Source organism: Idiomarina sp. ST10R2A5, assembly GCF_051842325.1.
Taxonomy (GTDB): Bacteria; Pseudomonadota; Gammaproteobacteria; order Enterobacterales; family Alteromonadaceae; genus Idiomarina; species Idiomarina abyssalis.
Genome location: NZ_JBNIEX010000002.1, coordinates 1 through 57,671, shown reverse-complemented (window position 1 = coordinate 57,671; position 57,671 = coordinate 1). Strand labels below are relative to the sequence as shown.

Genomic DNA, 57,671 nt, shown 5'->3' with positions numbered 1-57,671 from the left:
GGGTACTGATAGCGTAACCGTTTTCTCAACCGCCAATGCGGGCATGCTAAACAGTAAAAATAAAATGGTTGTTATCATTGTTTTTTTCATCGTGTATTGCCTCCTAGTAAAACAAAGGAACAACATAGGGGTAAGCCAATGCTGTTAAAGTAAGCACCGCAACGAGCCAAAACATCACTTTGTAGCTCTTACGAGCATTTGGCGTTGCGCAGGTGTTATCAGGGTTGCAGTCATCAGCACGCCGGTATATTCGACGCCAGGCAAAGAATATGGCAATCAATGCAATGGTAATAAAAATGGGTCGATAAGGCTCAAGTGCTGTGAGGCTCCCAATCCAGGCCCCGGATACACCGAGTGCAAGTAATATGAGGGGACCCAGACAACACGCAGATGCGAGAGTCGCTGCGATCCCTCCCGCGAGAAGAGAGCCCCGACCAGATTTTGAATTTGACATAAGAGTAACTCCTTCGGGCATTTTGCTTTAATGTGTTAATCTTAAACCCGTACCTCACTACGGAAGCAATAGCTATGTTAAAAAAACGCAACGTAATGACAATTGGCACGCTGGCCAAAACAGCCGGCGTGGGCGTGGAAACGGTGCGCTATTATCAGCGCCGAGGGCTAATGAGCGAGCCGGAAAAGCCGTATGGGGGGATCCGACATTACGACGAACAAGCGCTTGCTCGGCTTCATTTTATTCGCGCGTCTCAATGGCTTGGATTTAGTCTGGATGAAATTGGTGAGCTATTAACTCTGCAAGATGGCGCTCATTGCGATGAGGCACGGGAGCTTGGGGAGCAAAAGCTCACCAGTGTTCGTCGAAAGATATCGCACTTACAGCAAATTGAACGAGCGTTGAATGAGCTGGTGCAAAAATGCAGCGCCGGACACGGAGATGTCTATTGTCCACTGATGGCCTCGCTTAATGACGGGGTTGAGGACGCTACCACGGACAAACATAAGGTGTGTTAGTCTGTGTAGTAAAACTTTTGAGCGGAGTTCTTTAACTGAATTGCTTTATAGCTAACGCCAGCCATACACAAGAATCCCCATACCGGTTAGCACAAACGCCGTGCCAATCAGGTCGAAATTGGATAGTGGCGATTTATCGACAATTCGCAGCCAGACTATGGCAGTTAACACGTAAATACCACCATAAGCTGCGTAGACCCGCCCGCTTTCCGCTGGATGAAATGTTAATAAGTAAGCAAATAAAGCCAAGCTTATTGCTGCCGGAATGAGCAACCAAACGGAATGACCCTCTTTGAGCCATAGGTAGGGTAAATAGCAACCGACAATTTCGGCAATTGCGGTTGCAATAAATAACCCGAGCGTTTTCAATAAAAATAATGCACTCATTATCAGTTGTCCCTACACGCTTCATCAGGATCTTCTAGTTCTACCGTTGTATGGCTTAAAGCATAGGGCGCAAGGACGTCATCGATGCGCTGTTTTAAATTCCTACGGGCCTCGATATCAAGATTTTCAGTTAACACCAAATGAACGGTTAATACATGCTCCTCGCCATCTAGTGACCAAAAATGCAGATGGTGTAGGTCAGCAACATGAGGTAGCTCCAGCAAAGTGTCAGCGACTTGTCTGTAGGTTTCTTTGTCCGGAGTTGCTTGTATGAAGAGTTTCAGCGTTGCCCACAGGTTGCGCAGCACATTCACTAAAATAAACATAGTAAAACCAATCGACAGTAGCGGATCGAGAATTGGCCAATCCACAAACAGCAAAACAATACCAACGATAAGTACAGCGACCCAGCCGAGAACATCCTCCAGCAAGTGCCAGTTAATAACGCGTTCGTTTAACGTTTTGCCCTCTGACAATTTGTAAGCAGCAAATCCATTAACTGTAATGCCAACGACGGCTAAAGCAATCATGCCATCAGCGACGGGCATCTGAGGGTTCCAGAGTCTGGGAATTGCTTCCACAAGTACCCAGGCAGAGCCTGCGATTAACACAACGGCATTAATAAATGCACCGGCAAGATTCAGTCTCTTATAACCGTAGGTAAAGTGTTGGTTAGCCTGTTTTTTGCCAAGTTTATTTAGTATCCACGCGAGACCTAACGACAGGCTATCGCCAAGATCATGAACGGCATCAGCTAAAATGGCGGTACTGTTGGTAAGAAAACCACCAATGAACTCAATAATGGTAAAAACAAAGTTAAGCAGAAATGCCCAACCTAATCGGTTGGACGGCATGTCCTTTGAGTGATCATGGTTATGGTGATGTCCCATAATACGTTCCTCTTTTAATAAAAGGGGGCGACAATAACCGCCCCCTTAAATGCTATTGAACCCTAACGGCTTAAATCCTTAATTTTTTGTTTCGAAAACCAAGGATAGAGCACGGGTAAGATAACCAATGTCAGCAGAGTAGCTGATACCAAACCACCAACAATGACGGTAGCCAGTGGGCGTTGAATTTCAGCCCCTGCACCGGTTGCAAACAGCATGGGAATGAGTCCTAACGCTGAGGTTATTGCAGTCATCAATACTGGGCGGAGTCGCGACCATGCGCCATCAAACACGGCATCATTAACCGCATGCCCATCGGTTATTCTCTGGTTAATACTCTCGACCAGAACCACACCGTTTAGTACCGCCACACCAAACAGTGTGATGAAACCCACGGCGCTGGGCACCGATAAGTACTGTCCTGACACATAGAGAGCCACAATACCGCCGATGACTGCCAATGGTACATTCACCAAAATCAACATGGCTTGACCCATGGTGCCGAAAGCAAAATAAAGCAGCAGGGCGATGAGTGCCAGCGATATGGGAACGACAATGGACAAGCGCTCCTGTGCTCGTTGTTGACTTTCGAACTGGCCACCAATGTCGACTGAGTAACCGGTTGGTAAATCCACCTTTTCGTCAATCGCCTTCCGAATATCGGCAACCACGCTGCCCATGTCACGATCCTGAACGTTTGATTGAATCACAACGCGACGCTGGACATCATCACGACGGATTTGCGGTGGTCCTGATTCAATTGCAACGTTGGCGACTTCGCCTAAGGTTACCCAGGCCCCTGAGGGAGTTAACAGGCGTAACGAACGAATAGACTCCGGCGTATCGCGGAATTGCTTGGCCAGCCGCACGTAAATATCATAGCGCTCATTACCGCGAATGATCTGGCCTGCCGAAGCGCCACCCAAGCCATTGTCGACAACGCTCAGTACATCGGTGACATTTAAGCCGTAGCGTGAGAGTTGCTGGCGTTTCGGCGAAACCACGAGTTGTGCTTCACCTTTTATTTGCTCCATCGCTACAGCAACCGCCCCGTCAACTTGCTTGACGGCACCTTCTATTTCCTGGCCTTTACGGGCCAACACGTCAAGCTCGGGTCCAAATAGTTTGATGGCTAGCTGCGATTTTACACCTGAGAGCAGTTCATCAACCCGTGTTGCAATAGGTTGTGAAAAATTAAACAACAAGCCTGGGTGAGCATCGAGTTTTGCCTCCATTTTTTCTTGTAAGGCGTAGCGATCGGATGCCGTTGTCCATTCGGATTGCGGCTTAAGGCCCACATATATCTCGATGTTGCTGATAGGCTCTGGATCACCGCCCACTTCAGCTCGTCCAATGCGGCTGAGTGCGTAGGTGGTTTCCGGGAACGAAATCAGGATTTTTTCAAGCTTCGGAGCCACCTCTAAGGCCGTTTCAAGGTTAGAGGAGGGGGCTAATGTCACGCGAATATTAATCGTGCCTTCTTCCAGTTCGGGAGCGAACTCCGTGCCGAGACGAGGCACTAACACCAAGGCGCCGACAAACAGCACACCGGCCAAGGTAATAACGGCCTTTTTACTGCGTAAAGCGACCGACAATAGTCTTTTATAACCATTATCTAGTGGTTTAAGCAGTTTATTTTCACGAGGCTTAATACCCCGACTGAAAAAGTAACTGGCTAATGCCGGTACAACCATAATGGCCACAAAAACCGCGGAGATAATGGCCAACATAATACTGATAGCCATGGGCTCAAATAATTTAGCTTCAACACCCTGAAAACTAAACAGTGGCATAAAGACCACCAAGATAATCATGGCGGCAAAGAATACCGGTCGTGCCACTTCGTTCGCCGCTTCCTTAACTCGCAGCTTGATACCATGGCTATCGAGTTTGGCTGCCTGAGGATCCGGGTCGCGGTGCTCTGTGCGTTGCTCGGCGTCGTCTTGGTGTTCACTATCCGGACGACTTAAGTGCTTAAAGATGTTTTCAACCATCACCACGGAGCCGTCGACCAGCATACCAATGGCAACAGCAATCCCGCCCAGCGACATCAGGTTAGCTGACATGCCCATCGCGGACATTACCATCAGGGCAATGGCGATAGAAACGGGAATGGACAGTAACACTAAAAAAGTAGCGCGTATGTTGAGCAAAAACAGTGCTAATACTGCGATAATAAAGACAAAGGCAATGAGCAGTGAATACGCGACCGTAGATACGGCTTTTTGTATTAAATCGGCCTGATCATAATACGGCTCAAAGGTGACACCCTCGGGTAATGCTTGCTGAATAAGCGGAATGCGCTTTTTAATACCGTCGATGGTGGCTTTGGTATTCGAGCCCATGCGTTTGAGCACAATACCCGACACCACTTCGCCCAGCTGGTTGACCTCGCCGTCGACTTTACGCGACATTGAGACCGCCCCCTGGCGAATTTCACTACCGATTTCGACGTCGGCAACCTGGCTCAGTGTTACGGAAACGCCGTCAACGGTTTTGAGCGGTATTTGTCGTATTTGTTGCAGGCCTTTTTTACCGCTATCCAACCAGCCGGTGCCGCGAATAACCAACTGCTCCTGACCGCGGGGCATATACCAACCACCAACGTTACCGTTATTCTTGTTGACCGCGCTCATCACATCTTGCTGTGTGAGTTCGTAAGACAGTAACTTCGCGGGATTTAGGTTAACCTGATATTGCTTAACCTTACCGCCAAAGGACAAGACTTCGGTAATTCCCTCAACGGGCATCAGTAGCAGTTTAACCACATAGTCGTTAAGACTGCGTAGCTCCATACTGCTGACACCGGAGCCCGGTTCGGCAAGTAGCAGATACTGATAAACCTGGCCGAGGCCGGAAGAGTTAGGACCCATTTCGGGTGTACCTACGCCTTCGGGTATCAACTCCTTTGCCGCCTGCAGTCGTTCAAACACCAGTTGCCGGGCAAAGTAGATATCGACACTCTCGTCAAACACTACGGTAATGCCCGATAAACCTGTTTTTGAGATTGACCGAACCTCTTTGACGTCGGGCAGAGCATACATCACCGACTCTATCGGATAGGTAATCAGCTGCTCGACTTCGGTCGCTGCTAACCCGGGGGCCTCCGTATTTACCGTTACCTGAACGTTGGTAACATCGGGGAAGGCATCCAGATTAAGTTTGGGAATAACAAAAAATGACGCAATGCTGATGCTGAATAAAGCCAATACCAATAACAGGCGATTAGCGACAGCAAACTGAATAATGCGCTGAAACATACAACCTCCTGTTAGTGGTTATGTGGGTCAAAACCGCCTTTAGCGATTTGTGAGCGAACGAAAAACGCGCCGTTGTCTACGTATTCTGTGCCTTCCTTAACGCCTCGAATAACTTTCCACGGACCCTTTTGATCAATCAACTCGACTTTCTTCGGTTCAAATTTTCCGGGTTCGTGCTCAATGAATATCTGCCAGTCACCATCAGGTGCCCGCATCAAGGCAGAGTCCTTAACTGCAAGCACCGGTCCATCCGACTTGACTGAGAAATAAACATCCGCAAATAAACCGGGATGTAATTGGTCCTTTTCGTTATTTACCGCAAGTCGTACCGTTCGGGTGCGAGTTTTATGGTCTATTGTGTGGCCTTCCTGAATGACTTTTGCCGCAAAGCGGTGATTGTCGACACTCACTGCAACAGGATCACCAAACTGCACATTAAGGTCAGCTGAGCCTGGTAGCCGAGCATTAACCCACAAGGTTTCTTCTTGCAGAACTTCAACCAAGTGGTTACCGGCATTGACTTGCTGGCCCTGCTTGAAGTTATCGCTAACCACAATTCCGCCAATTTCTGAGGTCAGTTGGTATTCGCCGATAGGGTAATTAGCTTTACTTAAACGCTTAATATCACTGACCGACATACCAAATGCTTTGAGTTGCGCGTGCGCTGAGGTAAAGGCATTTTTCGCTTCGACAAAGCGTTTTTCACCCACCGTTGACTCACCTAGTGACTGCACGCGTTGCCATTCGTTAAGTGTGACTAAATACTGACTTTGCGCCTCTGCCATAGTTGCGCTGAAGAGTGTGGCTAGTGGTTCACCTTTTTCGACGTGATCGCCAATACTGACAAAACGTTTGAGTACGGTCGAATCGATGCGCGGACTCACGATGTAGCTGTTAAAGTCGTTAGCAACCACCTCGCCCGGGGCATAAACCGGGTATTCAATGACTTGAGTTTGCAAGGTTCGCGTGGTGATATCTGCCATGGACAGCTGCTTGCTGGATAGCTCCACGCCTGCACTTTCCTTATGTTCACCTTGCTCGTGTTTGCCTTCTTCCTTGTGGGTATCTTCTTTTTCGTCGTGTCCGTGTTCATCCTGCGCCATAACCGAAAAGCTCAGCGCAAGTGCTATTGCTGCGTATAAAGGTTTTACTGACATCGTTTACTCTCCAATCTCTGCGTTTGTTTGCTGGCTTAACGGCGATAACGTCAGCGCTTTACTGAGTTCGCCCGAACGGTACAACCATTCAATGGCGGCCAACCGATATTGTGTTTGCAGCGCTATACCTGCAAATTGACTATCGAGCTGCTGTTGCATGGCGGTGAGGTAGTCGGTGGTGGATAAGTCTCCGGCGAGCCAGGACTGTTCAATCACCTGCATCGACTCATCCTGCCGAGATTGAAAGTCTTTTTGCCAGCTTTGCCACTGTTTTTTCACAAAACGATAATTGTTAAGAGATGATTTCAGTGCTGCTTGCCATTGTTGCCTTAGTGCAATCAAACGTTTTTCTTCAGCAACAGCTTCGCTATTGGCTGCGCGTACCGCATCGCTGTAGTTATTGCGAATCTGTAGTGGAATGCTGAATGATAAGCCAACTACTGTTTCGTTATCGCTCTCGCCCGCTTCGACGCCTATGGTTGGGTTGGCGGTGGTTAACGAGCGTTTCCAGTCGACATCGGCGCGCTTTAATTGCCATTGCAGGTAAGCGGCTTTTAACGCTGGATGTTGTTGCCAACGAGCCGTTAACGCAGGTTCAACGTTAAATAGCTCCTCATTAATGGAGAGTTGACCGACATCAGACGTTGTTAGCAGAGCGTTTAACTCTGCTTCAGCGGATTGCAGTTGTTGATAAGCAGCTGCCGTTTGTTGCAGTTGCCGACTTAGTGCGAGTACCGTCAGTTGTTCGTCGACGGCACCTAAGTCACCGGCTTTACGTCGTTCGGCAACCAGGCTTATCGCCTGTTTAACGATTTTCTCTTGCTGCTTGGCCAGTGCGTAACGCTGTTTTGCACCAAGCCATTGCACATAGGTATTCAGCAGCGTTTTAGCATGCGATGTCGCCGACTGGCGATAAATACTCATTGCCATAGCGGTCATTGCGTCACTCTGACTGGCACGTGCTTCATTGCGAGTGCTCCAGTCCAGTGTTTGGCTTAGACCAACAGCGTAATTATTTATGTCACCCTCACGCTCTAAGCGTGATGATAAGCTAGGGTTGTACAAAGGCTGCTTTAATTGCTTGCCCTGTTGAATGAGTGCTTCAGCCTGCTGTTGAGCGGCTTCAACACTGGGGTGTTGCTGCACAGTTTGTTGCCATTGCTCGGGCAACTGTTGTGCATTGGCGTAGCTTGAGCTTATTGCCAGACTTACGGCAACAAACAAGCGTTTGCTATGTGTCGAAAACGGACCCATAGATAGACTCCTCAGTCATATTACTGCGTAAAATAATGATTTTTTTGCGCTGCTATAGCAGCTTATTAGACAGTTATGAGGAGATGGGTGGCCGGAACAGTGGTGATGATAGTGGATTAGTGTAGAACTGGGTGTACCCAGGGCGCATTGTTCCCATTCGTGGTAACGCGAGAGTTTTTTCAGTCTTCATCGCATATAGATGAAACGAGCCATGGCAGTGACAGCAGTGATGGCAGTCAAAGCTGATTTCTCCACTTTTAGGGAGATTGCGCTTATCGATGTGGGATTCGTCATGCTCAAAATTGAGGTGTTGCTCAGAAGAGGACTGGTGAGATTGATGCACATCAGCAACCGCCTGACTGATTTGAGTCAGAACAGCAACAAGCACCAGTATTAAAAATCCGAGTCTAAGCATCATTACCTACGGTTTAAAAAGGCGTCACTACGGTACATTAATTAAAAGTCGTTCTCAATCAAAGCTTGAACTTCCCATAATTTAAAAGATATATCATCAAAAAGAGTGGTTCTGTTTTGATTACTACTAAGTTCCTAAAATAAGGAAATGGGAACAAGTAAACTCACTGAAATCGGATGTTTGTCCCTTGTTATGTGAACTTACGGATATCAGAACGGACTGATGTTGCCGTAGAAATTAACCTATAGCCATCCCTCAAAGAAAATTAATGAGGCTTTTTCTGAGGAGGAGGAACCCTTGCAGGCTTTGGAGGTGGAACCTGATTGGGGATTACTCTTTTATTTTCGGCCATTCTCATCTCCAAGAGATTCACGAACGGGCTTTCTCGGTGGAGGTGGGGGAGGTGGAACCTGGACTCGGCGACCCGGAACCGCAGGTAAGTATTGAGGCTTGGGAGCATACCAACCGACATACAGGTGGCACGTACTTCGTAATTGAAATCACATCAATTGAAGAGCAAGTAACGGTTGAAGATATGCTGGTTAACCGTGGTAACTGCGACTACAGCGATAAAACTCCGTATTCAAGAAAGCCATATCTACCAACTGATCTGAAGTATGGCGAGTCCATCGAGCTTAAAGTCTACGACGACTGTTCTCTGACTGAAATTGAAGTGGTCACCGATAGCGGCTCCACCGTCGTGAATTACTAAAGCTTTGCTAGGGAGTTTAAATGCTCCCTAGCTTTCTTCTCCAGTCGAATTTCAAACCTATATTACCGCTGTGCATTCTTATAGATGGAGAGTTGATATGCACGCACACAAATCAAACAGCTCGTTCTCAAATGCTGAGAGGGAGCTACTGAATAAAGCATTTAATTTAGTACAGTCACGCTTCTTACATGGGCAGGGTTACACAGATCCCTCCATGGTGAAGGAGTTGGTTCAGGACAAATATCAGCAGTGCTCAAAAGAAATCGCGGGTTTACTGCTACTCGATAGCCAACACCGGCTCATTGACAATGTTGAGTTTGAAGGTGGTGAAAAGTTGGCTGCATCCAGTGTGTATCGTGAGGTGCTTAAGGTTAATGCTGCAGCGGTTATTGTCAGTTACTTCTCGCCTTCGAAAGAGCTGAGATACGCAGACAAAGAGCACGATTTATCAACGCTCAAGTCGGCCTTAAACTTGATTGATGTTTCGTTACTCGACTGCATGCTGGTAACAGATGAAGTCGTCTCACTTGCTGAGCGAGGATTACTATAACTGAGTAGCTGCGCCTGCTTGGCGCAGCTACCGAAGAAGTGTTTGCCTTAAATTTTTGTCTTAATTGACCGGGGCTTACAAAGCATCTGTCGGAGCCGTAAAACTTTATTGCGATAGTTAAGAACCCACCAGATTTCAGGCCTATATCACTGCTGTGCATTTACCAAATTAGGAGGTTAACAATGCACACACTTGATAAAGGCTGTTACTCATCAGCCAACAATGAAGCTGAGCGAGACGTTTTTCATCGCGCCAGCCAGATCCTGGAAGAGCGCCATTTACGAGGCCAAGAGCCTTACAACCCGAACGTCATTAAGGATTTCCTGACGTATAAGCTGGCGCACTACGAGCGTGAGGTATTCAGCATCATCTTCCTGGATGAAAAGGGCCACTTCATTGAGTACCGCGAGTTGTTTTACGGCACCATTAATGCGGCCAGTGTTTACCCACGGGAAGTGGTTCGCGCAGCACTGGAAACCAAAGCGTCTTCACTCGTCCTGTCACACAACCATCCATCGGGAGAGCCTGAGCCTTCCAATGCGGATATCCGCCTGACGGAGCGCCTGCAAAAGGCCCTGGCCGTTATCGACGTTGATGTGAAAGACCACATCGTTGTCGGCAAAGAGTGCGTGTCATTTTCTGAGCGCGGTCTTCTTTAGCGCTAATTCACTTGTAACCAAATACTGGAGTAAACCTTTATGGCGGCAATATTTAAAACACCGGCATCTAGAAAGTGGGTAGTGCTGGGAATTAAGGCAGCAATAACTGCATTAGCTCTTTTACCGCAATTGCGAGAGCGCCAGCAAAATACTGGATGTTTAAGGTCAGAGTCTGACTTTCCTAACGCTATGTCAGCAAGCCCACTGGGCCTGCTCCTGCTCGATGAGCGGGGCTATGTCATCACGTCCTACCAAATCCGTCACCACATCACTGATGACTCTGCGGTTGATAGTGAAGGCATAAAACGGGCAGCGTCCACAGCGAAAGCGTACGGAGCTGTTTTAACGTTCGATAAAGGTGTGTATGCCAATGGTCTTTCGATCGAACCTGACGTTGTTGAGAGCGTTAGAGCGGCTTTGGAAGAGGTTGGTGTACGGCTGTTTAACCAAAGCTTTTCGTCTCGTACGGCCCCCTGAAAGACCAAGTTCCCAAATTGTACTTTTGGGAACTCTACATCCCTTATAAAACGGGCACAGATAAGCTAGTCGGGCTTTGAAGTTCTCGTTTCCTTTAAATGCGGTAAATAAGGAACTTAACCATGCCTGAAGTGCAAGCAGTCAAAGATTTAGATAAAGTGAAACTCATTGGTTATTTATTGGAGAAGACATATGGCCAACAGATAGCCGATATCTGGAACATTGGATTAAACTTGGCGTTACGCATTTCAGATTTACTGTCTATTCAGTTTAGTGACATTCAAGGTGACCGGCTAATTTTACGAGAAGGCAAAACCGGCAAGCTAGCGACAATAAAGTTGAATGAGAAAGCGCGAGTAATAATTGAACGTATACGATCTAAGCGTCCTGATGATATTTATCTGTTCCAGTCCTACAGAAGCCGTTGGTCACTTAACCAATCGCCAAAGCCGTTGAGTCGCCGATACGTATCTAAGGCTATTTCTATGATAGGTGAAGAAGTTGGTTTAGCCCTAGGTACGCATTCGATGCGTAAGACGCGTGGCTACCATCTCTACAAGAGCACTAACGACATAGCCAGGGTAATGAAGATGTTAAGGCACAGCTCTGAGGCGGTAACGCTGCGTTATATTGGTATTACCCAAGAAGATGTTGATCGAGACTTTGTGGAGTTAGAAATATAGGGGCGCAGGTCCCTAATTTTTTTAGCTGAGCCGCTCTAACAGCTTAACTATGTTTATTCTGGTTCAGGTGGCTCGGGTACTACGCTCTTCAGAACTAAGTATCTGAAGAGCCTTATCTTGTTTATAACTTGCAACAATAAATCTTACGTGTGCTCAATAAGCTGCATAAGCCGCATATAGCGAATATCTATCGTTAAAGATGGCTCTGCTTCCTCAATAAGCTCTAATATAGTGCTTAACTCATATGGGAGCTCATCTTTATCATTTGAGATTACGAGGTCGAGTAATTCTAGAACGTCAGTTGGATACGTAGTGGTTAGTACAAACTGCTCTTTGCTCTCTCTAGTTAAGTTATAAAGTGAGTGGTTGTTTCCTCTAATTTGAGTTAGAAAACGCGAAGTAGACCTCAGCACATTCGGAAAACTTATACCTGAATCAAGTATCATTGTTACCCACGCGTTAGATAGGCTGGAAGTTCTGTACTTACGCTCTCGAGGCCAAATCTTATTTACAAAAGGGATAACATGATTTGACCACCCGTCATTTTCCCTGTTTCCTATTACTGCAAGTCTGTTTAACGCCACTTGTCTAGCCTTATCATCCATGTCTCGAATGGCATTTCGAACCTTGCTTTCAGCATTCTGATCAACTTTATCTAGTTTAAATATTGCTATCTCAATTATTAACTGAGCGGAAACTCTTGATGCCTCATGACCCCAAGACCATTCGTGAAGAGTCGGAAACAAATTAAATAGTAACGGAGCGAACTGATTCAATAGTTCGTCAGGGGGAAGCCTTCCTGAGTAGAGGAAGCCATTCCATGCGGGCTCGCTATATGCGCTATCAAAGTTAAACCAAGAAATAACTCGGCTATTAACCCATTGAGAATCAAGAAAATATAACCAGCCTAACTGGAATGCTAATATTGAAACTGAATGGTCAGCCCCTTCTCCTGGGGCGTCAAGCAGTTTGTCTAGTCTGCTTTTTATTTTTTGGGGAAGACCCGAGTACACTGATGAATTTAGAGAGTTTAAGATGCTTAACAGACCATCTAACGCATTTCCAATTGGTGAAGATTTACTGTGTGAAAATGTGCGACGTGAATTTTCGACAATTTTACCTCTCTTCGTTACTTGTCCAATAGCACTGCGAGTACAGACTTCTCCACCGTTTATTATCGCATGCACAAGATGATCGAACGTATCAAGTGCGAGTACCTCGTCATATTTGTGCACATTTAGGATATTTTCTTGAATCCATTTTCCAACAGAGTGGTTTAAGCTTTGAACGGTCTTTTCGGGCAACTTTCCTAATCTTCTAACGAAGGTTTCAAACAGTCGTGATGAAGTATTTTGGGGCCATTCCTCAATCAAATTTCGCCAAAAATCTGATGGGTATTCATCGTTTCGTGCCAAGTATGATAAGGCAGAAAGTGCTTTTCGAGGGTTATGTTTTACTAACCCAGTAAATGGGCGCTTATCAGAGTAGGAGTTAGGTTCGCGTACTTGCGCCTCTCTAGCTTTATTTACAATAGTACCGATTGGCTCACTATTAAGCACCTCGTGGTTTTCGTTCACTCCAACAGTTCTCACCGTTGGTAAACGCTCTTTAGTATATTCAGCAGCCCAATTATCGTCCCATTTCGCGAGAGACGAGGTTAAATGCTTTAGCTTTTCACGTTCTCGTTGTGTTAGCGAAATACCTTTGGAAGTTAACCATTGAACATAAAGGGAGGCCTGTCTATTCTTGAACTCAACGTATTCTTGGGCTGCCAAATAATCAGGCTTGTCGGGACCTTCTAGAATACGGTTGATTAATGCTCGTTTGTTTTTCTCTGAAAACTGAGGCCATCGATCTAGCAAAAAGAATAATAGTTCACGACTAACTTTTGGGTCCCAAAATGCAGGTTGAGAAAAGTTGAGTAGTTGCTTGATAGCTTCGTCAGCATTAAAAAGCTCCGCTTGATTTAGAGCGAACAGTTTTAACCTTCTAAAATAAATCTCCCTTTCTGGGGACCATAAGGTTGCATACCCTCTCGCTACACTTGGCTTTTTGGAGATTAGCTTTGAAAACAGTTCCATAAACCAGTTAAAGGTGATGTGCGGTTCAATGTTTTGCCCTTCAATATCCCGGTCTGGGTAACAAGTTGGCTCTGTTAAGAAAACTGTGTTTATTTGCTCGTGGAGTAGACTTGTCCGGTGTAATGTGCGCTCAGCAATACTAAAAACGTCGACAAGCGAGTCGTCCGGGACTTCTATATTCTCGCCGTGCCGATCAGGGAAGCAAACTTCCAAATTTGCTATCTCTGAGAGTGGAGTTTCTGACAAACGTTCTATTGGAGGTCTAGCTGCTGCGATACCATGTGGACGCGTAACCTTAACAGTAGGGCTCGTTGCTGACTCAAGGTCTCTCAATACGGCAGGAGACCAACCCTCAACCTTGAGTCGTTCTTTTATATCAAACCACCTTCCATCCCAGAAAAAATTAGTAGGATCATTTTGGTAGGTAATAATATTGTCCCAAAGGGATCTTATCTCTTGAGTCAGAGCTTTATTGGCACGAAGCTGTTGCTTGAAACCATCTGCAAGATATGGATGTAGACCCGGCTTACGAGCAAGCCACCATGCGATAATAGGACTTCCGGTATGAGCGATTATCCAATTTGATAGGTGGATTAGTCGTGTGGGAAGTTCCCAGCCTCGCGTGCTATTAACCCCCGCTAGCTGAAATGGTGAAGTAGGAATTTCATCCGATTTATTCCATTTTAGAACGCTCTTAAAATCAGGATCATGAGAGTGAAGCTGCTTTCTGCTAGGTATTGGATCATCATCTAACCGGTATTCAAAATATGGATCGAACTGGTCTTCGGGATCGATGTAACTCGAGCTTTTTTCACTACTGCGGCAAGTATTATCAAACACACAAACCCACTCGGCTGGTGGAGGAGGGGTAGCCTTAGCAAATAATCTAGCTCCTGGAGTAGTAGATACCATATGCACCACTTGTCCTCTCTCGTAAGGCTTTAATTCTCGAGGACCTTGCATTGCCATTGCTAAGACATTAGCCCGCCAATTACGCGGGCTCGAGGCTCTCTCAGCCCAAGCATCTAGTGACTCCCAGAGTTTAGAATGATCTTTGTATGCAATGGGAATTACACCTCGATCTCTCCACTTCGACTCGATATCTTCAAATTTACCTTTATCAAAAGCGAATATATTTGAATGTTCTTTCCTATCTCCTTGATTTAACCCTTGCAAGAGGTACTTGACCGGTGGATCCTCAGCACTATATCCGAGAAGAACAACTGTATAATGCTTGAGCAGAGAACGAACAAAGTTCGTAGCCCATCCTTCAGAAAGATATGCGCGTCCGAAATCAGCGCTGCTGAGTACATATGGAGGGGCAGTTGAAGCGCTCTCTTGTAATCGCCCATGGAGATACGTTATTTCGGCTAAAGTTGCTCCTATCTCTATATTTGGAAAATTAGGTGGCACAGATATATTGCTTGCGTTCAAATTTTCTGAGAATTCGAAAAGAAGGTCGAAGTTAGTAGTGACTATTTGCGGTTTCCCTGACTGATCTGCTGATATCGTGCTTATAATTTCGTGATTTTTTGAACGCTGGATATCAGTGTTCGCAACGCTAAGTTTTTCTGTCACCAGTTCATTTACTTCAGCTTTTCCATACTCTTGATAAAGGCTATGAAAAACTTGGTCTAAAGGGACTTCTGGAGCTTTCTTTCCCTCTTTTAAAGGTTTAATAAAATCTATGTAAACATTAGAGTTTTTGGGCGGATCAAAAAAGTCTACTACATGTTTTGTAAGTTCAAAGAACGAGGGCATGCCGGAATTAATAGAAACACCAGCACCACAAAGAAAGACAACTCGACCCCTATCCCTCTTAGTTAAAAGGCTATCTGGAATATTAGGGCCGTCAGAATAAAAACGCATTAAGAAGCTCCCAGTTAGGAACTGTTTAAACTAAACCAAATGCTTAAAGTGCTCAACCACTAAGTACTCCCTCGACTGCTTCGTATATAAATTGAAGTGAAAAAGCAGAGCGACACAAGGTTCGCGAGCACAACCATGTGACGAGGCGCATTAGGGACGTATTAAAACAAAATAGACGTCCCGGTGCTTTACCACATCGTAGTAGCCCAGGAAACGGTTACTTTTGCTGAAAGGGGGCAGATGTATTGTCGTTAAGAACGGAGGGAGGCCAAGTATCCCCCCGCTACGTTGCTTGGTGCCTTATGCTGGCGCTTTATTTTTTGTCTTATTTACGGCTTGTGGTGAACGCCGGGCGTCCTCGCCGGTATAGAGTCGTCTTTTCCTTGCATAAATAACTGAAATGTCGAAATGCTTTTTGATGGTCAGGGTCAAAAGAATTTAACGGACCCTGTAGACGGTAATAAGAGGGCGTAGAGCCATGTATTAGGTATTCAGTTGTATTCTCATCAACACCAACAACGTTATGCCAAGCTTCTCTGATGATTACCGCTAACTGCGAGTCATCGTCAGGGCCTAGATGACCAACTCGCATGAACATGTCGTTACTTACGAACAGTACGACGTGGTAATGCTCATACGGAGACTGCACGCTTTGCTCGACTTTTTGGGCATAGCGGACAGTACACTTGTGAGGATAGGGTTTGATCTTTTTCTCATTCTCATATTTGGTTCTCACTTTTCGATTGATGATTCTAAAGAAGTCTTCCATCGGTGATACACGATGCGGAGGCATACCAGCTAATGGCACCTTCAAGTCAAATCGCACTGCTAACGTTCTATTATGACCTTGGAGAGCTCGCTCCATGGTGTTATAAAGGCGATTTAAGTCACCCTCAATATATGGCGCATGTTGAGACCACAAAGGGAAATCTCTGTAGGAGCTATCGTAGTAGAGGGTATGGTTGTGGTTCATTGGATTGCGTATTGGTAAATTCATATTTTGCTCCTTGATCATTGACCACTCATAGATGCTCTGATCCTGTAATCTTTAACCATAAGTCAGACGGTAAGCTTTGGGGCTTACCTATTACTGACTAAGCATTGGTTACTAGACGTACCAATGAATGATACAAACAGCATTAGTAATAAGTATTACTATTACCGAAAAAACGAGTGTCGGCATTCACGTCACATTTTGATCCAACGTGACGGTGTTCCCGACGATTTTGATTAACCTTTCGTGTTCGGAAGTTAGAATCTACTTGGCAAAAAATTTTGCCGGTTGGGCAATGCTACGAGGCTGATCAGTTCCTCGCAGCTAGAGCCGTTTTCAGGCCATTCTCAAGTCGAAATGGTCGAAAACCTTGATACTCTTGATACCGGTATCAGAAATATCTACTTTTCATGGTCTTCAGCTCTGGACTAGAGCTTCGTTTAAGTATTAGCTGTTAGCACCTCTCTATAAAGTTTGTGAAATACGCAACTACAAGGCTTGACTAAGTCCACCTTGAGGCTGTCGAATAAGGCGGTATACGTATTAGAGGTGGATTGCCGATATAGTCGCTAGAAAGGTTTTGGGCATTACAAAAGTTTTCCCAAGCTCTAGGCTCGTAGATTTCGTATGGTTTTAAATCAATAACGACTAAGCCACTTTTGTATGTGTAGACCTTAATCTCACCCCAGTTTGCAAGCACTTCTAACGCTTGATCCCTATCCGCGACATTGCGCATAAATGATAGACTACTTCTACGTAGAACCCCTTTTCTAACGTAGCGTTCTGCGTTGTCTCTGAGCTGTTGAAAATACGCCTTGAGTTCAAGTGCATTTCTTATGTAATCCGGGTAGTGTTTAAAGTAACTCAAATAGTCGTCAGAGCAGTGAAAAACTATCCGCTCAGCGTCCCTGAGAATTCCCAAACTAATTTCAGCTCCAGGTCCGCGCTCAAAATAGGTGAGTAGGCCGGCGACGCGAGTGATATTTTCAAATAACTTACTGCCGTGGTCTTTGGCATACTCTAATCGACATCCTGGCTGCTGTGATGCCTCAATTTCGTTGTACAATTCAATTGCGGGCTCTTTCGCCTCTTCAGAAAGTTTAATAAGTTTACGATTTTTATCACGACCCTCCTTTAAACCTTTAAGTTCATTTAGCAACTCATTTATTCTCACGTTAAACCGTTTTTCACCCTCTCCGTTTTGTTCCTTGAGACTAGCTTGGTCGATAAACCTAAAGCCTTGGTTACTGCCTGGGCAACTAAAAAGGAATCGCGCCCAGAAGCCAATAGCAATAGCTTCCTCACCATGTTTCTTATTAAACTTCTTTAACGCTTTATCTTGAATTAACACCGAAAAGGTTAACCTCGCATTCTCTATCGAGAAGCTATCGCCTGTTTTTCGGTGCACTCTGTATGGTTCACCTGACCATTGACTATTAAAAAAAGTAATGTTTCTAACCACATGTCCGTTAAATACAGTCCCCCCTTCGTTAGATAAAATTGTGGCAAAGCCAGGACCTCGGTACATCTGGTCTTGCACCGCTTCAGTAGTAGCATCCTCAAATATAAAGTTTGGTTGAGTAGGCGCCTTTGGTTTTTGTCCGTTGACTGAGATTAACTTCTGTTCCGCTGCCTCCATCAGTTCATCGTTATCTGATGCGCACGCCGCTCGTAACTTGTCTTTTGCATCTCTCCGCTTTTCGTCAAAGATTTCACGCTTCGTTTCGTATAACTCCTTCTTTAGCAAATAGTTTTCGAGTTCTTCATTTTGAAAATCATGAATTGCTGAAAACACCCGCTTGGCGACAGCTGTTTTTCTGACTCCTGAACTTCCTTCTGCACATAGGAATAATGATGTAGGTACAGTTCCCCCAAAAATTGATTCAACATCCGCAATTTCCTGCACCACAGTTGCCATGGAGCCGAGCAAACTTTGCAGTACTAATCCTTCAGAAGCTTGTATACTCCTAGTAATAGACTCAATCGCTCCTTGTGTTATCGGGGTATGGTGCAGTCCCCCCTCTAGGCTTCGATTAAGGTTGGGGGGAGGCAGCACTGGGTTATTGTGCATCTCTTTCCTCCATACGTTTTTCCAGCCATTCCAAAACCTCATGTTCCATGTATCGAACCGAACGTTCACCTATGCTGACAGGTCGGGGATAAGTCGGATCATAACTTTTGGACTTACTATCTAGTTTTGCAAAATGATACGATTTTGAAATGGAAAGTAGATTGAGAACTTCCTGCAGTTTCAATGCTCGTCCAGCGAATTGTTGTTGAGCATGCATTTTGACTCCTTAGTAGTTAGCTGCTTTCAACCCGGTCAATTAGAGTCCATTTCTCTTGCCATGTGAATTAATTGCGTGTGGGAGATAAATCAAAAACTTAGGAGTAGTCATGAAGGGTCAGGTAATGATTGGGTATTCCGGGGAAGGTGGCCCCCGTTACATTGATGTTGAAACGAGTGTTTCGGACAACAGAGTTTTAAGCAGAGATTGGTGGTTATTCCAGTACTCAGCACGCCACCTGAAAATTGCTGAGGAAAAAAGTGAAGAGTTCAGCGGGAAAGTTAGTGAAGCATTGAAGTGGCTTTTGAGCTTTCACGAAAAGACGAGTAAAGAGGAATTTTCTAATCATAATTTATATTCTGATGACTTGGCGTTACTTGAAAGAGCTCTGATAAGCCAAGTTCATAAAAAGCTGGGATATCAGGAAGACCAAGACATTCACAATATCATCGCGCAGCAAAAGCATATTGTGTTGATTGAAGCGTTGCATGTTTCAGAGGGCATCCCCGAAGGAGAGCTCATTGAACTGCAAATGATTCACTCAATAGCAAACCGCTATGGATTTCTATTCTCATCTCTAACGAAGGAACTTGACGATCTTGAGAACTGGGATGTTTTTATAGCTCACAAAGATGAGGGCGTTCGTAAACTTGAAAAGTTGCAGGATTATGTTTTCCAAAAAAAAGGTGCATGTCCTAAAGGGTTTGAAATCATTCCTTATGGCACAAATGAGACCCCCGAGAAGGACTATAATTTACTAATCTATCTTAATGTTAAGAAACCGTTTTCGGCGTATAAAAGTGAAATTACTTCTTTGTGGAAGTCATATGAAAAAGAGCTCGATCTGTATTTGGAACCTCATAAAAAGGCTCTGGGTAAGAATTTTAAAGGAAAACGGAAAAAACTTGTTTCATCGTTCGACCTTGGTGAGACTCAGGTGGTTAGGATCTCAGAGCGATATGACGTTGCTATATATGTCGATAAACGGCAGTGTTCTTCACTCGACTATGTATTGGAAGTTTCGAGGTTGCAAAGGTTTTGGATTAGGATGTACGTAGGACTAGAGAAGAATATTAATCTAACCTCAAAAATAGAACAGCCCAGTGACAAGGAGATAAAAGAGTACTCACTAAATACTCGCAAATGGAAGCAAGCGGTATCATACAGTGAAGGATTAATTGAAAAGCAAAAAAATCCTGATATCGATAACATCCGAAGAACAATTGGCTTATTTGTTTGGGACTGTTCCAGATATGGAGAAACGAGGAATAGCGTAATAGAAGAATTGATTCACTCTTTAACCGACAGTCACCCTGAAATACTTGATGTATATAAAAATGGATATGCCAGTTTGGGTGGCTCTTATGAGGATTTTAATGTCGTTAGGCTAGAGATGCACAAAGACGTTAAGGTGGCTGATAAATGTATTGAAAGGACCGAATTTTTGTCTCATGAAGACGTAAAAACTATGTATTAGAGTACTTCTACGTTAGGCAGTTTGAATGGGCAGATTTGACCACCTAATCGATTTTCGATTAGATGAGCGTCACGACATCATGTTTCATTTTTTTTCGCAGAAGAAAGACTCATAGAACCCCGCGATGCTTTTTCAATATGCTCAGACCACCACTCCATCATTTCCCTGCGCTGCTTCATATAAGTAGCGCGGTTATATGCCGCACGAATTTTGTCTTTGTCCTTATGCGCCAGCGCAACTTCAATAACGTCTTTGTCAAAACCTTGCTCGTTAAGCGTGGTGCTAGCGAGAGCTCTAAGACCATGGGCAACTAGACGGCCTTCGAAGCCCATGCGCTTGAGCGCCATGTTAGCGGTTTCTTTATTGGCATGCTTAAGGGGGGCTCTATCAGAGGGGAATATGAACTCTCTGTGACCGCTCAGTGGTTTTATGAACTCTAATAATGCTAATGACTGCTTAGTCAATGGCACTTCGTGAGGTCGTTCCATTTTCATTTTCTCAGCAGGAATCGTCCATATAGATTTATCGAAATCGACTTCCTCCCAGCGGGCTTGCACTGCTTCACCGGGGCGGACCATGGTGTGTAGTTGCCATTCAATCAAGCACCGAGTCACGTATTTGATATTGGCGAAGTTTAAAGCCCGCATGAGCTCTGGTAATTCATCAGGAGTCAGGGATGGCATGTTCTGAACCCTTGATGAGGGTATTACCCGATTGATGCCTGTCAGAGGGTTATGATCGATGTATCCAACATTAAGAGCGAACGACATTACGTTATTCATCCGGCGAGCGACCTTACGCGCCATCTCAAGGCTATTTCGTTTGGTAAGGGCTTCAATGACTTCTATTGCTTTCGGTGCTATTAATTTTTTGATTGGAATTGAACCCACTCGTGGGAATACGTCATTTTCTAGTGAACGCCAAATCTTTTTGGCTGTGTCGGGCTTTACTTCTTTCTGATGCGTCTCGAACCAACGCTCAGCCACTGCTTTGAATGTATTGCCCGCCGCAGCCCGTTCTGCTTCGAATTCTTCGTCACGGTGAGATATAGGATCAATATTCTGGGCAAGTAACTCCCGATTCTGCTGGCGCTTTTCACGTGCTAAAGCTAAAGACAAATCAGGAAAGTCGCCAAGTGTTAAATTTCTGCGCCGTTTAGTGAAAGGCTCGAAATAATTGAAGACCCAAACTCTCTTACCCGAAGGTTTGACTCTTAGTTGAAGTCCTTGTCCATCATAAAGATTGTATTCTTTGTCTTTAGGCTTAGCTTCACTGACTTCACGAGCACTTAGCGGTTTAGTTATACGGGCCATTTTAGTAACACGCCTTTAGTATATTTTGTTCTGTGTTACTAAACAGTGTACTAAAAAGTCTGGATACTACTGAACCCGAAAGGACTGCAAAAGACCAAAGTTACGATCAAGTCTTTGATTATTAAGGAGTTAAAGTACTAATAAGGACCACTAAGGAGGGGGAAGTGGTGCCCGGAGGCGGAATCGAACCACCGACACGAGGATTTTCAATCCTCTGCTCTACCGACTGAGCTATCCGGGCAACGGCGTGTATTAAACGTTTTTTTCGGTTTCGAGTCAACCGCTTTTCGTGCCTTTTTTACTGTTTGCTCAGTAATTGCACATTAAGCGGTTGTTTTGGTGAATTATTCAACGCGTAAGTAGGTGCTGCCGGCTAAACAGTGCTCGTAAAAGTTTGTCCAGCGAACACCTTCACGTGGCGCCAGTGAGCCTTTACGTACCTGACGGTCAATTTGTTTCTTCACAGTTTTGGCCATGTACTCGGTATTATACTGCATAGTTTGCAGTACTTTTTCGGCCGATGTGCCCGGTACCACTTCTTCAATATAAAAGTCGCCGGGCTCATCGTCGTGACAGTACACATGCACTTCGGTTAGGCGGCCAAATAGGTTGTGCATATCGCCCATAACGTCCTGGTAGGCGCCGGTGAGGAATAAGCCTACGTGGTAATCCTCGCCTTTACGCAAGTTATGCATGGGGATGTGATCGCTAATTTCAGTGCCTTCAACGTACTTACTGAGCTTACCGTCACTATCGCAGGTAATATCGACAATTGAGCAGCGTACTTCGGGCTTTTCACTAAGACGCGAAATAGGCACCACCGGCAGTACTTGCCCGATGGCCCAGGTATCGGCGGCGGACTGAAATACCGAAAAGTTACACAAGTACTGACTGGCGAGCATGTCTTCTAACTCTTCCAGCTCCTGAATAACGTAGCTGTCTTTATCCAGTGAATGGTGAATGTCGGTGAGTATTTGCCAGTACATGGTGTCCAGCTTGGCCATTTCACTGAGTGATAATATGCCAAGTTTAAAGGCTTCGTAGGCATTTTGCTTATAGCCGGCGGCGTCGTTATAACGTTCCTGCGGGTGGAACTGGTCGCCGGAGCTGTGTAGTTCGCGCATGTTCTTAACTAAAATGTGTTCGTTCTCACTGGCGCTGATATCGAACTGTGTACCGGCCGGTTTCATTTCGCCAACAATGTTGGTGACAACGCAGCTGTGGTGCGCGGTCATCGCACGACCACTTTCACTGACTAGATTAGGGTGGGGCACCTGTTCCAGGTCACAAATTTGTTTCACACCCCAGACAACGTCAGCTACGTATTCTTCTGTGGAGTAATTGCGCGAGGAGTCGCTGGTGGTGCTGGTACCATCGTAATCGATGCCTAGACCTCCGCCGATATCCAGGTATTCTAAAGGCACACCTTCCTGAACTAATTTGGCGTACAAACGCGCGCCTTCGTTGACGGCTTCTTTAATTTTACGAATATCGGACAGCTGGCTACCAATGTGGAAATGCAGCAGCTTGGCACAGTGCAACATGTCTTCTTCGCGCAGCCGTTCAATAACATTCAGAATTTCGGCAATACTTAAACCAAACTTAGCGCGGTCGCCGCTGGAACCAGCCCACTTACCGGAGCTTTTTACCATCATTTTTGAGCGCAGACCAATCATGGGTTCAACGCCCATTTGTTTCGCCAGCGGGATCAGCATTTCCAGTTCGCTGAACTTTTCAATAACGATGATCATTTTGCGTTTCAGCTGACGGCCAAGCAGTGCCAGAGTCAGGTAGTCTTTGTCTTTGTAGCCATTGAGAATAGTCAGCGCATCGGGATTGTCGTTGTACGCCATTACTGCCATCAGCTCCGGCTTAGAGCCAGCCTCAAGGCCATAGTTATAAGGTTCACCTGCGTCCATGATTTCTTCAACCACTTCGCGCATTTGATTCACTTTAATGGGAAATACACCGCAATACTGCCCTTGGTAATTGGCCTCAGCTATCAGCTTACCGAAAGTCTCGTTAATGATTTCAACCTGCGAGCGCAAAATGTCATGAAAACGGATAACGGCCGGAAACTGAATACCTTCCGAAATAATTTCATCCACTACTTCTTTCATATCAATGGTGACATCTGGCAAGCGGTGGTTAGGTCGAATTTGAATGTTGCCGTTTTCGCCAATGGAGAAATAGCCCGCGCCCCAGCGGTTAACACCATACAATTCTTCTGCTTGATCGATATTCCAGTCTGACATCTCAGGCTCCCGACTGTTGTAAAACGAGTAATAATTCGCGCACAATTTTAGCGGCGAACACGTCGGAGTTACCGGTTGGGTCTATTTGTGGTGACAATTCAACCACGTCAGCACCCACCAGATTTTTCTGGCGCAGGAGTTTCATCAGGCTGACAAAGGAATGAAAATCTTCACCGCCCGGCTCCGGAGTTCCTGTGCCAGGTAAAAAAGAAGGATCGAAATAATCGAGATCCAGCGTCAGGTAAACCGGACGATCCTTAGCAATAGCCTCAACACTGTCGAGGAAATCTTTACGCGAGCTGCGGATGGTTTTGTGTTCTTTCATCCATTGGTACTCGTCGCGTGTACCAGAGCGAATGCCGTATTGAATGAGCTCATGGCCGGGACCAAAGTGATCGACCGAACGGCGAATAATAGACGCGTGTGAATAATGGTAACCAAGGAAGCCATCGCGTAAATCCGCGTGAGCATCCAGATGCAGCAACACCATATCGGGGTATTGTTTTAAGTACTTCACAATAGGAGCGTAAGAAATAGAATGCTCACCACCTAAGGTCAGCAGTTTAATTTTTTCCTGAGCCAGGTCGACGGAATCAAATATCGCGTTAAAGTCATGAACCGCGTGATGCCATTGCTTTTCTTCGTCGTCATCGAAGCCCAGCCTCAGATTGCCTAAGTCGTAGAAGCTTTGGTCTTCTAAGTCGGCGTCGAGATACGGCGAGTAAGACTCAATGTCCTCAGAAACCGCGCGTAAACCGTCGGGCCCTTCTCGGGTGCCTTTACGAAAGCAGGCGGTACCATCAAAACCAAACCCAAGAATATGGGTATGCCCCGGATGTAAGTCGGTGCTGTGCTCCGCGCCGAAAAACGGGCGGCTCGGGTCATTTAATGGTACGGGTAGTGGCACCGTTAGTGGCGTTAGGGGCATTGTTGTTGCAGACCTCTCTTACTTCGTCGATTTGCTGCGATCTTTTTTGATCGGATTAAACAGACTTTGTTGAATATTAATTAACTCTTCGCTCAATTTTTTACGCTTGGTCCAGGTATCGGCTAATGGTGTTTCGCTGAGTTCATTCGCCGTAACGCCGGCCATAACGCCAGTTTTTTGTTGGCGGACTAATTCAACAGCGTGCACACCCAGACGAGTACCTAAAATGCGATCCATCGCCGTAGGGCGTCCGCCGCGTTGAACGTGGCCAAGTAAACACGGACGACAGGGTAAGTTAAGACGATCTTCTAGCTGTTCTGCAAGTCGAACCGCACCACCAGGCCATTGATTTTCACATAACACCATAACGTAACTGGAGTCTCCGCGTACGCGCTGTACCGACTCAATGTGCTTAACCAACGCCGCTACGGTTAAGGGTTTATCTTTTTGTAGCTCGGGCAGAATCATTCGCTCGGCACCACTTGCCATAGCGCTGCTAATACCAATATAACCGGCATTGCGCCCCATAACCTCAACGATGAATACGCGATCCATGGCTTCAGCGGTATCCCGGATTTTATCCAGCGCATCCATGGCAGTTTCTACTGCCGTGTCATAGCCAATAGTGTTATCCGTGCCAAAGAGATCATTATCGATGGTGCCGGGTATGCCTATAATGGGACCTTCCCAAAAGTTGGCTAAATGCTCAGCACCGCGAAATGAACCGTCGCCGCCAATAACGATAAAGGCGTCAATTTGGTGTGCGTCTAAATTCGTTGCTGCTTCGCGCGCACCATCTTCGGTTCTGAAACGCTCACTGCGGGCACTTTTAATAATAGTGCCCGAATACTGCAATATATGTTCAACGTCTTTACGATCTAACTTTACAAAGTCGTTATTTAAGAGTCCTTCATAGCCATGACGAAAGCCCATGACCTCGATACCATAGTTCTCCGCGGCCAGAACAACGGCTCGGATAGCGGCATTCATGCCCGGGGCATCGCCACCACTGGTTATAACGGCAATGCGGTTTATTGTGTTAGCTGATGACACAATCTCTACTCCTTGATAATGTCGTATGCGTAGCTTAAACGACCTGCAGGCCGTGACCAAGAGGAAATTTCATGAGCACTGATGTTGTACGTTTTGATTATTCAGAATTATCGGACTGGGCGCGAACTTGTCTGACCGAGGCGGGGGCTTCGGGGGAGGTCGCGCGCAATGTAAGTTATTACCTGTTGGAAGGTGATTTACTGGGTTTTAGTACCCATGGTTTAATTCGCCTGTTGAACAATTGCCAATGGCTGCGTGACGGCAAGAGCCTGGCAAAAGGGCAGCCTGTGGTATTAAGTGAGCGTGCTGCGGCTGCGAACTGGGACGCCCAATTTTTACCGGGTCCCTACGTGGTGCCGCAGGCTATTGATGCCGCCTGCAAAATGGCGCAACAAGCCGGTACCGGAACCGTGGTTGTAAGACGCAGTCAGCATGTAGCTTCATTAGCGGCTTATTTGACTATAGCGACGGAGCAGGGTTTGGTCGTCAGCCTGATGTGCTCAACCCCCGGGCAACGTGCTGTGGCACCTTTTGGTGGTAAAGAAGCGGTATTTTCTCCTAACCCTTTTGCGGTGGGCGTGCCCAGCTCCGGCAATCCACTGCTATTTGATATCAGCTTCTCTATGACTGCCGCGGGGAAAGTGCGTCAGGCAAAAGCCAACGGCACGAAGTTGCCATACAAAGCATTGATTAAACCCGATGGCGAATGGACCGACGACCCGTTAACCTTTTTCGACTCGCCGGGTAGCGCGATAGCGCCGCTGGGTGGAGAACAGCTCGGCTATAAAGGTTATGGCCTGACACTGTTCAGCGAAATTTGGTCCATGGCGTTAAGTCAGTATGGTCGCCGGCAGGGAGCTGATGACGGTGACGCGAACTCGGTATGGATACAAGTGATTGATCCGGAAGCTTTTGGGGATAAACAGGCGTTTTTACAGCAGGTTGATGATTTGTTGGAAGATAGCCGAAAAAGTGCGGCAGCCGATCCGCAACAACCGGTGCGTATTCCCGGAGAAGCCGCTCAGCAACGCAAACGTGAGCAATTGCAGCAGGGTGTTTACTACAGCAGCGCAACGTTAAAAGTTCTGCAACGCTGCGCTGAGTTTTGTGGGGTTGAATTACCTAAGGCTGTAAGCGGGTAATACGCCAGTTAGCGCCATCTTTGCTGTACAGGTAGCGGTCATGCAAACGATGCTGGCCGCCTTGCCAGAACTCAAATTGCTGAGGCTCGATGCAATAACCACCCCAGTGTTCAGGGCGTGGCACTTCGGTATTCTCATATTCACGCAGTAGCGACTTATAGTGGCTTTCCAGTACATCGCGGCTTTCTACCGGGCGGCTTTGCTGCGAAGCAAGGGCGGCTACCTGACTTTCTTTGGGACGAGAATGGAAGTAGCGGTCGTTATCTTCACTGTCCAGCGGGATAGCGCTGCCGGTAATGCTAATTTGTCGTTCCAGCGGAAGCCAGGCAAAGTGCAGATTAACCTGCGAGTTAGTGCTTATATCCTGGCCTTTTTGACTGTTTTTATTGGTGTAAAAACGGAAGCCTTTATGGTCATAGCCTTTCAATAAAACAATACGCTGGCTTGGGACACGTTCATTATTGACCGTTGCCACTGTCATCGCGGTAGGATCGCTCAATAAGCCGCTGTCTATGGCTTGCTGCATCCAGAGTTCAAATTGTTTCACCGGGTCTGAATTCAACTGCTCCCGGTGCAAACTGCCTAAACCGTACTCTCTGCGCATTGCTTGTAAATCCATGACCGCTCCTTATGGACTTGGGGAAGGCCCCGTTTTCAGTTTCCAGTCGCTTATTATATTACTTTTTATCCAGATAACGCTGTCGTATTTTTTCCATCGCATCCAGATTGTCCAGCATAAGCCCGACCAGCTCAGGGTCAAAGAACCTGCCGCTGTGTTGCAACAGATAATCGGCAGCGTCTTTAGACTCTTTGGCGTCACGATAATTGCGCTGCGTGCGCAGTGCATCAAAGTGACTGGTAATGGTCATTATACGGGCATTAAGGTCAATGTCTTTGCCTGACTTCTGACTTGGAAAACCCGAACCATTCCAGCGTTCATGAATATCCTGCGCAATAGCAGCCGCGATTTTCGCCACAGCGGTATCGGTTTGACGTAAGTAATCATGACCCTGAATCACCTTCTGCATGATCTCTTCATAGTCGTGAATGCTTAAGACATCGGCACGCTGAGCGAGCTCCATTTGTACCGATACTTTACCTATATCGTAGACTGATGCAGCTTGTTTTAAAGCTTCCGCCTGTTCGTGCGTTGCGCCGGCAAAAATGGTCAGTTGCCCGGCCATTTCGGCTGATCGTTTAACATGATGGCTGATTTCATCGATGGAGTGCTTTTCAATAGCCTCTCCAACGCAATAAAGCAATTCACGCTGAGCCTCTCGTTCGTTCTCAGTGGCCTGCAGGTTATCAATAGCAATGGAGCTATTATTCACAAAAAGGCCCAGCAAGTTTTGATCAAGCTCAGATAAGTCACGGACACCGCGAATGAAGAGCAAATACTGGCGTGAGCTGCTGGTTTTATAAAGGCCGTAGTAATTATTGTCTACTATCCGGAAGTCGACATTTTGCGAACTTTGTTGCATTGGGCGAACGATATCCCAGTCAATTTCACTTTTTATCGGTTGTCCTGCCGCACCTTCGTATTCTCCGGTGCCACCAATAATTTCAAAGGGCTCACTGGTATTCGAGCTGGCGGTTAACGCGTCAATTCGGCAGTACATAGCGTCGTCAGACAAGGTGATTAGGGCAACAAGCTGTTCCAGTATCCCCTGACATAAGCCATGCATTGAGCGGGCCGAAAACACCTCTGCCGATGCGTTAATGACTTTTTCTAAGCCTCGTTTGTTACGTTCAATAGCTTTTAAGTCTCGGTAAGCACGAAGGCACGAGTACATAAGAGTGACCAGTTTGCGATAAGTCAGCTCGGTTTTTTCTTTGTAATCATCAATGTCGTAACGCGCAATTACGTCTTCCTCTGGTGCCTGACCAGGTTGCCCGGTACGCAGAACAATGCGGATTAACCGGTTTTTCCGGGTTTCTCTCACCCATTGCGCGACATCTAAACCCGCGTGGTCAGTTTCCATAACCACATCCAGCAGCATCATGGCGATGTCGGTGTTTTCCTGCAAAAACGCAATGGCGTCTTTTCCCGAGTAAACCGAATGGAACTCCAGCGGACGCCCATCAAGCTTAAATTCGCCCAGTGCCATTTTGGTGATGGTATGAATTTCTTCATCGTCATCGACAATCAACACATGATAAGGCTCGCAAACCTCTTCGACGGCCACATCAGGTTCGTCCTCAGAAAACAGAAAATCATCGTTCATGATGCTGCTACTCCATTAGTAAACGCGTTCGCCTGCAACGTAAGTCTGCTCAACTTGAGTCTGCCAAATTTGGCTGGCATCAACGGCAAAAGGGTCCTGCTCCAGTACAATAAAGTCAGCCCATTTACCGGGTTCAAGCGAACCGAGGGATTGTTCCTGCCAGGCACTGTAAGCGGCATCAATGGTAAATGAACGCAAAGCCTGTTCAAGACTCATCTTTTCTTCGGCGTACCAGCCACCCGAAGGCATATTATCGCGGTCCTGACGAGTAACGGCTGCGTGCAGGCCGTAGAAAGGGTTCGCTAATTCAACCGGAAAGTCAGACCCTGCGGCGATAACGGTACCCTCATCCAGCAATGTCTGCCATGCGTAAGCTCCCGCCATACGTTCAGAACCCAGACGATCTTCCGCCATATTTTTGTCGCTGGTAGCGTGGGTCGGTTGCATCGAAGCAATCAGATTAAGCTCGGTAAAACGTTTCAGGTCATCCGGGTGCACAATTTGTGCGTGTTCAATGCGGTTACGTAAATTGCGGCCGCCGAGTTCATCATAGACTTCGGCCAGATTATCCAGAACGACACGGTTAGCACGGTCGCCAATGGCGTGGGTATTTATCTGAAAACCGTGTGGGATGATCAGTTTATAGAGCTCCTGGATTTTCTCTTCTGAAGTTACCATTAACCCGTGGTTGTCATGGTCATCGCTGTAAGGCTCTATCAGCGCTGCTCCGCGGCTTCCAAGCGCACCATCGGCATATATTTTAACGCTGCGAATAGCCAGTTTCTGGTCCCGGGTTTCGTAAGGCCCTTCAGCCAGAAGTTGAGCGAGCTTCGGCTCGGTCGCTGCAATCATGCCGTAAACCCGAAGCGGCATACGACCTTGGTTATGCAAACCTTTGTAAATGGAAATTTCGTCAGAATTAATGCCTGCGTCGTGGACGCTGGTAATGCCAAGTTTAACCAGGTGCTGAAAAGCCAACTCATATGCGGCCCGTTGCTGTTGAAGCGAAGGTTCGGGAATAATGTCTTCAACCAGCTGCATTGCATTATCGACCAGAACACCGGTGGGGTTACCCTGTTCGTCACGGATAATTTCGCCACCTTCAGGAGAGACGGTATTTTTATCAATACCCGCGCGGCGCAGTGCTTCGCTGTTTGCCCAGCCTGCGTGGGCGTCGACGCGCATCAGCCAGACGGGACGGTCACTGACAACTTCATCAAGATTTGCTGCACTAGGGAAGACTTTTTTCTTCCATTGTTCCTGGTTCCAGCCGCGGCCGGTAATCCATTCTATTTCCTGCTGCTCTTTAGCGTAGCTGCGAACCTTTTGGACTGCGTCAGAAACAGATTCAGTGTCGCGCAAATCAACCTGTAGAAGACTGTTGCCCAAACTTTGGATATGGCCGTGGGCGTCAGTTAACCCCGGGAGTACGGTTTTGCCATTCATGTCGACCGTACTGTCTGTATCAGCAAATCGTTGGGCGAGAGTCTCGCCGCCTATCGCCTGAACCTTTCCGTTTTCCACCAGCATGGTAGAGAACTTCTGTAATACCGCACTTTCTCCGGCAGGGCTGGTCAGGGTGTAACCCTTCATGTTGGTATATAAGGTGTCGGCGATGGCTGAAGCTGATAAGCCCAGGCTTATAACTAAGCAGGTAATGCGTCGCATTGTAATTTAACTCCGTGGCAAATAATTTAGACAACACTATAGCGTTTTTACTGTACAACCGCCTAGGTGTTGCCGGAAGTTTTTGTTAACTAAGTTAACATGACATTCGGGAAGCTGTTAGATAACCGTAAAAAACTTGCTGTCTGTTATAATTTAGGTATGCTAAAAGTTAATTGAATAGGCATTATTTTGGATTTCAGGATGAAAGTTCTAATTATTGATCCGCAGTTTTTTATGCGTGCTGGTCTTATACAAATTCTTACCAACTATGCGAATCAACCCTCAATCTATGAGGCTGATTCGTTCGAGATTGCGGAAAGTTATTTAGCAGCTGATGATTACGATCTGATTTTTTTAGAGATGGATTTGCCGGACGCTGAAATCCGTCCAGCTCTGCAACGCTTGAAAAAAGTTGCGCCGCGCACGCATATCGTCTTGTTTACGCGCCCACGTTCCATCTCCGAAGTACGCCAGGTACTGGCGGCAGGGGTTCGTAGCTACTTGCCGAAAGACAGTTCAGCTGAGCAGGCTAAGCTGGCTATTCGCGCCTTGCTAAATGGTGATCGTCATATTCCTGATGACCCGCATTTGAATGAACCTCGTGATAAATCCAGCGGCGCTGAAAGTTTCCTGTCTCCACGGCAATTAGAGATTATGCAATTATTGGCGCAGGGCTTATCGAATAAAGAGATAGCCAATATTCTGGGTATTACCGAAGGCACTATTCGTGTGCACTTATCGGCAATATTTAAGGCCATAAAAGTATCAAACCGTACAGAAGCAACGCTTTGGTATTTATTAAGACAGAAGAAGTTAGTCGACTAAGCTTTGATTTATGTCACTGAACCGTTTGATCTCTGAACTGGAAAAACATCAACACGCGCCGACCGAATTGTGGGATCCGCCTTATTGCGGCGAGATTCCCATTCACATTGCCGCTAATGGTGATTGGTTTTATCAGGGGAGTCAGATAAAGCGTCAGGCGCTGGTTAAGCTGTTTGCCTCGGTCCTGGTGGTCGAGGAAGACGACTATTTTTTAGTAACACCAGCTGAAAAAGTTAAAATTACTGTTGAAGATACGCCTTTTGTTGTCGTCGACTGGGAACAAAGGGAAGAAGATGGTGAGCAATTATTGCTGTTAACCACCAATATCGGTGATACTCTGGTATTAAGTTCTGAACATCCGCTCACAATGAAAGAGGGCATCCCTTATATTGTGATGCAAAGAGGATTGACAGCAAGAGTACATCGCAATGTATTCTATCAGTGGGTTTCACACGCAGAGTCACGAACTGTCGATGGGCAGGAGCAGTGGTATCTCTCGAGTGCGGGTGAAGCGTTTGTGTTAGGAAATGTGAAATAGGACGTTGCGGTAAACTCGTCTATGACAAAAACAAGAACAGTCTACCTGGTTGAACAGCAACCAGAGCGTCGTCAGCATTTTGAAACGGTATTAACCTTTATTGGTGAAACCGTTGAAGTCATATCTCCTTCGGACACTCTTAAACTCTCTGCAACCGATGCTCTGTGTGTCATTGCCGGCAATGGTATTGATAACCTGATGGAGCTGGCCGGCGATTCGCCACACCTTCCTTTTATTTGTGCGAACACGCAACAGCATCAGGCGCTACAAAAAGCCAATGTCATTGGTCCTTTGGAGGACTCTTTTGACTACGCCAGTTTGTCCAATATGCTGCATTACTGTCAGGCGTATCATCAGCAAATGCCAATTAAGCCCGCAAGAACGCGGCATCCCGGCAGTGGTAAACTGGAGCAGACCTTAATTGGTAATGGCCGCACCATGAAACATGTGCGGCAATTAATCGAGCAAGTAGCGGTTACGGACGCCAACGTTCTTGTTCTGGGAGAGTCCGGAACCGGTAAAGAAGTTGTCGCCCGCGGTATCCATGATTTATCAGAACGCAACAAAGGGCCTTTTGTGCCGGTGAACTGCGGTGCCATTCCCGGAGACTTATTAGAAAGTGAATTGTTCGGCCATGAGAAAGGGGCATTTACCGGGGCAATAGGCGCGCGCAAAGGGCGTTTTGAACTGGCTCAGGGGGGAACCCTCTTTCTGGATGAAATTGGTGATATGCCAATGCCAATGCAGGTAAAACTGCTACGGGTTTTACAGGAGCGCACTTTTGAGCGCGTAGGTGGCAGTAAAAGTATTGTTGCCGACGTACGAGTTGTTGCAGCAACCCACCGTGAGCTGGAGCAGATGATCATTGACGGTAAATTCCGCGAGGATTTGTATTACCGTTTGAACGTTTTCCCGATTGAGATGCCTGCATTGAGAGAGCGTCAGGAAGATGTACCACTGTTATTACAGGAGCTGACCCAGCGTTTCAAAAAGGAGCGTGGTGTGGGCGTGCGCTTTACGGAAAGGGCACTGGAGTCGCTTTCTTATCATCGTTGGCCGGGTAACGTGCGTGAACTGACAAACCTGATTGAGCGCTTGACCATTATGCACCCTGACAGCCTGGTGGATGTTCCTGACTTACCGCCGAAATATCAGCATGTTGAGCACAGTGCTCCCAGCCCGGACTACCCGGAAGAAATGCTGGAGCGTGAAGCGCTTAGTGCCATTTTTAATGAGTCGGACGATGACAGCGATGATGCGCAAGTAGGACCCGCTAATGACAGCTCTGAATTACCGGACGATGGCGTTAATTTAAAAGACATGCTGACAGAAATAGAAACCGGAATGATTGCTCAGGCACTGGAAAAATCGGACTGGGTGGTGGCTAAGGCCGCGGAGTTACTTAGCATGCGGCGTACGACTCTGGTTGAGAAGATGAAAAAGTACGGAATTCAGAAAGATTAAAGGCAAGTGTCAGTCTTTTGACAATAAATGATAATCCAACCGACTGAAAAATAAAGAAATTATACTGGCATCTATTTTGCATTAACCTCTCCATAGTCGTTAATTGGAGATGTCAGTATGGCCACTTATCATCAAATTATTGATGCCATGCCAAATGCCGTAATTTTACTGGACAGTCATGGGCTTGTGGATTATTGCAATGACAACGCAACGGGGCTTTTGGATCATCCGTTGAAAGGTTACCTCTGGCGCGAGTTAGTCAGCGAGCTGTTTGCTCCTAAAGCTGATGACTGGCACGAAGTGTCTCTGCGCAACGGGCGCCGGGTCAGGCTGGATACCTCTGTGGTTAATGAAAAACCGGGGCAGCTTATTGTCTTAACGGACTTAACTGAAACCCGTCGCCTGCAAAACCGCATTAGTCATCTGCAGCGTTTATCCTCCATGGGAAAGATGGTTGCGTCTCTGGCACATCAAATAAGAACGCCTCTTTCTGCCGCGATTCTTTACGCGCAGAACCTTAAACAGGGCACGATTTCCCCGGTGAAGCAGCAGCGCTTTTCTACAAAATTGCTTTCCCGGTTGCATTCATTAGAACAGCAGGTCAATGACATGTTGTTGTTCGCTAAAAGTGGTGAGCAACCCATGCTGGATGATCTCAGCACCCACAGCCTGATTGAGCAAGTTCTTACCAATACCGAAAGCTATGCTGAGCAGCACCAGGTAAAAATTAATTGCATTGATTCAGCTTCCGGAGCTGTGTTGCGGGCAAATCAAACCGCATTAGTCGGGGCGATACAAAACCTGATTAACAACGCTGTTGATGCCAGCCAGCCGGGACAAGAGGTCTTAGTGAAGACCGATGCCGATAATGACAGTTGGCGAGTTTCTGTTATTGATGCGGGCTGCGGCATTCCTGAAGAAAGACAGGGCAATGTTTTCACCCCATTTTTTACGGAAAAATCCAACGGTACCGGTTTAGGACTGGCGGTTGTGCAAACGGTAATTAAGGCACATAACGGGAGTATTGACTGGGAAAGCCAGCCAGCTAAAGGCAGTCGTTTCACCTTGTCTTTGCCGGTGCACCAGTGGTCAGAGAACCGACTGAATGAGGTGTGTTATGGTTGAACGACAAGTACTGGTTGTTGAAGACGATGTTTCTTTGCGTGAGGCAATTATCGACACTTTAGAGTTGGCGGACTGCCAGTGTCTGGAAGCCGCAAATGGTGAAGAGGCTCTGTTAATACTGAAAAAAGAGCCGGTAGCTTTAGTGATTAGCGACGTTCAAATGCCGGGTATTGATGGTTTGCAACTATTACGCAGCATGAACAACCAGCAGTATGACATCCCGGTTATTATGATGACCGCCTTTGCTAAGGTGGATGATGCTGTCGTAGCAATGCGCGAAGGGGCTGTTGACTACCTGACGAAGCCTTTTTCAATAGAAAAACTGCAGACTTTGGTACAAAGGTATTTGCCGGACGGTGCCATTAACGACATTGAACCGGTTGCCGAGGAAGAGTCGAGCCAGGCTATTCTGAATATGGCTCGCAAAGTAGCTGCCAGCGAAGCCAGCGTAATGGTTACCGGGCCCAGTGGTACGGGTAAAGAAGTGTTGGCACGTTATATTCATCAGCATTCTGAGCGTGCAAATGGCCCCTTTGTCGCGATTAATTGTGCAGCAATACCCGAGAACATGCTTGAGTCTATGTTATTTGGCTATGAAAAAGGAGCTTTTACTGGTGCGAATCAGTCGTCTCCCGGTAAGTTTGAGCTCGCTCAGGGTGGTACCTTGTTGCTGGACGAAGTCACCGAAATGGCTATGCATTTGCAGGCAAAACTATTACGGGTTATTCAGGAACGTCAGGTAGAGCGGCTGGGCTCGCGTAAAACCATTCAACTCGACGTCCGTTTAATTGCGACCTCTAACCGTGACCTTCAACAAGCGGTGCGTGAGGGACAGTTGCGCGAAGACCTCATGTATCGGCTGAACGTGTTCCCGTTGCACTGGAAGTCTTTGTGCGAACGCCCTGCGGATATTGTGCCTTTAGCTGAAAACTTATTGCAGCGACACAAGCAGCGTTCCGGTATTAAAACACCTGTCATTTTTTCGGCAGCTGCTGTAAAGCAGTTACAGTCGTATTCCTGGCCGGGTAATGTTCGTGAACTGGAAAATGTCGTACAACGTGCGCTGGTTCTGCATCGTGGTGATGAAATTCAGCCCGATGATTTAATGCTGGAACTTAATGATATCGCTGAATCGGCGAGTGTGTTTCCGGAGCAAGTGAGCTCGTCTGATGATAAATCGGAAAATCTGGATGAGTCGCTTTTTCATCAGGAATACCAAATTATCAAAGAAGCTCTGCAACGCCATCAGGGTAAACGGCAACCTGTTGCGGATGAATTAGGAATTAGTCCGCGTACGCTGCGTTACAAACTAGCGAAGATTCGTGAGCAGGGACTTACCCTGACAGGCTCTTAAAGGCGACTTAAAATACTCCTGTCTATACTATTAGCCCTGTATCTCAGGGCTTTTCTTTACACAACCTTATAAGTTGGCATTTTGCTTGCATAGTTAACCTTAAATAGAGTCAGTGATGAATTTTTGACGGGGTTAATTATGAAAGTGGAAGCAAACGCACTTTACCAACAGTTACAGTCTATGGCCACGCAGGCTTCTCAGCGTGACCAGCCTACGAATGTGAACGCCCTGCAAGGTAATACTGCTCAAGCAGACTTTTCCAATATGCTGAAAAACGCAATGGATAACGTTAACGAATTGCAACAAACCTCAGGCGATTTAAAAACACGCATGGAGCTTGGTGACCCAAATGTCACGCTGGAGCAAACTATGATCGCCAGCCAAAAAGCGGGTATTGCGTTTGAGGCAACTGTTCAGGTACGCAACAAAGTGGTTGATGCGTACAAAGAAATTATGTCAATGCCGGTATAACCGCAGTAGCACTGGAGATATGAGTCGTGGCTGAATCAACAGATTTAATGGTACAAGATACCGACTTACCTGACAGCAACCGAACAAGCAATGAAGACGGCGGCGAGAAGACCGGTATTATGACAATGCTGGGTAATTTTGACATGCTTCGTCAGGTCATTGTGGTTTTAGCCCTGGCTATCTGTGTCGCCATTGCTGTTTTTATTATGTTGTGGGCACAAGAATCAACTTACCGCCCATTAGGTAATTTAGAAACCCAGGAGTTGATCAGTACGCTCGACTATATGGATGCTAATGGTATTGAGTACCAGGTTGATGGCAGTACGGTGTCAGTTCCGGAAGAGAATTATGAAGCAATCAAGCTGCAGTTAACTCGTGCGGGAGTAGACTACGGCAACTCGACCAATAACGGTTCTGAAATATTAATGAGCGAACCGGGTTTTGGCGTTAGCCAACGTCTGGAGCGAGAGCGACTCATTCATTCCCGTGAAGTCCAGCTTGCGCGCGCTATTGAAGAAATTAAAAAAGTGGCCGGGGCTAGAGTGCTTCTGGCTGTACCGAAGGAAAATGTTTTTGCCCGTCGTGAAAAGCAGCCGAAAGCGTCGGTTATGCTGAATGTTCGCGGTGGTACGTCGTTAAGTGAAGAAGAAGTTGCTTCGATTGTTGACATGGTTGCGTCTTCGGTAACCGGTTTAAATACTGAACACGTTACTGTCACTGATCAGGCTGGGCGTTTGCTTAACTCGGGTTCACAAAGTGCCCTGGCGGCAAAAAGTTCGCGCGAATATCAGATTGAGCAAAAGCGCGAAGAAGAATACCTGAAGAAAATAGACAGTATTTTGATTCCAGTGCTGGGCTATGACAATTATACCGCGCAGGTTGATGTCACTATGGACTTCACCCAGCGTGAACAAACTCAGCGTCAGTTTAACCCTGATATGCCGGCAATTCGCAGTGAAATGACGGTCGAAAACCGCTCTGTCGGCAGTGCAATTGGTGGTATCCCTGGTGCATTAACGAATCAGCCGCCACTTGACTCTGATATTCCGGAAGAGGCTGGTGCAGGAAGTGCTGGTGGCGGGACTAACGGCAGCACTCATCGCGAGGCGACACGGAATTACGAGCTTGATAACTCGGTGACTTATACCCGCAGCCAAACGGGCACGGTTGAACGTTTGAGTGTATCCGTTGCGGTTAACCAGAAAACAATAACGAATGAGGCAGGTGAAAATCAGCCTCAGGCAGCCAGTGCCGAAGAGATGGCTAATATTCGTCGCTTGCTTCAAGGTGGTTTGGGGTTTGATATTAACCGTGGCGACAGTATTGAAGTTGTTTCAGTACCTTTTGCACAACTGCCTGACTTAGGCGCCGGAGAAACACCTGTATGGGAAGAGCCATGGTTCTGGCGTGCTTTCCGTCTGGTCATGGGTGCTTTGGTTATTATGGTATTGATTCTGGCAGTGGTTCGTCCAATGCTTAAGAAGCTGATGAACCCTGAATCTGGTGTTGAAGACGATGCTGAAGCATTCCTTGATGAGGAATCGATGGGCGATGAAACCATTGATCTGTTATCCTCACAATTTGATGAGAGTGCGGTAGGGTTCGGTGCGGATGGCAGCCTGCAATTACCGGATCTGCACAAAGATGAAGACTTGCTGAAAGCAGTAAGGGCGTTGGTTGCCAATGAGCCTGAACTGTCCTCACAAGTGGTTAAAGCGTGGTTGAACGAAGATGCCTAATCAAGAAATGAAAACCAAGCGCGGTAAGGTCGAGTTTGACGTCGATACTTTAGAAGGTGTCGAGAAAGCCGCGATTTTGCTGCTGAGCTTGTCGGAAGAAGACGCTGCCCAGATACTCAAACACCTGGAACCTAAGCAGGTTCAGAAAGTGGGTATGGCCATGGCGAGCCTGGAAGACTTTAACCAGGACAAGGTCAATGCCGTGCATCATCTCTTCCTGGAAGAAATTCAGAAGTTCACCAATATTGGCTTCAAGAGTGAAGAGTTTGTGCGTAAAGCACTGACCTCGGCTCTGGGTGAAGACAAAGCCGGTAACCTGATTGAGCAGATTGTCATGGGCGGTGGCTCAAAAGGCCTGGACTCACTGAAGTGGATGGATTCCAAACAGGTTGCGACGATTATTCGTAATGAGCACCCGCAAATTCAGACCATTGTTCTGTCTTATCTTGACCCTGAGCAAAGTGCCGAAATTATGGCGCAGTTCCCGGACAAAGTGCGTCTGGACTTAATGATGCGTATTGCCAACTTAGAAGAAGTTCAACCGGCGGCATTGCAGGAACTGAACGAAATTATGGAAAAACAGTTTGCCGGCCAGGCTGGTGCTCAGGCTGCGAAGATGGGCGGTCTAAAAGCAGCGGCAAACATTATGAACTACCTGGATACCAATATCGAAGGCCAGTTGATGGACTCTATCCGCGAGCAAGACGAAGAAATGAGCCAGAACATTCAGGATCTGATGTTTGTGTTCGAGAACCTGGTCGATGTCGACGACCGAGGTATTCAGAGCTTACTGCGTGAAGTTGAAGGCGAAGTTCTGCAAAAAGCAATGAAAGGCGCAGACGAAGCGGTTCAGGAAAAAATCTTTAAGAACATGTCAAAACGTGCCGGCGACATGCTGCGTGATGACCTTGAGGCTATGGGCCCCATTCGTATTAGCGATGTAGAGGCGGCGCAGAAAGACATTCTTGCTGCGGCCCGTCGTTTGGCTGACGCAGGTGAAATTATGCTTGGCGGCGGTGGCGGTGACGAATTCTTATAAGGGCTTAACGCATAATGACCGATGATAAAGACGTAACACATCGTTGGGATTTACCTGACATGACATCTGAGGAGCTCAAGCAGGGCTCTCAGGTGAATGCGTTAAATAAACCCCGCCGCTGGCAATATGAGCCACCCGAAGCCGACGACGAGCAAGAGGAAGAGCTAAAGCCTCTGACTGCTGAGCAATTGGAAGAAATTCGTCAGGCAGCGCGCGAAGAGGGTCACAAGGAAGGTTTTGATGAAGGCCGCAGTGAAGGCTTGAAAAAAGGCTACGACGAAGGCTACGAAGCTGGCAAAAAAGAAGGCTTTGAGGCTGGTCATGAGCAGGGCGTTGAAGCTGGCAAAGAAGCCATGAACGAACAGCAGCAACAGCTGGAAACCCTTTTACAAAGCTTATCCCACCCCAACGAGCGTATTACCGAAGCGGTGCAGGATGAACTGATTGAAATGGTCACCGAGCTGACAAGAGTGATCTGTCTGAATGTTGCCGAGAACTCTAAGGAGTTGGTTGTTAACGCGGTACGAGAGGCAATTGCGGTTCTGCCGGTCACGGATCAGCGTGTCATTATTCATTTAAATGAAGAAGACTTAGCGCTACTGCAGAACGTCTACAGCGAAGACGAGCTGAAGGAAAAAGGCTGGTTACTGAATAAAGATGAATTACTGGAGCGTGGCGGTTGCCGCGTGACGACCGAAAGTTCCACTATTGATTACACTCTGAGCAGTCGTATGGAAGATGTCTTCTCCAAAGTAAAAGGTTAACCCATGAGTGCTTCTGAACGCTTGGTTGAACAGTTACGCAAAAAGCGGGAGCGCATTCAGAAACCGTCCGTTGCGGTATCTGGCTATTTAACTCGTGTCGTTGGTTTGATGTTCGAAGCTGTCGGTTGCCGCGCTCCGGTCGGTTCGAGTGTTGCCGTAGAAGCTGACAGCGGTGATATTGAAGCCGAAGTTGTTGGTTTTGAAGGTAATATCAGTTACCTGATGCCAACCGAAGATGCCCATGGCGTCATACCAGGCGCCAGAGTCCGTCCGTTAAACCGAAAAAACCAATTACCCTTGGGTATGGAGCTGTTGGGACGAGTTATCGATGCCCGCGGTGAACCTCTGGATGGCAAAGGCCCTATATTTTCTGACGGTAAAACTTACCGCAGCAAACCAATGAATCCGTTAAATCGTCGTCAGGTTAAACAACCCCTGGATGTGGGGGTTACCGCAATCAATGCTTGTTTAACCGTGGGCCAGGGGCAGCGAATGGGCTTGTTTGCCGGTAGTGGTGTCGGTAAGAGTGTGCTGCTGGGCATGATGACGCGGGGAACCACGGCCGATGTCATTGTTGTCGGTCTGATTGGTGAACGTGGCCGCGAAGTAAAAGAGTTTATTGAAGAAATTTTAGGTGAAGAAGGCCGTGAGAAAGCTGTGGTTATTGCGGCACCGGCTGACCAGTCGCCCCTGATTCGTTTGCGAGGGTGCGAAACCGCGTCTCAGGTTGCGGAATATTTCCGTGATCAGGGCTTGAACGTTTTGCTGTTGATGGATTCATTGACCCGTTACGCCATGGCACAGCGTGAAATTGCATTGGCTGTTGGTGAACCACCGGCGACAAAAGGTTATCCGCCTTCTGTTTTCGCTAAGTTGCCGGCACTGGTAGAACGAGCGGGTAATGGCGGTGACGGGCAGGGTTCGGTTACTGCCTTTTATACGGTCTTAACTGAAGGTGATGACTTACAGGATCCAATTGCGGATTCTGCACGGGCAATATTGGACGGACACATTGTGTTAAACCGCGAATTGGCGGACAGCGGTCACTATCCGGCAATAGATGTTGAAGCCTCTATTAGTCGTGTTATGCCGCAAGTGGTTTCAGAAGAGCATATGCAACAGGCCATTAAGGTCAGACAGTGGTATTCGCATTATCGGCGCAATCGTGACTTGATCTCTATTGGCGCTTATACGCGCGGAAGCGACCCGGCTATTGATCAGGCTATTGCTATGCAGCCGCGCGTGAATCAGTTTTTACAACAAAAGATGCAACAGGTTGTCAGCTACGATGAGAGCTTGTTGTTGCTTAACCAATTAGTGAATCCAAATCAAAAGCAGCAGTCAGCCGGAGGCGCTTAAATTATGGCCGAGTTGGCGCAATTGCAGATGCTACTGGAGTTAGAACAAAGACGCGAAGATAAAGCTGCTCAGGATTTCGCACAGGTTCAGCAACAGGTGCAGGAACAACAGATGCGCCTGGATGGTATGTCAAAATACCGACTCGACTATTTAAATCAACTGCAGGAGCGTGGGCAAGGCGGTATTGCTTCTATCCAGGTGGGTCAGTACCACGCCTTTGTCGGCAAGCTGGATGAAGGTGTTGAACAGTTGCATCACGAGGTCGTGAAGCTGCAACAGGTACTGCAACAACGAAAAGAACGTTGGCTGGCGCAACGGCGTAAGCGCGAGTCAGTTGACTTTTTAATTAAGGAACGCAGAAAGCGCGAACAAATAGCCCAGGCGCGGAAAGAGCAAAAAAACCTGGATGACTTCAGTAGTCAGCGTTTTATCCGTGACAGAAAATAGTTGGAACAAAAATTGCTTGGTTATTGATGAGAAAATTAAGCAAAGCGTGAATAAGCACTTAATTCAGGAAAAATACTATGCAACAGCTGCTCAACTTAACCGAATCTGCCGATAACTTTGCCCGTATGGGCAAAGGGAAAGAGCTATCAGTGAAAAACGCTGAAGGCGAAAGCAGTGAGTTCTCTCGTTTGATGATCAAGCAAAATTCCGGCGATAAAGAGCTGCAACAATTGGCCGCCAAAATAGAAGCTCATCAGACTGCCAACGGCGATTCTAAAGGTAGTGAAATTGACCGTAAAAATGTCGGTGAGCCAGTTACCCGAAATTTATGGGAACTGTTGCAACAAATGCAGCAGGAAACCGCGGATATTAAGGTTGAAGGCAAGGCGACTGTCATTGGTGAAATTGACGTTGAGCCGGACAGCGGCGAACTGGAATTAAGTGATGAAGAACTGTCAAAAATGTTGCAGTCTTTGCTAGCCAAGCTAGATAAAGCGAATGCTGAGAAGTCGGCGGACGGTGAGAGTAGCGAGACAGTAATGACGGATGCTGAGCGGCAGAAGTTTGCCGATCAATTGCTGGTCGGCATGACGGATAAAGACAAGCAAGCGTTACAATCAAAGTTGCAGCAGATGATACAAGCCGTTGAGCAGGGTGAAAATGCCGGTGAGGCGGTAGAAGATGCGGGTAAGTTCATTGTTAACTTAATGGAGCCTATGTTACCGAAAGCCGATGCGGATAAGTTATTGGTCGGTAATGAAAAGGCGCTGACTCAGGCGTTGAACCAGGCGGCCGAGCAAGCTATTGCACAGCAGTCTGTGGATAAGGGAGCAACCAAGCCGCAAAGCTCGGAAGAATTGCTCGCCCTATTGAAACAGTTAGAGCAGCAGGTTTCGGCACAAAAGTCGAAAGGCGAAAATAGTGAACTGAGCCTGGCGGAACAGAAAAAATTACAGCAATTTACCGCTGAGCTACGTCAGCTTTTAGCTGGTCAGAATAATGACACTGATAAGTCCCAGATGTTGAGCAAAGAGCAGGCGGCCAAAGCGGAACAGCTTTTGGCAGAAATACGACAATTATTAAAAGGCCGCACCGGACATAGTGAAAAAGCGGCGGAGCCAATAAAGGTAGCCGAACGGTCAAAAGGTACAGAGCCTGTTATAACTGCCACTAACGCTAAGTCTGGTAAAGAAAAAGCTGAGGCTGGCGATACTGCTATAAAGAGTAATGACAGCAAACAGTCTGCGAGCAAAGCCGATGGTTTAGCCAACGCAGTGGATGTCGATACTAAGTTGCCTGATTCAGCACAACAGAATCAGGTGTTCAGAAACAACACTGATGCCCTGGCTGATGCTAACGCGGCTCGCGCAATACAAGGTCAGATGGTGTCTACGACACAAGGTACTGTAGCGGCTAACGAATCGGGTCAAACTAATACTTTGCAGGCTCTGCAGCGTCCTCTGGACTTGCAGCAGACAGAAGCATCGCAAAAATTGCAGGAACGCATCAACATTATGATGAGCCGCAATATTCAGCGAGCGGATATACGTCTGGATCCGCCCGAGCTTGGCAGTGTTCAGATTCGGGTTAATATGAGTGGTGAACAGGCTTCGGTGCAGTTTCAGGTGCAAAGTGCACAAGCCAAAGATGCAATAGAAACGGCAATGCCGCGTCTGCGTGAGATGTTAGAACAACAGGGCATCGACTTAGCCGACACTCAGGTGGGTGAACAAAGTAAAGAAGGCGAACGCACTGCCGGTGGCCAGGGTGGTTCAGCTGAAGAGTCAGAAGACTGGGCCGTAGAGGGCGAAATTGCTTTGGATGAAGGTAGAGTTCTTGCCGACGGGCAGGTCGATTTCTATGTTTGAAACGGTATAACTAAAGCAACGATCAAGCTATAGTAACTGTTATTAGACGGTGACACAGGACATAACGCATGGCAGAAGATAAAAACGATAACGAAGAAGAACAAACTGAAGAAAAAGCTGGCGGCAAAAAGAAGAAATTAATACTGTCCGGCATTATCGGTATTGTTTTAATCGTGACTGTCGTGCTCGTTCTTTGGTTATTTGGCGGTTCGTCGTCTTCGGATGAACCGGCGACAACTGGAAGTGGCTCGCCAGCTCCGTCTTCGTCGTCGCGACCGGAAGTCGGTAATGCGCTCTATGTGGGTATGCCCAGGGCGTTTGTCTTTATTGTTCCGGGCGACTCACGTGAACGAACCGTGCAGATTAAAGCACAACTTATGGTTCGCGGTGAGGAAAATGAAGAACTGGCGAAAAAGCATATTCCGCTCATTGAAGGAACCTTGCACGAGGTCTTTTCCTCGTCAACAGCGGACAGATTAAAGACAGCCGAGGGGAAAGGTCAGCTGCGTGAGTTAGCACTCACTGAAGTGCGCTCTGCGCTAGAAGAAGTGACCGGGAAGCCGGTTGTGGAACAGGTTTTATTTACCAGTTTGGTAATGCAATAAGTGAGCTATTATGGCGGTGAGTGACTTACTATCTCAAGACGAAATTGACGCGCTGTTGCACGGCGTCGATGACGTTGAGGAAGAGGATACAGAGAAACAGTCCGCTTCTGCGGATGCGCTCGATTATGACTTTTCATCGCAAGATAGAATTGTCCGTGGTCGTATGCCAACGCTGGAAATTGTTAATGAGCGTTTTGCCCGTCATATGCGGGTCAGCTTATTTAACATGATGCGGCGCACAGCAGAAGTGTCGATTAACGGCGTCCAGATGATTAAATTTGGTGAGTACGTGCATACCTTGTTCGTACCAACCAGTTTAAACATGGTGCGTTTTCGTCCGTTAAAAGGGACGGCGCTAATTACCATGGAAGCGCGTTTAGTTTTTATTCTGGTGGATAACTTTTTTGGTGGTGACGGACGTTACCACGCAAAAATTGAAGGACGTGAATTTACACCGACGGAACGCCGCATTATTCAAATGCTGCTCAAGCTTGTCTTTGAAGACTACAAAGAAGCCTGGGCACCGGTAATGGATGTTGGCTTTGAGTATCTGGATTCTGAAGTGAACCCGGCCATGGCGAACATTGTGAGTCCGACTGAGGTTATTGTCATTAGCTCTTTCCACATTGAGCTGGACGGCGGCGGCGGTGATTTTCATATTGCTTTGCCTTACTCAATGCTGGAACCCATTCGCGAGTTGTTGGATGCTGGTGTGCAGTCGGATAAAGAAGATACCGATATGCGCTGGAGTAAGGCGCTGCGTGACGAAATTATGGATGTTCCGGTAGAAATGATTGCCAAACTGGCGCAAACCGAAATGTCCTTGCGAGAAGTGATGGAGCTGCGGGAAGGGGACGTTATTCCACTTGAGTTACCGGATGATTTAACCGTGCTCATTGAGGACTTACCGACCTTCCACGCAAAAATGGGGCGTTCAAGAGACAACGTTGCTCTGAAAATTTCAGAGAAAATTAAACGTCCTGAAACCGTTAAGTCTGATATTCATATGTTGACGCGTGGTGGTCGCCGCATAGGTGGTGACGCCGAGCTGCAACAGTTAGAAGAAGACATTGATTTATAATAATTGCTGCTTGAGAAAGTGAGGTTGCAACATGAGTAACGATGATAAAGATATGGATGACTGGGAAGCAGCAATGGCTGAACAGGCAGCTGCTGAAGACGAAGAAGGCGGCGAATCTGAAGCGAATGAAGATGGCGGAAAAGCGTCAAGTCATTCGGGTATGGATAACGTGCAAACCGCTGAGTTAGAAGAGCTTAGTGAAGATAAGCCTGTAACCGAAGAAGAAAAACGCAAGCTGGATGCGATTCTTGATATTCCGGTCACTATTTCAATGGAAGTTGGCCGTAGCCAAATCAGCATTCGTAATTTGCTGCAATTGAACCAGGGCTCGGTGGTTGAACTGGAACGAGTTGCCGGTGAACCATTAGACGTACTGGTTAATGGCACCTTGATAGCACATGGCGAGGTGGTTGTTGTTAATGATAAATTCGGGATACGCTTAACCGATGTTATTAGTCAGATTGAACGTATTCGTAAGCTTCGCTAGTTTGCTGCTTCTTCCTTCCGCAGCATACGCTCAGACAGAAGAGAAAGCCGGCATTATCTCGGGCAATGACATAGGCGCCATGGTTTTGGCGCTTTTTGCCGTTTTAGCGGTGATAGTTGTGTTGGCTTCGCTTTTAAAGCGCTTTAACCTGAAGTTTCAGGGCGCGTCTGGCATGAAAGTATTGAGTAGCGTATCTTTAGGAACAAAAGAGCGGTTAGTGATTGTTGAAGTGGGTGGACAAAAACTGTTGCTTGGTGTTACCCAACAACGCATCGACTGTTTAAAAGAACTCCCGAGCGATATCAACCTGAAAGGAAAAGAAGAACAATGAACCGCTGGTTGTGGCTTAGTATTTTAACCCTTTTGTGTTTGCTGCCGGATCAGGCATTTGCCTGGCAGGATATCTCCGCTGTTACGGTGAAAACAAATCCGGATGGAAGTGAGGAGTATTCAGTAACACTGCAAATTTTGGCAATAATGACGGCTCTGACCTTCATTCCTGCCATGGTCATAATGATGACTTCGTTTACCCGAATTATTATTGTTCTGGCCATTTTGCGTCAGGCGATTGGCCTGCAGCAGTCGCCTTCTAATCAGGTGTTGCTGGGTATCGCGTTATTTCTCAGCTTCTTTATTATGACGCCGGTACTGAACGAAATAAATGACAAAGCGCTGCAACCGTACTTAAATGAAGAGATACAGTCGATGGAGGCTGTCGACAGAGCGAAGGCTCCAGTCAAGGCCTTTATGCTGGCGCAGACGCGGTTAACGGACTTAGAAACTTTCGTAGAAATTTCGGGCACAGAAGGTGTGGAAGAGCCGGAGGATGTGCCCATGTCGGTACTTATTCCGTCTTTTATTACCTCCGAGCTAAAAACGGCCTTTCAAATAGGTTTCATGCTCTTTATTCCGTTTTTGATTATTGACCTGGTGGTTGCCAGTGTTCTCATGGCCATGGGTATGATGATGTTGTCCCCCATGATTGTTTCGCTACCCTTCAAGCTCATGTTGTTTGTGCTAGTTGATGGCTGGAGTTTAACCATGAGTACCCTGGCCGGAAGTTTCGGGGTCTAGGAGGCACTATGTCACCAGAAATGTTTCTCGACATTTTCCAGGAAGCCTTAAAGACAATTGTCATTATGGTGGCTTTTATTATTGTGCCGGGACTATTGGTTGGTCTGGTCGTTGCCGTTTTCCAGGCGGCTACGTCAATTAACGAACAAACATTAAGTTTCTTACCGCGCCTATTAGTAACGCTTGCCGTTATTGGTCTTGGTGGACATTTTCTGACAGAGACGGTGATGGACTTCACCATAGAGATGTTTAACCGGATACCCGAAGTGGTCGGCTGATGGATCTGGTAACCTCTGTTGTGCTCGAGTGGTTGGAGCAACACCTGTGGCCTTTGACCCGGGTGTCTTCAATGATAATGAGCATGGCACTTTTCTCGGGCACCATCGTTAACTCTCGTATTAAGATCTTCTTATCTTTAGCTATTATTCTTGCTGTATCGCCGGCACTGCCGGAGGTTGATGCCGGTGTTGAAATGATGTCGGTCGGCGGCTTTGTGGTAACGGCTCAACAAGTTGTTATTGGTGTTGCCCTGGGCTTGCTCTCTATTCTATTTCTGCAGACCTTTGTTTTAGGTGGACAGATCATTGCGATGCAGATTGGCCTGGGCTTTGCGTCTATGGTCGACCCCACCAACGGCCAGCAGGTACCGGTTATTGCGCAGTTCTTTTTAATGTTGGCCAGTTTGGTTTTTCTGGCATTCGACGGCCATTTGCTAATGATTCATATGGTGGTTGCCAGCTTTGATGCGATACCCGTTGGAATGTCGGGACTTGATGCCGATGCTTTATATGCGGTTGCTGACTGGGCGGTCTATATGTTCTCTGCGGCGTTAACGGCAATGTTGTCCGGAGTCATTGCTTTACTGCTTATCAATTTGAGCTTCGGTGTTATGACTCGTGCTGCCCCTCAGTTGAACATATTTGCGATTGGTTTCCCTATTACCATGGTCAGTGGGCTTGTGGTGATTTGGCTGACCATGGGCGGCTTTATTTTTCATTTCGAGAATCAGTGGGCACGTGTGGTACAGACCATGTGTGAAATACTGGGTAGTCAATGCGCTTAAATGGACTCTCTCTGACAAAGGCTAATAGGTATGGCTGAGACTGATCAGGAACGTACTGAAGACCCCACGGAGCGACGAAAACAGCAGGCCCGGGAAAAAGGGCAAATTGCTCGTTCTAAGGAGATGGGAACTGCCTTTGTGCTGGTAAGCGCAGCGGTCGCTTTCTTTTGGTTTGGTGGGGCGCTGTATCGCGGCGTGCGGAATGTGTTTGAGACCATGTTTACCATTGACCGACAACAAGCCTTTGATACCACCAAAATTTATGAAGCCTTTGCGATAGCTTTTGGTGAGGTGATGTGGCCGATATTGACCATTTTCGCTTTCATCGTAGTTTTTACCTTCCTTGGCAATAGCTGGCTTGGCGGAATTAACTTCTCTGCTCAGGCAATGGCACCCAAGGCTAACCGAATGAGTCCGCTTAACGGTTTTAAGCGCATGTTTGGTGTTCAGGCGCTGGTTGAGTTAGTCAAAGCTATTGCTAAGTTTATGGTGGTCGCGGTTTCTGCATACTTCTTGTTGAAGTGGCAGTTTGTCGATATATTGCAGATGTCTATGGGCCAGATGCCGACCATGATAGGCAATGCCTTGGATACGCTGCTCTGGATGTTTTTACTGCTGAGTTGCTCAATGTTTTTAATTGTCGTTATTGATGCGCCGTTCCAACTTTGGAAGCACAATAAAGACTTAAGAATGAGTAAGCAGGAAGTGAAAGACGAACATAAAGACACGGAAGGGAGTCCTGAAGTTAAAGGCCGTATTCGTCGTTTGCAGATGGAGATGGCTAATCGTCGAATGATGCAGGAAGTGCCGAAAGCTGATGTTGTGGTAACCAACCCGACGCATTACGCGGTCGCGTTAAAATATGAAGATGGAGGAGCTCAGGCGCCTGTCTTGCTGGCAAAAGGAACCGATGAAACGGCAGCAAAAATCCGGGAAATTGCGCTGGAATATGAAATTCCTCTGGTTGCTTCACCGGGACTTGCCCGATCAATTTATCACACCACAGAACTTGAGAAAGAAATTCCCAAAGGCCTGTTTGTGGCAGTGGCGCAAATTCTGGCTTATGTCTATCAGTTGCGTATGTTTAAGCAAGGTCAGGCTAAGCGGCCTAAGAAGCCACCAACCGATAAAGACATTCCGGATGACCTGCGCTATTAATCCATAATTTGCGCGTTGGGACGGGCTGCTATATCATTCCGCCCCATTCGGGCCGATATCGGCAATGGCAAATTTGGACTGAGCAGTTATGGCAAAACTTTCATTGTGCATGGCACAGCTGGACTTTACGGTTGGCGCCATTCACAACAACACCGCCTTAATTCTTAAAACCTTACGTGAACAGGGCGCACAACACGATATTATTGTCTTTCCTGAGCTGGCTATTACGGGTTATCCGCCAGAGGATCTCCTGTTCCGCGAAGACTTACATCAGGCGGTCGATAATGCGGTTGAGCAAATCAGTGCAGCGGCATCTGAATGCGTTGTCATTGTTGGTCATCCTCAGGCTATAGGCGGAGAGTTATTTAATGCGATGTCGGTTTTACATCGTGGAGAATGCTTGTTGCGCTATTTTAAACAACGCCTGCCAAACTATGGTGTTTTCGATGAGCAGCGCTACTTTATTCCGGGGCATCAGAGTCAAGTGTTTGAATGGCAGGGTGTTCGTATCGGCCTACAAATTTGTGAGGATCTATGGCATCCACAACCGCTACAGCAATTGTTGGATGACGATATCGATCTTGTGCTGTCAATTAATGCTTCGCCTTACGAGCTTAACAAGCACGAACAACGTCTGGGTGTACTGAAACAGCGTGTTGCCGAAGCCGGCAAGCCCATTTTATACCTGAATAACTGCGGCGCTCAGGATGAGCTCGTCTTTGATGGGCACTCTTTGGTTATCGACGCAGAAGGTAAGTTGGTGGCTGAGTTGCCACATTGCCAAATGACTACAGCAACCGTGGTTTACGAAGATAACCAGGTTGTATGTAACGGATTTGAAGCTCAGGCTGAGCAGAACGACCTGGCTCATGTATACGATGCGTTGGTATTAGCTGTGCGTGATTACGTCACTAAAAATGGCTTTTCCGGAGTGGCTCTGGGCTTGTCGGGCGGCATTGATTCAGCACTAACCCTGGCAATTGCCAGTGACGCTTTAGGTGCCGATAAAGTTCATGCCGTAATGATGCCGTTTCGTTATACCTCGGATATGAGTCTGGAAGACGCAGAACAGCAGGCGAAAACGCTGGGTGTTCGTTATGATGTGGTGCCGATTGAACCTATGTTTGACGAGTTTATGAATCAACTGTCGCCATTATTCGGTGAAACTGAAACCGACACGACAGAAGAAAACTTACAGTCGCGTTGCCGCGGCGTATTGCTTATGGCCTTGTCGAATAAGACCGGTTCGCTTGTGTTAGCAACGGGCAATAAAAGTGAAATGGCTGTCGGTTATGCCACTTTATACGGCGATATGTGCGGCGGGTTTGCGCCAATTAAAGACATTCCGAAATTACTGGTTTATCAATTGGCTGAGTTCAGAAATAGTCGTGGTTCGTGCATCCCGCAACGTGTCATCGACAGGCCTCCTTCGGCTGAGTTAGCACCAGACCAGGTCGATTCTGATTCTCTACCCGACTATAGCGATTTAGATCGCATTCTGGCATTGTATGTAGAGAGGGACTGGTCGGTAACCGATATTGTTGCGGCAGGGTTTGCAGAAGATGATGTGCGTCGGGTTATTCGTTTAGTGGATCTGAATGAATATAAACGCAGACAATCTGCAGTTGGCCCTAAAGTAACGCCTCGTAATTTTGGTAAAGATCGTCGTTACCCTATTACCAGTCACTATCGCCATGAATTACAGCGACAAGGTCAATAGGACAACACTGATGAAAAAAGTTGAAGCCATTATTAAACCGTTTAAATTAGACGATGTGCGTGAAGCGCTGTCTGAGGTTGGAATTGCTGGTATGACGGTATCAGAGGTAAAAGGCTTTGGTCGTCAAAAAGGTCACACCGAGCTTTATCGGGGCGCTGAGTATATGGTCGATTTCCTGCCCAAAGTGAAACTGGAAGTTGTGGTTGCTGACAGCGAAGTTGAGCGTTGTATTGAGGCGATAATGGAAACGGCTCAGACCGGTAAAATTGGTGATGGCAAAATTTTTATTACCGATATTGAACGGGTTATTCGTATTCGTACCGGAGAGGAAAACGAAGACGCGGTATAAATTACCGCGTCTAATGAATAGTTAAAACTAGCGAGCTGAAACTAACTGATTATTCGGAAAGTTAGCTCGCAATACCTTCATTGCGTCTTCACGTAATTCAGGCAATTCAAGCTGATCGTAACTTTCTACCATAATGGCTAATGCGTTTTCTACTTCCGGGGTGTCCGAGAAGTGTTCTAATACATAACGTCCACGGTTAGCTGCTGCTAAATAAGCCTGGCGCTCCATATAGTATTGCGCAATAGCCAATTCTTTCTTAGCTAAACGGCTTTTCAATGCAATTAAACGTTGTTTAGCGTCTGCTGCGTACTCACTATCCGGATACTTGCGGATGAGTTCAGCAAAATCTTTAAACGCTTCCTGAGCCATCGAAGAGTCACGATCGGAACGATCAACACCTGCGAGTTCGTGTATCGCATTATGTTCCGCTCTCTGGTTTACCAGTCCGCGCATGTAAAGCGCGTAATCCACATCTTTATGGTTTGGATTGAGGCTAATAAAGCGATCGATAGCGGCCAGAGCTTCATCAGTATTATCTAACTTGTAGTGTAGATAGATAAGGTCTAACTGAATTTGATGAGCGAAAGGACCAAAAGGATAACGGCGGTTAAGGTTCGACAATTGTTCTTGTGCCAAATTTAAGTTGCCGTTAGACATGCTCTCCTGAGCCTGGTCATACATAGCTTCTATTTGTGTTTTTGACACCTGTTCTTCTTCTGATTGACTTGAGCAACCAGCTAACATTAACCCCAGAACCGATGATAAAACGACGCTTCGGCCTAACTTATTACTAAACATATTATGAAGGATTCCCTTTATTTTTTTGGCGCTGCACCGGCAAACCGTTACACTAGCATATTCTTGCATTCTAACGCAGCCGTAAAGGCTTTGACAGTCGAAACCCAATATATGAACAAAAGCATTGAATTAGAAGCCATTGTTACCGAGTCTCTGGCTGGAAAAAGATTAGACCAGGCACTTGCAGAGTTGTTCCCCGACTACTCCCGGTCAAGGCTAAAAAGCTGGATAACTGATGGAAAAGTGACCGTTGATACTAAAGTTGTCGAAAAACCACGAGAAAAAGTGGTGGCCGGAACTTTAGTTGCTGTTGACGCTGAAATTGAAAGTGAAGAGCGGCACGAAGCGCAACCGGTAGAACTGGATATCGTTTATGAAGACGAGGATATACTGGTTATTAACAAACCGGCAGGGCTTGTTGTTCACCCCGGAGCCGGTGCACCAGACAGAACCTTATTAAACGGTTTGCTGCACTATGATCCACAACTCGACTTAGTGCCACGGGCGGGAATTATTCATCGTTTAGACAAAGATACCACCGGATTAATGGTGGTAGCGCGTAATGTACCGGCGCAGACTCAATTAGTGTCAATGATGCAGGCGCGGGAAATCACTCGTGAGTACGAGGCTGTTTGTAACGGCGTTATGACGGCGGGTGGTATGGTTGATGAACCTATTGGACGACATCCGACGAAGCGCACACATATGGCAGTTGTGCAGTCTGGGAAACCGGCGGTTACTCATTATCGTGTGTTGGACCGTTATAGGGCACATACGTTATTGCGTTTGCGCTTAGAGTCCGGTCGAACTCACCAGATCCGCGTACATATGGCGCATATTCGCCACCCGTTGGTCGGTGATTTAACTTATGGTGGCCGGCCGCGTCCGCCGAAGCAGGCCGAAGATCGTCTATTACAAACTTTGCGAGGATTTAACCGCCAGGCTTTGCATGCGGCATCGCTGGGCTTGCACCACCCCATTACCGGGGATTGGCTGGAGTTTAATGTTCCGCGCCCCACAGATTTTCAATATTTGATTGAAGAGTTGCGAATTGATAACGAACGCTTTAAATCGGCATGAAGCCATTTTAACGCCGGACTGGGAACTGCCGCCGAACGTTCATGCGGCAGTGACAACCAGAGAGTTTGGCAATTTAGCGGTTCATGTGGGAGACGACCCGGCTGCTGTTCTGCTACGTCGCCGACAACTGCAACGTTCACTCAAACTGCCAACCGCGGTTACCTGGTTGCAACAACAACATACGAATAGGGTTTTGCGTTGGCCTTTTAAGTCCGCTGTTGCGGATGCCGCTTACAGCAATTCACCTAAGAGCGTCTGCGCAGTTTTAACCGCAGACTGTCTGCCTATTCTTTGTTGTTCAGATGACGGAAAGGAAATTGCAGCAGTGCACGCAGGTTGGCGGGGGTTAGCCGACGGAGTATTACAAAATGCGTTGGCAAATTTTAAAACGCCAGCGGCTAACATTCGCATCTGGATAGGACCGTCTATCGGCGCTTCGGCTTTTGAAGTAGGTGATGACGTAAGAGATGCGTTCGTTGCACATCATTCATCTAATGCGGGATATTTTCTTTCTCAACCTAGCAATAAATGGTTGGCTGATCTAGCCTCAATTGCAGCGGACGAATGTTTGCGTTCGGGTGTCAAAGGTATTACCAAAAGCGGCGAATGTACGGTCGGCAATAACACAAGCTGGTATTCGTGGCGTAAAGAAAAAGCTGTAGCAAGATTTGCGTCAATTATTTGGCGAAATTAATTTTAGTCACTTGAAAATGCGCAAAAAGTACCCACATTTAACTTAACGAAAGAATTAAGTGAGGAAGTACCGATGCGACACGATAAATTTACCAGTAAGTTTCAGATGGCAATTGCTGATGCTCAGTCAATTGCTCTGGGACGTGACCATCAATTCATAGAACCCGTACATTTAATGCAGGCACTGTTGGATCAAAACGGTGGCTCAGTTCGCCCTTTATTTACTATGCTGAGCGTGGATATCCCCCAGTTCAGAGCAAACCTGTCGAAAGCTCTGGATGCGTTACCTCAGGTTGAGGGTACAGGCGGTGACGTTCAGCTGTCACAGAACACAGCTCAACTTTTAAACCTGTGCGATAAATACGCGCAGAAACGAAATGATTCGTACATTTCGTCCGAACTGTTTTTGCTGGCTGCAACGGAAGATAAAGGTAAGCTGGGGGATATTTTTCGTCAGCAGGGCATAAAACGTGATGCGCTGGAAAAAGCCATTAACGATATTCGCGATGGTGAAAAAGTGGATGACCCTAATGCCGAAGATAAGCGTCAGGCGCTGGATAAGTACACCATTGATTTAACCGAACGTGCTGAGCAGGGCAAGCTTGACCCTGTTATTGGTCGTGATGAAGAAATTCGCCGGACTATTCAGGTATTGCAGCGCCGTACTAAAAACAACCCGGTTCTTATTGGTGAGCCGGGTGTTGGTAAAACCGCAATTGTAGAAGGACTGGCACAGCGCATCGTCAACGGTGAAGTGCCTGAAGGCTTAAAGCATAAACGAGTATTGTCTCTGGATTTAGGTGCTTTATTAGCGGGTGCTAAATTTCGCGGTGAGTTTGAAGAGCGGCTCAAAGCTGTATTAACCGAGCTTTCTAAAGAAGAAGGCCGCATCATTTTGTTCATTGACGAGATGCACACCATGGTTGGTGCTGGTAAAGCGGACGGTGCGATGGATGCCGGTAACATGTTGAAGCCGGCCTTGGCGCGTGGCGAACTGCACTGTGTCGGCGCTACTACGCTGGATGAATACCGTCAGTATATTGAAAAAGATGCAGCACTTGAACGACGCTTCCAGAAAGTTCTGGTGGAAGAGCCGAACGTGGAAGACACCATTGCTATTTTACGTGGTTTGAAAGAGCGCTACGAACTACACCATTCGGTAGAAATTACAGACCCGGCCATTGTAGCGGCGGCGTCTTTATCGCATCGCTATATCAGTGACCGTAAACTGCCGGATAAGGCCATCGACTTAATTGACGAGGCAGCATCAAGTATTCGTATGCAAATTGACTCTAAGCCGGAAGATTTGGATCGTCTGGAACGCCGGATTATTCAGTTGAAGCTTGAACGTCAGGCGTTACAGAAAGAAAAAGATGATGCCAGCAAGAAACGCCTGGAAATTCTGCACGACGAGCTTGATGAACAAGAACGTAAATACGAAGAACTGGAAGAGGTCTGGAATACAGAGAAAGCGGCCGTACAAGGTACCCAACATATTAAAGCTCAGTTAGAACAGGCTCGTACCGATATGGATATTGCTCGTCGCGCCGGTGACTTAAATCGTATGTCTGAACTTCAGTATGGTCGTATTCCTGAACTCGAACGCCAGCTGGATTTAGCCTTGCAGGCTGAAATGCAGGATATGAGCTTGCTCAAAAATCGCGTTACCGAAGAAGAAATTGCTGACGTATTGTCACGCTGGACTGGGATTCCGGTTAACAGAATGCTCGAAGGCGAGCGCGAAAAGCTGTTGCAGATGGAAGAGCAAATCCACAGTCGGGTAGTGGGTCAAAATGAAGCCGTAGATGCGGTTTCCAATGCCATTCGCCGTTCACGCGCGGGGCTTGGGGATCCAAACCGTCCTATTGGTTCATTCTTATTCCTTGGTCCAACCGGTGTGGGTAAAACAGAATTATCTAAGGCTTTAGCGAACTTCATGTTTGATACTGACCATGCGATGGTACGTATTGATATGTCCGAGTTCATGGAGAAGCACTCGGTTGCTCGTCTGGTTGGTGCGCCTCCTGGCTATGTTGGTTATGAAGAAGGTGGTTACTTAACCGAAGCCGTGCGGCGTAAACCCTATTCGGTAATTTTGCTCGACGAAATTGAGAAGGCTCACCCAGATGTCTTTAATATCTTATTGCAGGTATTGGACGATGGCCGCTTAACCGATGGGCAAGGGCGCACGGTCGATTTCAAAAACACCGTTATTATTATGACCTCTAACCTTGGCTCCGATTTAATTCAGGAGCATGCCAAAGAGCATACTTATGAGCAGATGAAGGCTGAGGTAATGGAAGTGCTGGCGCATCATTTCCGTCCGGAGTTCATTAACCGTGTGGATGAAACCGTTGTTTTCCATCCTCTTGGAGAAAGTGAAATTCGCTCTATTGCGCAGTTCCAGTTGCAGCTTCTTTATAAGCGCCTGGAAGAAAAAGAGTATCAGCTTGAGTTGGATGATGACGCTTTATCTCACCTTGCAAGAACTGGGTTCGATCCTGTGTTCGGGGCGCGGCCTCTGAAACGTGCAATTCAGCATGAACTGGAAAACCCGTTAGCGCAAAAAATCTTGTCAGGGGAACTTGAGCCTGCTAAACCGATCAAAGTAAGTGTTGAAAATGAGCGGTTAGTGATCACGCAATAACGACACAGGGCTTCGGGCATTTCCTGTTCGAAGCCCTAATGTGATAACCTGACTACTTTCATATTAGTGACTAAAGAGTGTTTTATACATGAGTAATGACAGCTCAAATGCCAGTGGTAAGAGCCGCGGTATCTATTTATTGCCAAACTTGTTTACAACTGCAGGCCTGTTTTCGGGCTTCTATGCCATAGTTGCGTCAATGAACGATCGCTTTATTGAGGCGGCTGTAGCAATTTTTATCGCAATGGTTTTTGATGGGCTGGACGGTCGGGTTGCAAGAATGACCAATACAGAGAGCGATTTCGGTGCTGAATTCGACAGTATGGCTGATATTGTATCCTTTGGTATGGCACCTGCTTTGGTCATGTACAACTATGCCTTGGCTGATCTCGGAAAAATTGGCTGGTTAGCGGCATTTATTTTTGTGGCTGGTGGTGCATTACGCCTGGCGCGCTTTAATACAAACTTAGGTTCTTCCGATAAAAAGTTCTTTCAGGGACTGGCGATACCCAGCGCTGCAGCAATCGTTGCCGGTTTAGTCTGGGTTGGTTCTGAATACGGTGTTGAAGGAAGCGATATAGCTGGCTTCGCTGCTGTTGTTACCATTTGTGCCGGCCTATTGATGGTAACCAATTTCCGTTACCACTCTTTTAAAGACGTTGACTGGAAAGGTAAAGTTTCATTTTTAGTCATACTGGTCATTGTACTGGCTTTCGTGATTGTTGCGACACAACCATCATTAGTGCTGTTCTCTATATTCTTTTTATATGCTTTGTCAGGCCCGGTATTAACTATAAAGAATGTGAAGAAATTGAAGTTGGGCCATGTTGTTGGTGATGACGACGACGATGACGCAGACTTTAATGACAATAAAGAGACCAAAAAAGAAGCAGAAAAGACAGAGAAAGAAGATTAAAACACCAAATTGGTGAAGTTCTGAGCAAACGATCAATGTGGTCCGAAAAAGATCTTGAAAGGCTCAGAGAGATCACTATAATTCGCCGCCGTTGTCATGAGTTATCCGGAAGGGAATCAGGCAACGGCGTTTTGTTTCAACCGGGCTGAAAAAAGCCGCTAAAAAGTGGTTGACGAAACGACTGGGAAGTGTAGAATACGCCTCCCTGCTTCGAAAGAAGCAACGCTCTTTAACAATTATATCAAGCCAAGCAAACTGTGTGGGCACTTGCAGAAGTAAGCAAACAGAAATATTTGTA

General features: G+C 46.9%; 55 protein-coding genes and 1 tRNA gene (1 of these 56 running past the window's edge). 35 read left to right on the top strand and 21 right to left on the bottom strand.

Annotation, left to right across the window (positions count from 1 at the left end):
* A protein-coding gene (merP, locus tag ACP7FG_RS02990; protein WP_034818174.1) for a mercury resistance system periplasmic binding protein MerP crosses the window boundary here: on the bottom strand, positions 1-90 show its 5' end (the start). 210 nt of this gene lie to the left of the window's left edge; only the first 90 of its 300 coding nucleotides appear in the window; its start codon is at positions 88-90; the stop codon falls past the left edge of the window.
* Between the two features lie 13 nt (positions 91-103).
* Positions 104-454, bottom strand: a complete 351-nt coding sequence (merT, locus tag ACP7FG_RS02985) for a mercuric ion transporter MerT (protein ID WP_011234881.1) — start codon at positions 452-454, stop codon at positions 104-106.
* A gap of 74 nt (positions 455-528) precedes the next feature.
* On the opposite strand from merT, the gene merR reads away from it, so the two are divergent.
* Positions 529-972, top strand: a complete 444-nt coding sequence (gene merR / locus ACP7FG_RS02980) for an Hg(II)-responsive transcriptional regulator (protein ID WP_126772022.1) — start codon at positions 529-531, stop codon at positions 970-972.
* A gap of 51 nt (positions 973-1,023) precedes the next feature.
* Here merR and ACP7FG_RS02975 read toward each other — a convergent pair whose 3' ends face one another.
* The 5 genes from ACP7FG_RS02975 to ACP7FG_RS02955 all read right to left on the bottom strand — a co-directional run bounded on the left by ACP7FG_RS02975 (position 1,024) and on the right by ACP7FG_RS02955 (position 7,920).
* Positions 1,024-1,359, bottom strand: a complete 336-nt coding sequence (locus ACP7FG_RS02975) for a YnfA family protein (RefSeq protein ID WP_126772020.1) — start codon at positions 1,357-1,359, stop codon at positions 1,024-1,026.
* Positions 1,360-1,361: 2 nt separating this feature from the next.
* Entirely contained in the window at positions 1,362-2,249 is an 888-nt protein-coding gene (locus ACP7FG_RS02970) for a cation diffusion facilitator family transporter (protein WP_417442872.1), read from the bottom strand.
* Positions 2,250-2,311: 62 nt separating this feature from the next.
* On the bottom strand, positions 2,312-5,509 hold the full coding sequence (locus tag ACP7FG_RS02965; RefSeq protein WP_417442871.1) for an efflux RND transporter permease subunit: 3,198 nt from the start codon (positions 5,507-5,509) through the stop codon (positions 2,312-2,314).
* An 11-nt stretch (positions 5,510-5,520) separates the two neighbouring features.
* On the bottom strand, positions 5,521-6,666 hold the full coding sequence (locus tag ACP7FG_RS02960) for an efflux RND transporter periplasmic adaptor subunit (RefSeq protein ID WP_110014394.1): 1,146 nt from the start codon (positions 6,664-6,666) through the stop codon (positions 5,521-5,523).
* 3 nt (positions 6,667-6,669) lie between these two features.
* On the bottom strand, positions 6,670-7,920 hold the full coding sequence (locus tag ACP7FG_RS02955) for a TolC family protein (RefSeq protein WP_110014393.1): 1,251 nt from the start codon (positions 7,918-7,920) through the stop codon (positions 6,670-6,672).
* Positions 7,921-8,131: 211 nt separating this feature from the next.
* Here ACP7FG_RS02955 and ACP7FG_RS02950 point away from each other — a divergent pair, with 211 nt between their 5' ends.
* From ACP7FG_RS02950 to ACP7FG_RS02925, 6 genes are all read left to right on the top strand, one after another.
* Positions 8,132-8,317 carry a hypothetical protein gene (locus ACP7FG_RS02950; protein ID WP_034733748.1) on the top strand — a complete coding sequence of 62 codons (186 nt, stop codon included), beginning with the start codon at positions 8,132-8,134 and terminating at the stop codon, positions 8,315-8,317.
* A gap of 421 nt (positions 8,318-8,738) precedes the next feature.
* Entirely contained in the window at positions 8,739-9,047 is a 309-nt protein-coding gene (locus ACP7FG_RS02945) for a hypothetical protein (RefSeq protein ID WP_417442870.1), read from the top strand.
* Between the two features lie 97 nt (positions 9,048-9,144).
* Positions 9,145-9,597, top strand: a complete 453-nt coding sequence (locus ACP7FG_RS02940) for a JAB domain-containing protein (protein ID WP_417442869.1) — start codon at positions 9,145-9,147, stop codon at positions 9,595-9,597.
* 182 nt (positions 9,598-9,779) lie between these two features.
* Positions 9,780-10,256, top strand: coding sequence for a JAB domain-containing protein (locus ACP7FG_RS02935; RefSeq protein ID WP_278420680.1), 477 nt, complete (start codon positions 9,780-9,782; stop codon positions 10,254-10,256).
* Between the two features lie 39 nt (positions 10,257-10,295).
* The gene (locus tag ACP7FG_RS02930; protein ID WP_417442868.1) at positions 10,296-10,733 is read left to right on the top strand and encodes a hypothetical protein; all 438 of its coding nucleotides are present in this window, start codon (positions 10,296-10,298) and stop codon (positions 10,731-10,733) included.
* 122 nt (positions 10,734-10,855) lie between these two features.
* Positions 10,856-11,416, top strand: a complete 561-nt coding sequence (locus ACP7FG_RS02925) for a tyrosine-type recombinase/integrase (RefSeq protein WP_439225471.1) — start codon at positions 10,856-10,858, stop codon at positions 11,414-11,416.
* A 143-nt stretch (positions 11,417-11,559) separates the two neighbouring features.
* On the opposite strand, the gene ACP7FG_RS02920 is transcribed toward ACP7FG_RS02925, so the two are convergent.
* From ACP7FG_RS02920 to ACP7FG_RS02905, 4 genes are all read right to left on the bottom strand, one after another.
* The gene (locus ACP7FG_RS02920) at positions 11,560-15,366 is read right to left on the bottom strand and encodes an SIR2 family protein (protein ID WP_439225470.1); all 3,807 of its coding nucleotides are present in this window, start codon (positions 15,364-15,366) and stop codon (positions 11,560-11,562) included.
* A 325-nt stretch (positions 15,367-15,691) separates the two neighbouring features.
* Positions 15,692-16,231, bottom strand: coding sequence for a YagK/YfjJ domain-containing protein (locus ACP7FG_RS02915; protein ID WP_439225641.1), 540 nt, complete (start codon positions 16,229-16,231; stop codon positions 15,692-15,694).
* A 631-nt stretch (positions 16,232-16,862) separates the two neighbouring features.
* Entirely contained in the window at positions 16,863-18,431 is a 1,569-nt protein-coding gene (locus tag ACP7FG_RS02910; protein WP_439225469.1) for a YfjI family protein, read from the bottom strand.
* On the bottom strand, positions 18,421-18,648 hold the full coding sequence (locus ACP7FG_RS02905) for a helix-turn-helix transcriptional regulator (RefSeq protein ID WP_439225468.1): 228 nt from the start codon (positions 18,646-18,648) through the stop codon (positions 18,421-18,423). The genes ACP7FG_RS02910 and ACP7FG_RS02905 overlap by 11 nt, the downstream gene beginning before the upstream one ends.
* A gap of 109 nt (positions 18,649-18,757) precedes the next feature.
* Between ACP7FG_RS02905 and ACP7FG_RS02900 the strand changes: the two genes are divergently transcribed.
* Entirely contained in the window at positions 18,758-20,125 is a 1,368-nt protein-coding gene (locus tag ACP7FG_RS02900) for a hypothetical protein (protein ID WP_439225467.1), read from the top strand.
* A gap of 77 nt (positions 20,126-20,202) precedes the next feature.
* Here ACP7FG_RS02900 and ACP7FG_RS02895 read toward each other — a convergent pair whose 3' ends face one another.
* The 5 genes from ACP7FG_RS02895 to ACP7FG_RS02875 form a co-directional block, all read right to left on the bottom strand.
* A complete protein-coding gene (locus ACP7FG_RS02895; RefSeq protein WP_439225466.1) occupies positions 20,203-21,438 on the bottom strand; it encodes an integrase domain-containing protein in 1,236 nt (411 codons plus the stop codon).
* 165 nt (positions 21,439-21,603) lie between these two features.
* A tRNA-Phe gene (locus tag ACP7FG_RS02890) sits at positions 21,604-21,679 on the bottom strand.
* Between the two features lie 103 nt (positions 21,680-21,782).
* Entirely contained in the window at positions 21,783-23,693 is a 1,911-nt protein-coding gene (speA, locus tag ACP7FG_RS02885; RefSeq protein WP_439225465.1) for a biosynthetic arginine decarboxylase, read from the bottom strand.
* A 1-nt stretch (position 23,694) separates the two neighbouring features.
* On the bottom strand, positions 23,695-24,621 hold the full coding sequence (gene speB / locus ACP7FG_RS02880) for an agmatinase (RefSeq protein WP_054490622.1): 927 nt from the start codon (positions 24,619-24,621) through the stop codon (positions 23,695-23,697).
* An 18-nt stretch (positions 24,622-24,639) separates the two neighbouring features.
* The gene (locus ACP7FG_RS02875; RefSeq protein WP_439225464.1) at positions 24,640-25,674 is read right to left on the bottom strand and encodes a 6-phosphofructokinase; all 1,035 of its coding nucleotides are present in this window, start codon (positions 25,672-25,674) and stop codon (positions 24,640-24,642) included.
* 71 nt (positions 25,675-25,745) lie between these two features.
* Between ACP7FG_RS02875 and ACP7FG_RS02870 the strand changes: the two genes are divergently transcribed.
* A complete protein-coding gene (locus tag ACP7FG_RS02870; RefSeq protein WP_278358175.1) occupies positions 25,746-26,816 on the top strand; it encodes an Ldh family oxidoreductase in 1,071 nt (356 codons plus the stop codon).
* On the opposite strand, the gene pdxH is transcribed toward ACP7FG_RS02870, so the two are convergent.
* Genes pdxH through ACP7FG_RS02855 form a run of 3 tightly spaced genes read right to left on the bottom strand, consistent with a single transcriptional unit; the run spans position 26,797 to position 30,709 of the window.
* Entirely contained in the window at positions 26,797-27,435 is a 639-nt protein-coding gene (gene pdxH / locus ACP7FG_RS02865; RefSeq protein ID WP_439225463.1) for a pyridoxamine 5'-phosphate oxidase, read from the bottom strand. The two genes, ACP7FG_RS02870 and pdxH, sit on opposite strands and share 20 nt — an antisense overlap.
* Before the next feature lie 58 nt (positions 27,436-27,493).
* Positions 27,494-29,041, bottom strand: a complete 1,548-nt coding sequence (locus tag ACP7FG_RS02860) for a DUF3369 domain-containing protein (RefSeq protein ID WP_439225462.1) — start codon at positions 29,039-29,041, stop codon at positions 27,494-27,496.
* Between the two features lie 15 nt (positions 29,042-29,056).
* Entirely contained in the window at positions 29,057-30,709 is a 1,653-nt protein-coding gene (locus tag ACP7FG_RS02855; protein WP_439225461.1) for an amidohydrolase, read from the bottom strand.
* Between the two features lie 201 nt (positions 30,710-30,910).
* Between ACP7FG_RS02855 and ACP7FG_RS02850 the strand changes: the two genes are divergently transcribed.
* The 22 genes from ACP7FG_RS02850 (at position 30,911) to glnB (ending at position 51,239) form a co-directional block, all read left to right on the top strand.
* Positions 30,911-31,534: a LuxR C-terminal-related transcriptional regulator gene (locus ACP7FG_RS02850; RefSeq protein ID WP_054490632.1), complete on the top strand. Its 624-nt coding sequence runs from the start codon at positions 30,911-30,913 to the stop codon at positions 31,532-31,534.
* Between the two features lie 10 nt (positions 31,535-31,544).
* Positions 31,545-32,072: a DUF1285 domain-containing protein gene (locus ACP7FG_RS02845; RefSeq protein WP_439225460.1), complete on the top strand. Its 528-nt coding sequence runs from the start codon at positions 31,545-31,547 to the stop codon at positions 32,070-32,072.
* A 21-nt stretch (positions 32,073-32,093) separates the two neighbouring features.
* Complete coding sequence (locus ACP7FG_RS02840) at positions 32,094-33,536, top strand: sigma-54 dependent transcriptional regulator (protein ID WP_054490638.1); 1,443 nt, start codon at positions 32,094-32,096, stop codon at positions 33,534-33,536.
* Positions 33,537-33,653: 117 nt separating this feature from the next.
* Positions 33,654-34,661, top strand: coding sequence for a sensor histidine kinase (locus ACP7FG_RS02835; protein ID WP_439225459.1), 1,008 nt, complete (start codon positions 33,654-33,656; stop codon positions 34,659-34,661).
* Positions 34,654-36,015 (top strand): sigma-54-dependent transcriptional regulator, encoded by a 1,362-nt coding sequence (locus ACP7FG_RS02830; protein ID WP_439225458.1) that lies wholly within the window; start codon positions 34,654-34,656, stop codon positions 36,013-36,015. Before ACP7FG_RS02835 ends, ACP7FG_RS02830 begins: the two co-directional genes overlap by 8 nt.
* Before the next feature lie 138 nt (positions 36,016-36,153).
* Positions 36,154-36,486 (top strand): flagellar hook-basal body complex protein FliE, encoded by a 333-nt coding sequence (gene fliE, locus ACP7FG_RS02825; protein WP_199495143.1) that lies wholly within the window; start codon positions 36,154-36,156, stop codon positions 36,484-36,486.
* Between the two features lie 47 nt (positions 36,487-36,533).
* Positions 36,534-38,225 carry a flagellar basal-body MS-ring/collar protein FliF gene (fliF, locus tag ACP7FG_RS02820; protein ID WP_417440158.1) on the top strand — a complete coding sequence of 564 codons (1,692 nt, stop codon included), beginning with the start codon at positions 36,534-36,536 and terminating at the stop codon, positions 38,223-38,225.
* Positions 38,218-39,264 (top strand): flagellar motor switch protein FliG, encoded by a 1,047-nt coding sequence (gene fliG / locus ACP7FG_RS02815; RefSeq protein WP_439225457.1) that lies wholly within the window; start codon positions 38,218-38,220, stop codon positions 39,262-39,264. The genes fliF and fliG overlap by 8 nt, the downstream gene beginning before the upstream one ends.
* Positions 39,265-39,278: 14 nt before the next feature.
* Entirely contained in the window at positions 39,279-40,028 is a 750-nt protein-coding gene (gene fliH / locus ACP7FG_RS02810; protein WP_271331992.1) for a flagellar assembly protein FliH, read from the top strand.
* A gap of 3 nt (positions 40,029-40,031) precedes the next feature.
* Complete coding sequence (fliI, locus tag ACP7FG_RS02805; protein ID WP_054490652.1) at positions 40,032-41,387, top strand: flagellar protein export ATPase FliI; 1,356 nt, start codon at positions 40,032-40,034, stop codon at positions 41,385-41,387.
* Between the two features lie 3 nt (positions 41,388-41,390).
* Positions 41,391-41,834, top strand: coding sequence for a flagellar export protein FliJ (fliJ, locus tag ACP7FG_RS02800; RefSeq protein WP_054490654.1), 444 nt, complete (start codon positions 41,391-41,393; stop codon positions 41,832-41,834).
* A gap of 77 nt (positions 41,835-41,911) precedes the next feature.
* The gene (locus ACP7FG_RS02795) at positions 41,912-43,702 is read left to right on the top strand and encodes a flagellar hook-length control protein FliK (RefSeq protein WP_439225456.1); all 1,791 of its coding nucleotides are present in this window, start codon (positions 41,912-41,914) and stop codon (positions 43,700-43,702) included.
* A 68-nt stretch (positions 43,703-43,770) separates the two neighbouring features.
* Entirely contained in the window at positions 43,771-44,307 is a 537-nt protein-coding gene (fliL, locus tag ACP7FG_RS02790) for a flagellar basal body-associated protein FliL (RefSeq protein ID WP_222236639.1), read from the top strand.
* A gap of 16 nt (positions 44,308-44,323) precedes the next feature.
* Positions 44,324-45,388 carry a flagellar motor switch protein FliM gene (gene fliM / locus ACP7FG_RS02785; protein WP_054490690.1) on the top strand — a complete coding sequence of 355 codons (1,065 nt, stop codon included), beginning with the start codon at positions 44,324-44,326 and terminating at the stop codon, positions 45,386-45,388.
* Between the two features lie 31 nt (positions 45,389-45,419).
* The gene (gene fliN, locus ACP7FG_RS02780) at positions 45,420-45,875 is read left to right on the top strand and encodes a flagellar motor switch protein FliN (RefSeq protein ID WP_278356494.1); all 456 of its coding nucleotides are present in this window, start codon (positions 45,420-45,422) and stop codon (positions 45,873-45,875) included.
* A complete protein-coding gene (gene fliO / locus ACP7FG_RS02775; protein WP_439225455.1) occupies positions 45,850-46,206 on the top strand; it encodes a flagellar biosynthetic protein FliO in 357 nt (118 codons plus the stop codon). The genes fliN and fliO overlap by 26 nt, the downstream gene beginning before the upstream one ends.
* Positions 46,203-46,949 (top strand): flagellar type III secretion system pore protein FliP, encoded by a 747-nt coding sequence (fliP, locus tag ACP7FG_RS02770; RefSeq protein WP_439225454.1) that lies wholly within the window; start codon positions 46,203-46,205, stop codon positions 46,947-46,949. The genes fliO and fliP overlap by 4 nt, the downstream gene beginning before the upstream one ends.
* Before the next feature lie 8 nt (positions 46,950-46,957).
* Complete coding sequence (gene fliQ / locus ACP7FG_RS02765; protein ID WP_054490666.1) at positions 46,958-47,227, top strand: flagellar biosynthesis protein FliQ; 270 nt, start codon at positions 46,958-46,960, stop codon at positions 47,225-47,227.
* On the top strand, positions 47,227-48,012 hold the full coding sequence (gene fliR, locus ACP7FG_RS02760) for a flagellar biosynthetic protein FliR (protein ID WP_199495137.1): 786 nt from the start codon (positions 47,227-47,229) through the stop codon (positions 48,010-48,012). Before fliQ ends, fliR begins: the two co-directional genes overlap by 1 nt.
* 30 nt (positions 48,013-48,042) lie before the next feature.
* Positions 48,043-49,170, top strand: a complete 1,128-nt coding sequence (gene flhB, locus ACP7FG_RS02755; RefSeq protein WP_222236640.1) for a flagellar biosynthesis protein FlhB — start codon at positions 48,043-48,045, stop codon at positions 49,168-49,170.
* Positions 49,171-49,258: 88 nt separating this feature from the next.
* On the top strand, positions 49,259-50,890 hold the full coding sequence (locus tag ACP7FG_RS02750; protein WP_222236641.1) for an NAD+ synthase: 1,632 nt from the start codon (positions 49,259-49,261) through the stop codon (positions 50,888-50,890).
* 10 nt (positions 50,891-50,900) lie between these two features.
* Positions 50,901-51,239: a nitrogen regulatory protein P-II gene (gene glnB, locus ACP7FG_RS02745; protein WP_054490674.1), complete on the top strand. Its 339-nt coding sequence runs from the start codon at positions 50,901-50,903 to the stop codon at positions 51,237-51,239.
* A 27-nt stretch (positions 51,240-51,266) separates the two neighbouring features.
* Here the strand turns inward: glnB and ACP7FG_RS02740 are convergent, their stop codons facing one another.
* Complete coding sequence (locus ACP7FG_RS02740; protein WP_199496408.1) at positions 51,267-52,037, bottom strand: outer membrane protein assembly factor BamD; 771 nt, start codon at positions 52,035-52,037, stop codon at positions 51,267-51,269.
* Between the two features lie 111 nt (positions 52,038-52,148).
* On the opposite strand from ACP7FG_RS02740, the gene rluD reads away from it, so the two are divergent.
* From rluD to pssA, 4 genes are all read left to right on the top strand, one after another.
* Positions 52,149-53,117: a 23S rRNA pseudouridine(1911/1915/1917) synthase RluD gene (gene rluD, locus ACP7FG_RS02735; protein ID WP_199495206.1), complete on the top strand. Its 969-nt coding sequence runs from the start codon at positions 52,149-52,151 to the stop codon at positions 53,115-53,117.
* A complete protein-coding gene (gene pgeF, locus ACP7FG_RS02730) occupies positions 53,089-53,811 on the top strand; it encodes a peptidoglycan editing factor PgeF (protein ID WP_224798551.1) in 723 nt (240 codons plus the stop codon). The genes rluD and pgeF overlap by 29 nt, the downstream gene beginning before the upstream one ends.
* A 72-nt stretch (positions 53,812-53,883) precedes the next feature.
* A complete protein-coding gene (gene clpB, locus ACP7FG_RS02725) occupies positions 53,884-56,457 on the top strand; it encodes an ATP-dependent chaperone ClpB (RefSeq protein WP_439225453.1) in 2,574 nt (857 codons plus the stop codon).
* Between the two features lie 88 nt (positions 56,458-56,545).
* Positions 56,546-57,373, top strand: a complete 828-nt coding sequence (gene pssA, locus ACP7FG_RS02720) for a CDP-diacylglycerol--serine O-phosphatidyltransferase (protein ID WP_199495125.1) — start codon at positions 56,546-56,548, stop codon at positions 57,371-57,373.
* A 75-nt stretch (positions 57,374-57,448) separates the two neighbouring features.
* Here the strand turns inward: pssA and ACP7FG_RS02715 are convergent.
* Positions 57,449-57,671 (bottom strand): hypothetical protein (locus tag ACP7FG_RS02715; RefSeq protein WP_439225452.1); only part of this gene is annotated, 223 nt, incomplete at its 5' end.

Coding starts and splice junctions, on each gene's coding strand:
- merT (WP_011234881.1), bottom strand. CDS start 454: ATGTCAAATTCAAAATCTGGTCGGGGCTCTCTTCTCGCGGGAGGGATC.
- merR (WP_126772022.1), top strand. CDS start 529: ATGTTAAAAAAACGCAACGTAATGACAATTGGCACGCTGGCCAAAACA.
- ACP7FG_RS02975 (WP_126772020.1), bottom strand. CDS start 1,359: ATGAGTGCATTATTTTTATTGAAAACGCTCGGGTTATTTATTGCAACC.
- ACP7FG_RS02970 (WP_417442872.1), bottom strand. CDS start 2,249: ATGGGACATCACCATAACCATGATCACTCAAAGGACATGCCGTCCAAC.
- ACP7FG_RS02965 (WP_417442871.1), bottom strand. CDS start 5,509: ATGTTTCAGCGCATTATTCAGTTTGCTGTCGCTAATCGCCTGTTATTG.
- ACP7FG_RS02960 (WP_110014394.1), bottom strand. CDS start 6,666: ATGTCAGTAAAACCTTTATACGCAGCAATAGCACTTGCGCTGAGCTTT.
- ACP7FG_RS02955 (WP_110014393.1), bottom strand. CDS start 7,920: ATGGGTCCGTTTTCGACACATAGCAAACGCTTGTTTGTTGCCGTAAGT.
- ACP7FG_RS02950 (WP_034733748.1), top strand. CDS start 8,132: ATGGCAGTGACAGCAGTGATGGCAGTCAAAGCTGATTTCTCCACTTTT.
- ACP7FG_RS02940 (WP_417442869.1), top strand. CDS start 9,145: ATGCACGCACACAAATCAAACAGCTCGTTCTCAAATGCTGAGAGGGAG.
- ACP7FG_RS02935 (WP_278420680.1), top strand. CDS start 9,780: ATGCACACACTTGATAAAGGCTGTTACTCATCAGCCAACAATGAAGCT.
- ACP7FG_RS02930 (WP_417442868.1), top strand. CDS start 10,296: ATGGCGGCAATATTTAAAACACCGGCATCTAGAAAGTGGGTAGTGCTG.
- ACP7FG_RS02925 (WP_439225471.1), top strand. CDS start 10,856: ATGCCTGAAGTGCAAGCAGTCAAAGATTTAGATAAAGTGAAACTCATT.
- ACP7FG_RS02920 (WP_439225470.1), bottom strand. CDS start 15,366: ATGCGTTTTTATTCTGACGGCCCTAATATTCCAGATAGCCTTTTAACT.
- ACP7FG_RS02915 (WP_439225641.1), bottom strand. CDS start 16,231: ATGGAGCGAGCTCTCCAAGGTCATAATAGAACGTTAGCAGTGCGATTT.
- ACP7FG_RS02910 (WP_439225469.1), bottom strand. CDS start 18,431: ATGCACAATAACCCAGTGCTGCCTCCCCCCAACCTTAATCGAAGCCTA.
- ACP7FG_RS02905 (WP_439225468.1), bottom strand. CDS start 18,648: ATGCATGCTCAACAACAATTCGCTGGACGAGCATTGAAACTGCAGGAA.
- ACP7FG_RS02900 (WP_439225467.1), top strand. CDS start 18,758: ATGAAGGGTCAGGTAATGATTGGGTATTCCGGGGAAGGTGGCCCCCGT.
- ACP7FG_RS02895 (WP_439225466.1), bottom strand. CDS start 21,438: ATGGCCCGTATAACTAAACCGCTAAGTGCTCGTGAAGTCAGTGAAGCT.
- speA (WP_439225465.1), bottom strand. CDS start 23,693: ATGTCAGACTGGAATATCGATCAAGCAGAAGAATTGTATGGTGTTAAC.
- speB (WP_054490622.1), bottom strand. CDS start 24,621: ATGCCCCTAACGCCACTAACGGTGCCACTACCCGTACCATTAAATGAC.
- ACP7FG_RS02870 (WP_278358175.1), top strand. CDS start 25,746: ATGAGCACTGATGTTGTACGTTTTGATTATTCAGAATTATCGGACTGG.
- pdxH (WP_439225463.1), bottom strand. CDS start 27,435: ATGGATTTACAAGCAATGCGCAGAGAGTACGGTTTAGGCAGTTTGCAC.
- ACP7FG_RS02860 (WP_439225462.1), bottom strand. CDS start 29,041: ATGAACGATGATTTTCTGTTTTCTGAGGACGAACCTGATGTGGCCGTC.
- ACP7FG_RS02855 (WP_439225461.1), bottom strand. CDS start 30,709: ATGCGACGCATTACCTGCTTAGTTATAAGCCTGGGCTTATCAGCTTCA.
- ACP7FG_RS02850 (WP_054490632.1), top strand. CDS start 30,911: ATGAAAGTTCTAATTATTGATCCGCAGTTTTTTATGCGTGCTGGTCTT.
- ACP7FG_RS02845 (WP_439225460.1), top strand. CDS start 31,545: ATGTCACTGAACCGTTTGATCTCTGAACTGGAAAAACATCAACACGCG.
- ACP7FG_RS02840 (WP_054490638.1), top strand. CDS start 32,094: ATGACAAAAACAAGAACAGTCTACCTGGTTGAACAGCAACCAGAGCGT.
- ACP7FG_RS02835 (WP_439225459.1), top strand. CDS start 33,654: ATGGCCACTTATCATCAAATTATTGATGCCATGCCAAATGCCGTAATT.
- ACP7FG_RS02830 (WP_439225458.1), top strand. CDS start 34,654: ATGGTTGAACGACAAGTACTGGTTGTTGAAGACGATGTTTCTTTGCGT.
- fliE (WP_199495143.1), top strand. CDS start 36,154: ATGAAAGTGGAAGCAAACGCACTTTACCAACAGTTACAGTCTATGGCC.
- fliF (WP_417440158.1), top strand. CDS start 36,534: ATGGTACAAGATACCGACTTACCTGACAGCAACCGAACAAGCAATGAA.
- fliG (WP_439225457.1), top strand. CDS start 38,218: ATGCCTAATCAAGAAATGAAAACCAAGCGCGGTAAGGTCGAGTTTGAC.
- fliH (WP_271331992.1), top strand. CDS start 39,279: ATGACCGATGATAAAGACGTAACACATCGTTGGGATTTACCTGACATG.
- fliI (WP_054490652.1), top strand. CDS start 40,032: ATGAGTGCTTCTGAACGCTTGGTTGAACAGTTACGCAAAAAGCGGGAG.
- fliJ (WP_054490654.1), top strand. CDS start 41,391: ATGGCCGAGTTGGCGCAATTGCAGATGCTACTGGAGTTAGAACAAAGA.
- ACP7FG_RS02795 (WP_439225456.1), top strand. CDS start 41,912: ATGCAACAGCTGCTCAACTTAACCGAATCTGCCGATAACTTTGCCCGT.
- fliL (WP_222236639.1), top strand. CDS start 43,771: ATGGCAGAAGATAAAAACGATAACGAAGAAGAACAAACTGAAGAAAAA.
- fliN (WP_278356494.1), top strand. CDS start 45,420: ATGAGTAACGATGATAAAGATATGGATGACTGGGAAGCAGCAATGGCT.
- fliP (WP_439225454.1), top strand. CDS start 46,203: ATGAACCGCTGGTTGTGGCTTAGTATTTTAACCCTTTTGTGTTTGCTG.
- fliQ (WP_054490666.1), top strand. CDS start 46,958: ATGTCACCAGAAATGTTTCTCGACATTTTCCAGGAAGCCTTAAAGACA.
- fliR (WP_199495137.1), top strand. CDS start 47,227: ATGGATCTGGTAACCTCTGTTGTGCTCGAGTGGTTGGAGCAACACCTG.
- flhB (WP_222236640.1), top strand. CDS start 48,043: ATGGCTGAGACTGATCAGGAACGTACTGAAGACCCCACGGAGCGACGA.
- ACP7FG_RS02750 (WP_222236641.1), top strand. CDS start 49,259: ATGGCAAAACTTTCATTGTGCATGGCACAGCTGGACTTTACGGTTGGC.
- glnB (WP_054490674.1), top strand. CDS start 50,901: ATGAAAAAAGTTGAAGCCATTATTAAACCGTTTAAATTAGACGATGTG.
- ACP7FG_RS02740 (WP_199496408.1), bottom strand. CDS start 52,037: ATGTTTAGTAATAAGTTAGGCCGAAGCGTCGTTTTATCATCGGTTCTG.
- rluD (WP_199495206.1), top strand. CDS start 52,149: ATGAACAAAAGCATTGAATTAGAAGCCATTGTTACCGAGTCTCTGGCT.
- clpB (WP_439225453.1), top strand. CDS start 53,884: ATGCGACACGATAAATTTACCAGTAAGTTTCAGATGGCAATTGCTGAT.
- pssA (WP_199495125.1), top strand. CDS start 56,546: ATGAGTAATGACAGCTCAAATGCCAGTGGTAAGAGCCGCGGTATCTAT.